This window comes from Streptomyces sp. NPDC050548 (assembly GCF_044457385.1).
GTDB lineage: Bacteria > Actinomycetota > Actinomycetes > Streptomycetales > Streptomycetaceae > Streptomyces.
Genome location: NZ_JBITGV010000003.1, coordinates 74,290 through 131,960, shown reverse-complemented (window position 1 = coordinate 131,960; position 57,671 = coordinate 74,290). Strand labels below are relative to the sequence as shown.

Below are 57,671 nucleotides of genomic sequence, written 5' to 3'. Positions count from 1 at the left end.
CTGGCCCTCTTCTACGGCGGCATGGTCCGCACGAAGAGCGTCCTCAACATGCTGATGATGAGTTTCGTGTCGATCGCCCTGGTCACGGTGGTGTGGCTGGCGGCCGGGTACTCGCTCGCCTTCGGCGACGACATCGGCGGCGGGCTCATCGGCGGCCTCAAACACGCCGGCATGGCGGGCCTCGGCCCGGACTCCGTCCACGGCACCGTGCCCACCCTCCTCTTCGCCACCTTCCAGCTCACCTTCGCGATCATCACGGCCGCGCTGATCAGCGGCGCGGTGGCCGACCGGGTGCGGTTCGGGGCATGGCTGGTCTTCGTGCCCGTCTGGGCGCTGCTCGTATACGTTCCCGTCGCGCACTGGGTGTGGGGCCCGGGCGGCTGGATCGCGGCGCACCTCGGCGCCCTCGACTTCGCGGGCGGCCTCCCGGTCGAGATCACGTCCGGAGCCTCCGGGCTGGCCCTGTGCCTGGTCGTCGGCCCCCGCCTCGGCTTCAAAAAAGACGCCATGCGCCCGCACAACCTCCCCATGGTCATGCTGGGCGCGGGCCTGCTCTGGTTCGGCTGGTTCGGGTTCAACGCGGGCTCCGCGCTCGGCGCCAACGGCCTCGCCGCCGCGGCCTTCCTCAACACCCTCGCCGCCGGCTGCACCGGCCTCCTCGGCTGGCTCTTCGTCGAGCAGAAGCGCGACGGCCACCCGACCACCCTGGGCGCGGCCTCGGGCGCGGTCGCCGGCCTGGTCGCGATCACCCCGTCCTGCGGCTCGGTCTCGCTCCTCGGCGCACTGGTCGTCGGCCTCGCCGCCGGTGCGGTCTGCTCGTACGCGGTCGGCTGGAAGTTCAGGCTCAACTACGACGACTCGCTCGACGTCGTCGGCGTCCACCTGGTCGGCGGCGTGATCGGCACCCTCCTGATCGGCGTCTTCGCGGTCACCTCGATGACCGGCGGCGCGGAGGGCCTGCTCTACGGCGGCGGGCTCGCCCAGCTCGGCAGGCAGCTGGTGGCCGTGGTCGCCGTAGGGGCGTACGCGTTTCTCGTGACGTACGGGATCGGGAAGGTGCTCGACCGGGTGATGGGGCTGCGGGCGAGTGAAGAGGAGGAGCGGACGGGTCTGGACCTTACGGTGCACGCCGAGACCGCATACGATCACGGCGTCCTGGGGCACGGAGCCCCGGTCAGCCCGTCCGTCCCCTCCCTTCAGAAGGTCACGTCCCAGCCATGAAGCTCATCACCGCGATCGTCAAGCCGTACCGCCTCGACGAGGTCAAGACGGCGCTCCAGGAGCTCGGTGTGCACGGCCTGACCGTCACCGAGGCCAGCGGCTACGGCCGGCAGCGCGGGCACACCGAGGTGTACCGGGGCGCCGAGTACCGCGTCGACCTCGTGCCCAAGGTGCGGATCGAGGTCGTCGTCGACGACGCGGACTCGGAAGCCGTGATCGAAGCGATCGTCAAGGCCGCGCAGACGGGGAAGATCGGGGACGGGAAGGTGTGGTCGATGCCGGTCGAGACGGTCGTACGGGTACGGACGGGCGAGCGCGGCCCCGACGCGCTCTGACCGCCAGCACTCCCCCGACGAACCCGACCGCGAGCAGCAGCGCCGCCGCGAGCCAGGGCAGCGCGAAGAACGACGCGCTCGCCGACTGTTTGGTGCCCGGCGCGCTCGCGGTCAACGTGATGTCGCCCCAGTCGAGTTGGGGCGATCCCTTCCACGGCTCGGTCAGCTTCACGCTCTGCCCGGGGAGCAACTCGGCCGGGATACGGGTGAGTCCGCGTGAGAGCAGCGTCCGGCCGAAGAGACCCTGCGCCTTCAGGGTCACCTTCGGGTCGAGGGTGACGTTGCCGGTGTTGTGCAGCGTGTAGGAGATCGTCGCGTCGCTGCTGCCCAACCCCGGTACCAGCGGCTGGTGATGGGCGATGTGGACGTGTTCGACGGCGAGCGCGGGGAGCGTCGGACCGCTGACCCGGAGATAGACGCGGGCGCCCACGGCCCGCTGCACGCCGAGCGCGAGTGAGCCGTCGCCCTTGTCGACGCGTTCGTCCAGCGCCACCAACGCGCCCGGGTGATCGCCGGGTTCGGCCCCTTCGGGCACGTGCAGGGTGAACGGCACGGTGACTGTCTTGTGGGCGGGCACAGTTACCCGGGACTTGGCGGGCTTCGCCCACGCGCCGACGCCCCGCATCGTCTCCTTCACCGTCCGTACGGCGAACCCGCCGTCGCGCGCGGTGTTGTAGGCGTCGGCCGCGTAGAGGCGGAAGGTGAGGGGCTTCGCCGTCTTGTTGGCGACGACCACCTTGTCCTGGATGGTCTGGCCGGGATCGGCGGAGAGATAGAAGTACGGCCGCGCGGCGATCTGCGAGGCGGCCGGGTACACGGACCAACTGCCGTTGTCGGCGGCATGGGAAGACGGCGCGGCGAGCACGCCGAAACACAGGCTCAGGAGGAGGACATACAGCTTGCGCATGGGTGCGGACCCCCACGGACGTGGTGTGCGGCGGTCGGGCGGGTGCGGGCGCCCGGCCACCGGAGGTGAGTTCGGACGGTCAGGTGAGCGTGAGCGTCAGAACGCCGGAGTACGAGCCCGGAGGCGTGAACGCCGGTACGTTCAGGGAGAGTCCGGCGTCGGCGGTGAACTGGCCGCCGGTGACCGTACCGTCGGGCGTGGACGCGAGCGTCGCTCCCGAACTGCCCACCGTGCCCGCCGAACCGGCGACACAGGTGCTCGGGCTGCCCGCCTTGGTGGCGCAGGCGGGAGTCCAACTCAGCGCCCCGGCATCGATCTTGGCGCCGGGACCGGTGAAGTCGGTGACCTTGCCGGTCAGGGACCAGCCCGCGGGTCCGCCGCGGAAGTCCTGGACCGTCACCGTGTTGAGGGCGCCCGTGGAGGCACCGCCCTTGCCGAAGTCGACGGCGGAGAGGCCCACGGCGTCCCCGGCCTGCGACATCGACAGACTGCCCGCCTTGACGGTGGTCGTCAGCTTCTGACTCCCCGGCGGAACGGGCGTGGTGTCGTTGACGACATAGGCGGCCGGACCGGCACCCAGATCGGCACTCCACGCACTGCCCTCGTACGCCACGATCCCGGTCGTCGTCTTGTCGTTGACGGTGAGCGAGCCGCTGATGGCGCCGGCGCCGGTGGCCGTGACGGTCGCCGTGTCCGCGGTCTGGGCGCTGCCGGACCGCCCGGCCAGGGTCACGGTGGCACCCGGCGTGAAGTTGCTGCCGGTGACGGTGACACTGTCACCGGCGTTGCCGGAGGCCGAACTCAGGCTGATCGCACGGGTGTTGACCGGAACGGTGGCGGTCGCGGTGACCGTCTCCGAGACCGGCGCCGGCGGGTTCGTCACCGTGCAGGGGGTGTCCAGCTCCAGGATGTAGCTGGTGTGGATGTTGTAGTCGCCGGGCGAGAGGGTGATCGCGCCCGGAGTGGTGACCGTGAAGGTGCCGGTCATGGAGAACGACGGGAAGGCGCCGTTGCCGGGCACCGGGTCGTTCTTCTTGGGCCCGGCGACCGTGACGCTGCCGGTCTGGGCACCGCCGAGGGTGACCTTCCCGGTGGGCGTCATGATGTCGGCCGGCAGGGCGATCGCGGTCGGGTTGCTGGCGGCCGGCTTGACCACCGTGTACGTCACGGTGACCGTGTCGCCGACCTTCGGCGCGGTGTTGTCCACCGTGATCGCGGCGGTCGTGGTGCCGTCGATCGGCGGGATGCCCGCGACCGCCGGCGGGATGCAGTGCGTGGCGAAGTCCACGTTCGTCGACGCGCCGGCCGGACAGGCCAGCGCGCCGCCCGTGGCGACCGCGAGCGCGGTCACCCCGAGCAACGACGCCCAACGGCGTCTTCGGGATGTCGTAGCCATGGCTGTGCCCCCTCCTGAGGACGGTGGGCACAGCGGCTCGTCCGCGCCCACAGGGGGCATTGATGTGGGGATCGCGTGAGAAGTCAATGGAGACGGACAAATAAACTGATGGGCCGTCAGCTCCCGCCCAACAGCGGGAGTTGACGGCCCAGTTGAGCCCGTGGGGGGATTTGTCGGGTGACTTCTCAGTCGAACACGAACGGACCCGGCGACTGCGCTCCGGTGGCCGTACAGGTCACGGCGATACCGAAGATGGTCATCTTCAGCGAGCCGCCGTACGCCTCCAGGCTGTCACCGGAGGCGACGGTGCCACTGAGCGGACCGACGGTGACGGCGTCGCCGGTCGCCATGGCCGGGTTCACCGTCCCGCTGAAGACGGTCGTGCCGCCGCTCGCGTTCACGAAGGTGAAGGTGGAGGCGATCGAGTTCTGCGCCAGGGCCAGCGGAGCGGTGATGGACGAGTTGACGGTGACCGTGGCCGCCGTACCGTCCTGCGTGGCCGTGATGGTGGCCGCGCCGCCGCCGAAGATGCCGCAGCTCGCGGTGATCGTCGCCGTCTGGGGAGTGACGGCGAGCGCGCTGGGCGCGAACGCCAGCGAGGTGGCCGCGAGGACCCCCGTCACCAGTGCCGCACCCGTTCCGATTCGCTTGCTTCTCAGCTTGCCTTTCATGGATCCGGTTCCCTTCCCGAGTCTGGGAATGCCATGTGGGGATGGACGGGAGAAACACCTCAGCCCCACTCACGGACGCGGTGCGGTGCGCCACGCGAGCAGAATCTGACGGTCCGTCGGAACTTACGGTTCCATTGATGCGCGGGAGACGGGGGGAGAGCAAGGGCGAAATCTGGACGGCAACTTTTTGGACATGGGTGTGGATCAGCCCGTTGGGGGTCCCCCCTCTGGGGGAGTCTGAGGACGAGGCCCCTTCAGGGCCGATCGGGGGTCTGGGGGCGGAGCCCCCGGCACCATCTCAGCCCGCAGCGACCGTCAGCCGAACATTCCCGTCCGGCGAAGCCAAGTGCACAGGCGTCTCCGGCCCACCCAGATCCCGTACCGCCGCCCGGTCCTCGGCGGACGCGGACTCCGCCTCCGTCACCACCGCCGCCGCCTCCAAGGACTTCGCCCCGGACGCCACCGCCATCGCCACCGCCGTCTGCAGCGCGCTCAGTTTCAGCGACTCAAGGGCGACCGTCCCGGCGACATACGTCCGCCCGGTCTCGTCCCGCACCGCGGCCCCCTCGGGCACACCATTGCGGGCCCGGGCCGAACGGGCCAGGGTGACGATCTTGCGGTCCTCGGGGTCAAGCGCGCTGCTCTCGGTCATGCACAGAGCATACGAAGGACCGGTCCCGCGCGTCCCTCAGGGCCGGTCGAGGCGGAGCCGTTCCGCACGCGGCAGCCCCGCGACGACCAGGTCGTACGAGTCCTCGATCAGCTCCTTCAGGAGCCGGTCCGGGAGTCCCCCGTCCACCGTCACCGTGTTCCAGTGCCGCTTGTTCATGTGGTACCCGGGGATGATCAGCCCCTCGTGCTCCTCCCGGAGCCGGATCGCGTCCTCCGGGTCGCACTTGAGGTTGACCGTGAGGGGCCGCCCGTCCAGCCGGGTCAGGGCGAAGAGCTTGCCCAGCACCTTGAAGACGGACATCTCGGGGCTGAAGGGGAAGTCCTCCACCGCCGCGTTGAACGACAGGCAGAACGCGCGCAGTTCCTCGGGACTCACTCCGGTTTCGCCTCCTCCTCGGCCGGGTCAGCCACCCCCACCGGCTCCACCAGCACCGTCACGATCTTGTTCCGCCGCCCGGCCGAGGCCTCCGCCGTCAGCCGCAGTTCGCGCCCGTCGGGCAGTTCTACGACGGAGGAGGCACCGGCGATCGGGACGCGGCCCAGGGCCTTGGCAAGCAGTCCGCCGACCGTCTCCACGTCCTCGTCGTCGTAGGCCTCGAAGCCGTACAGCTCGCCCAGGTCGCCGATGTCGAGGCGGGCGGTCACCCGGTAGCGGTCGTCGCCCAGCTCCTCCACCGGAGGCAGCTCCCGGTCGTACTCGTCGGTGATCTCGCCGACGATCTCCTCCAGGATGTCCTCGATGGTGACGATGCCGGCCGTGCCGCCGTACTCGTCGATCACGACGGCGACGTGATTGCGCTCCTGCTGCATCTCGCGCAGCAGATCACCCGCGTTCTTGGTGTCCGGCACGAAGCTCGCGGGCCGCATGGCCGTCGAGACCAGCTCGGACTCGGCGTCGCGGCTGATGTGCGTCTTGCGGACCAGGTCCTTCAGATACACGATCCCGACGATGTCGTCCTCGCTCTCCCCCGTCACCGGGATCCGCGAGAAGCCGGAGCGCAGCGCGAGGGTGAGGGCCTGACGGATCGTCTTGTACCGCTCGATGACCACCAAGTCCGTGCGGGGGACCATGACTTCGCGCACGAGGGTGTCGCCGAGTTCGAAGACCGAGTGCACCATCCGGCGCTCCTCGTCCTCGATCAGCGACTCCTTCTCGGCGAGGTCCACCAGCGCCCGCAGCTCGGCCTCGGACGCGAACGGACCGCGCCGGAAACCCTTCCCGGGGGTGAGCGCGTTGCCGATGAGGATCAGGAGGTACGGGATCGGGCCCATGATCCGCGCGAGCGGCAGCAGCACGTACGCCGCCGCCGTGGCCGTGTTCAGCGGATGCTGCCGCCCGATGGTGCGCGGGGACACCCCCACCGCGACGTACGACACGAGGACCATCACGCCGATCGCGGCGAGCAGCGCGGGCGCGGTCCCGTGGATCTCCTGAAGGCACTCGTAGGTGACCAGCGCGGCGGCGGCCATCTCGCAGACCACCCTGACCAGCAGGGCCACGTTGAGATAGCGGGTCGGGTCGGCGGCGACCTGCGCGAGCTTCGCGCTGCCGCGCCGACCGGACCGTACGGCCTCCTCGGCGCGGAAGCTGGAGACGCGCGCGAGGCCCGCCTCCGCGCAGGCGGCGAGCCAGGCGACCACGACCAGGGCGATGGCGCCGACGACGATCTGAGGACTCATGGGAGACGGTGCCCCGGTGCCCTAGGAGACCGTCGGCGCCGGGGACGGGCCGTCGTGGCCCTTCTCCGCCCGCCAGCCGTCCACGATCGCCGCCTGCAGACCGAACATCTCGGCCTTCTCGTCGGGCTCCTCGTGGTCGTACCCGAGGAGGTGCAACACACCGTGGACGGTGAGGAGTTGGAGCTCCTCGTCCATGGAGTGCTGCGTCTCGGCCTCGGCCCCCTGCTTCGTGGCGACCTCCGGGCACAGCACGATGTCACCGAGGAGCCCCTGCGGAGGCTCCTCGTCGTCCTTGCTCGGCGGACGCAGTTCGTCCATCGGGAAGGACATGACATCGGTCGGCCCGGGCAGGTCCATCCACTGGATGTGGAGCTGCTCCATGGCGTCGGCGTCCACTGCGATCACCGAGAGTTCGGAGAGCGGGTGGATGCGCATCCGCGCGAGCGCGTAACGGGCGATGTCGAGGATCGCCTGCTCGTCGACCTCGGTTCCGGACTCGTTGTTGACGTCGATCGACATGGTCGTGCTGATCTACTTCCGCTTGTCACGGGCACCCTTGTGGGTGCCGTTCTCCGTACCGTTCTCGCTGTCGTACTTCTCGTACGCGTCGACGATACGGCCGACCAGCTTGTGCCGTACGACGTCCGCCGACGACAGGCGGGAGAAGTGCACGTCGTCGAGCCCCTCCAGGATGTCCTGCACCTGCCGCAGCCCCGACTTCGTGCCGCTCGGCAGGTCGACCTGCGTCACGTCACCGGTGATCACGATCTTCGACTCGAACCCGAGCCGCGTGAGGAACATCTTCATCTGCTCGGGGCTTGTGTTCTGGGCCTCGTCCAGGATGATGAAAGCACTATTAAGGGTGCGGCCCCTCATATAAGCCAGCGGCGCCACCTCGATCGTCCCCGCCGCCATCAGCTTCGGGATCGAGTCCGGGTCCAGCATGTCGTGCAGCGCGTCGTAGAGCGGGCGCAGGTACGGGTCGATCTTCTCGTAGAGCGTGCCCGGGAGGAATCCCAGCCGCTCGCCCGCCTCGACCGCCGGGCGGGTCAGGATGATGCGGTCGACCTGCTTGGCCTGGAGGGCCTGGACGGCCTTGGCCATGGCGAGGTAGGTCTTGCCGGTGCCGGCGGGGCCGATGCCGAAGACGATCGTGTTCTTGTCGATCGCGTCGACGTAGCGCTTCTGGTTGAGGGTCTTGGGGCGGATCGTGCGGCCTCGCGAGGACAGGATGTTCTGGGTGAGCACCTCGGCCGGTGTCTCCTCAGGGCCATCCCCGTTCTCGCTCGCCCTGAGCATGGCGATCGAGCGTTCCACTGCGTCCTCCGTCATCGGCTGCCCGGTGCGGAGCACCAGCATCATCTCGTCGAACAGGCGCTGGATGAGGGCGACTTCACGGGCATCGCCGACCGCGCTGATCTCATTGCCCCGGACGTGGATGTCGGCCGCCGGGAAGGCCTTCTCGATCACCCGCAGGAGAGCGTCGCCGGATCCCAGGAGGGTCACCATGGCGTGCTGGGCGGGGACGGTGATCTCTGCTCTCGCCTGTCCCTGCGCGGGGGTGTGAGCTGTGGGTGTCTGAGTCATGGGCCGGCTCTGTAGGCCTTGCTCGTCCTCCTCGAAACGACTCGCCCGCCACAAGGGCGGCCTGGTGATTTCCAGGGTACGCCGGGCCACTGACAACGCCGTAGGGCTTTTCGGTGACCGTCGGGCCACGAAATACCGGGGAGACGCGCGTGTTCCCGGCGGCTTGCCCGGCGCAGGGAGCGTGCACAGGGTGACGCCGTGAGCCCTGTTCGCGCCCCCTCGTATGTACGGACAATGCGCTATGTCCGTCAGGTGAGTCATGCAGGGAAAGCAGGTCGGCCGCTGTGTTCGTGCGTCTGCCCACGTCCGTGTCCGAAGCGCAGGAGTGTCTGGCCGAGGGGGCGGTGCCCGTCGGTGGGGCGACGCTCGTGTGGGCGTCCTGGCAACGGGACGGGTTCCCGGAGCAGGCGGTGTCGCTGCGGGAGGTGCCCGAGGCGAAGGTGATCGGGGACGGGACGCTGGGCGCGGCCGTACTGCTGCACGAGATCGATGCGCGGGTGCCGGAGGTGCTGCGGCGGGCGGCGGCCGGGGTGGGGACGGGTGCGGTGCGCCGGACCGCGACGGTCGGCGGGAACATAGTGGGCAGCACGCTGCGCTGTCTGCTGCCGCCCGCGCTGGTGCTGGACGCCCGCGCGATGGTGCTGGAACCGGACGGCCCCGTCGAGACCGACCTCGCCGAGTTGCTGGCGAAGCGCCCGCTGCTGCTGAGTCTGCGCTGGCGGGAGCCGGTGGCCACCGGTTATCGCAAGCTGACCGGTGTGCTGCGGGGTGAAGTTCCGTTCGTGGTCGCGGTCGCCGTGACGGGGGCGGAACGGCTCACTCTGCGGGTCGCCGTGCGTGACGGGTACGACGTGCTGAGCGAGGCCGTCCCCTACGACACCGATGTCCGCCGGATGCTCGGTGCCCTGGCGCTCACACCGCTCGGCACCTTGCCGGAGGCGGTCTTCGAGGCCGTACGGGAAGAGGTCGTCGGGGTGGTGGAGCGGGCGGGGTCCTGCTGATCCGAACGGAGCAGGAACGGTTCGCCCAACGCAACCCGGCCCAGCCCGGGGCAGGCGCACAGCCACCCGCCCCCGCCTCCCCTACGTCGACCTGCCGAACCCGATCGTCGGCACCGCCCGCCGCAGCGGCCAGGGACTGGCCTCGCCCTGTTCCTCGGGGACGAGGCCGGCCAGGAAGGCGTACCGGTTCAGGGCGGTCGGGTCCTGGCCCTCGACGGACTGGACCTTGCGCCACCAGGCGCCGATCTCGGACCAGCCCGGTGCGGAGAGGGAGCCGCCGAACTCCTGGACGGAGAGGGCGGCGGTGAGGCCGGCGAAGGCGAGGCGGTCGGCGAGCGGCCAACCGGCCAGGGTGCCGGTGACGAAGCCGGCCACGAAGACGTCGCCCGCGCCGGTGGGGTCGAGGGCCTCGACGGCGATGGCCGGGACCGAGGCCGATTCCCCGGTGCGGCGGTCCACGGCGTAGGCGCCGTCCGCGCCGAGGGTGACGACGGCGAGGGGTACGTGTTCGGTGAGGGCGTGGGCGGCGGCGCGGGGGCAGTCGGCGCCGGTGTAGCGCATGGCTTCCTCGGCGTTCGGCAGGAACGCCTCGCAGTGCGCGAGGTCGGCGAGTCCGGCGAGGTCCCAGGCCCCGGTCTCGTCCCAGCCGACGTCGGCGAAGATCCGGGTGCCCTCGCTCGCGGCCTGGGCGACCCAGGGGGCCTGTTTGGCGGGGGTGAGGGAGGCGATGGCGGCACGCGCGCGCGGCGGGCAGTCGGGGGCGCCGCCTTCGCTGAACTCGGTCTCCGGGGGCGGCTCGTGGCCGTGGGAGACCATCGTGCGTTCGCCCTCGTAGGCCATCGAGACGGTGACCGGGGAGTGCCAGCCGGGTACCGAGCGGGAGGTGGAGAGGTCGATGCCCTCACCCTGTTCCAGCGCGTCCCAGCAGTACTCGCCGTAGTGGTCGTCGCCGAAGGCCGCGGCGAGGGAGGTGCGCAGGCCGAGGCGGGCGAGTGCCGTCGCCATGTTCGCCACTCCGCCGGGGCTGGAGCCCATTCCGCGGGCCCAGGACTCGGTGCCGCGCACGGGGGCGGATTCGAGGCCGGTGAAGATGATGTCGAGGAAGACGGTGCCGGTGAGGTACACGTCCCAGGGCGGGTCGTCCGGCGCGCGCAGTCCGGCGAGGGGATCGACCTGGGCCGGACAGGATCTCCTCTCCCGGTCGGCCGACGATCCCTTTCCGGTGGACGCGGTGGACGCGGTCACGGTGCGCTCCCTGACGTGATGCGGATCAGGCCAGTGTGCACCACCAGGCACGTGTGAGGGCGGCTACCGCTCCGGACCCGCCCGTCGCGCCGGTGTCGGGCAGCCGCAGGTCCGGGCCGTACGGGTGCGGGCGGGTGCCGCTCGGCCGCCCGTGACGGGCGCGTCCGGATCCGGTCGGCCGGTTGCTACCAGCGTGGCATCGAGGGGGTGACCCACTCCGGGTCGGTGATCCGCATCGCCGCCGCGTCGTCGCGCGCACGCAGGGCGCCGTCGTCGTCGAGCCACCGCTGATGCAGCAACTCCAGCCTGTCGCGGTCGAGTTCGACGCCGAGGCCGGGCGCGTCGGAGACGGTGACCTTGGCGTCGGTGAAGGTGAGGCGCTCGGTGAGGACGTCCTCGGACTGCCAGGGGTAGTGGGAGTCGCAGGCGTGGTGGAGGTTCGGCACGGTCGAGGCGACGTGGGTCATCGCGGCGAGGCTGATGCCGAGGTGGGTGTTGGAGTGCATGGAGATGCCGACGCCGAACGTGCGGCAGATGGCGGCGAGTTGCTGGGTGTTGCGCAGTCCGCCCCAGTAGTGGTGGTCGGAGAGGACGACCTGTACGGCATCGCGCGTGAAGGCTTCCTTGATCTCGGCGAAGGTCGTCACGCACATGTTGGTGGCGAGCGGCACGTCGGTGCCCGCGGACACCTCGGCCATGGCGGGGGTGCCGAGGGCGGGGTCCTCCAGGTATTCGAGGACGTCCCCGAGTTCCTTCGCGACCTTCAGTGAAGTCTCCACGGACCAGGCGCCGTTGGGGTCCAGACGCAGGGGGTGGTCGGGGAAGGCCGCGGCCAACGCCCGTACGGCGGCGATCTCTTCGTCGGGCGGGAAGACTCCGCCCTTGAGCTTGAAGGAGGTGAAGCCGTAGCGCTCCTTGAACTTCCGTGCCTGCTCGACGACTCCGGCCGGGTCGATCGCCGCACCCCAGTCGTCCTTCTCGCTCGCCACGCCCTCGGGGTGGTCGGCCCACTTGTAGAACAGGTAGGCGCTGTACTCCACGGCGTCCCGCACCTTGCCGCCGAGCAGCGCGTGCACGGGAAGGCCAAGTGCCTTGCCGAGGGCGTCGAGGCAGGCGACCTCGAAGGCGGAGACGACGGACAGCCGCAGCTTGTCGGCGGTCTGGACGCCGCGCAGTCCGCCGACGTCGACCTGTGCGGAGGTCCGGGAACTGTCGACCGTGACCTCGTCGGCGACGGTGAACAGGCCGTTGAGATCGCTGACTTGACGGCCGATCAGTTTCGCGGCGTAGGGCCGGGCCAGCTCCAGGTACTTGGTGTCGCCGTAGGTCTCGCCGAGGCCGGTGATGCCGTCGGCGGTCTCGATCTCGACGATCAGGCGGGGGGTGTAGGGCTGGTGGACGCCCTGGGTGTTGAGCAGCGGCGGGTCGGCGACCAGGATCGGGGTGAGCCGGACGTCGGCGATGGTGAGGTTCACAGCGCGGCTCCTACGAGGTCGAGTCCGGTGGTGAGCAGGGCGGTGAGGTCGGCCAGGTCGGCGGCCGTGGGGTCGGTGAGCGGGGCGCGCACGGGACCCACCGGGCGACCGCGCAGCCGTGCCGCCGCTTTGACGAGCGAGACGGCGTATCCCGGTACCCGGTCGCGGAGTTCGACGAACGGGACGTAGAACTCGCGCAGCAGCCTCTCGACGGTCTTCTCGTCCCCGTCCCGCAGCGCGGCGAAGAAGGCGTTCGCGATCTCGGGGGCGAAGGCGTGGACGGCGGAGGAGTAGGCGGGGACGCCGACGGTGGCGTAGGCGCGGGCCTGGATCTCGGCGGTGGAGGCGCCGTTGAAGAAGAGGAAGCCCTCGGGGGCGGCGAGGGTGAGGCGTTGCAGCCGGTCGAGGTCGCTGTGGCCGTCCTTGAGGCCGATGACGCCGGGGATGCGTGCGATGCGCTTCAACGAGCTTGCGGTGAAGGCGACTTGGCCGCGCTGGTAGGCGATGAGCGGGAGCCGGGTGCGGGCGGCGAGCTGCTCCAGCTGGGCGACCAGGCCGTCCTGCGGGGCGGCGACGAGGTAGTGCGGGAGGACCAGGAGCGCGTCGGCGCCGGCCTCCTCGGCGATGCGGGCGAAGCGGGCGGCCTGTGCCCAGCCGTAGCCGGCGCCGGCGACGACGGGCACACGGCCGGCCGCCTCCTCCACCGCGATGGTGACGACCGTGCGGTACTCGTCCTCGTCGAGCGAGAAGAACTCGCCGGTCCCGCAGGCCGGGAAGATCGCGCCGGGGGCGGTGGCGGTCTGGGCGGCGACATGGGCGCGGAAGCCGTCGGGGTCGAGGGAGCCGTCGTCGTGGAAGGAGGTGAGCGGGAAGGAGAGCACGCCGCCCGCCATCCCGTCCCGCAGCCTGCGCACCACGGTCTCCGTTTCGCCGTTCACCTGGGCCATCTCCTGGCCATCTCCCTATGTAGACGTCATCCACGTATGAAGACAAAGGTTAGGCACGCGAACCGCACCCGTCAATGGGGCCCGTCGCGCCTCGGCCACCGCTCGCTACCATCTCCCCATGTCAGAGCCCGGTGGCGTCCGCGAGGTGAAGTCCGCCGCCCGCACGGTCGAGCTGCTCGAACTGCTCGCCGCGCGCGGCGACCGTCCCGCGCGCCTCCAGGAACTCGCCGACGAACTGGGCGTCCCGCGCAGCTCGATGTACGCCCTCCTCCAGACCCTGATCGCGCACGGCTGGGTCCGCACCGACAGCACCGGCTCGCTCTACGGCATCGGCATCCACGCCCTGCTCACCGGCACCAGCTATCTGGACTCCGACCCGCGGGTGCGGACCGTACGGCCGTATCTCGACGAGGCGTCGCAGGCGCTCGGCGAGACGATCCACCTCGGGCGGCTGGACGGGCGGGACGTCGCCTATCTGGCGACGCGGGAGTCGCACGAGTACCTGCGGACCATCAGCCGGGTGGGGCGGCGGCTGCCCGCGCATGTCGGCGCCCTCGGCAAGGCGCTGCTCGCGGAACGGGACGACGCCGAGCTGCCGCCCGGGCCGTACGAGGCCGCGACCCCCAACACCCGCACCACGCGCGAGGCGTTGGCCGCCGACCTCGCCGCGATCCGCGCCCGCGGCTACTCGGTCGACCGCGAGGAGGGCGTCCTCGGGATCGTCGGCTTCGGCTTCGCGCTGCGCTACGACAACCCGCCGCTGGACGCGATCAGTTGCTCGGTGCCGGTGGTCCGGCTCACGCCGGAGCACGAGGGGCGGATCGTCGCCGTGATGCGGGAGGTCAGGGTGAAGATCGAGGCGACGGCGCCCGCGGCCGGCGGGGCGGTCCACTGGCGTTAGCGGTGGGTGCCGCTCCGGTCAGTCGAAGACGGCGCAGTTGAGCGCGTCCATCAGGGCCGCGCCGGTCTGGTGCGCCTGCCTGGTGGGAAGAGTGGACGTGGCGAAGAAGAAGGAGGCCGTGCGACGGCCGGTGGAGGCGGTGACGTTGTAGGTCGCGTAGCCCGGGACGATGCCGACGTGGTCCCAGACCGTGCCGCAGTCGGTCTTCGCCGTCTCGATGCCGAGCCCGTAGCCGAGTTCGTCCGGGTCGTCCGGCCCGATCTCCGGCACGGTGGTGCGCATCTCGGCCAGTTGGGCGGCGGGCAGCAGGCGGCCCGACATCAGCGCGCCGTAGAAACGGGACCAGTCACCGGCGGTGGACACGACCGCGGCATCCGCTCCGTCGGCCGTGACGTAGTCGCCGGTGACGTCCACGTGGTCGTCGTGCTGCGGTCCGGCGTAGTTCCTGAACTCCTCGGGGACGTCCGGCGGCATGTGGGCGGCGTCGGGTTCGTAGCCGTGCGCGTGCCGGTCGCGCCAGGCGGGGCCGGTGGCGTAGAAGGTGTGCCGGAGCCCCAGGGGTCCGGCGATCCGGTCCCGCACCAGCGTCGCGAGGCTCTTGCCGGTGGCCTTCTCCAGGACGGCGCCGATCGCGATGTAGTTGGTATTGCTGTACGACCACTCGGTGCCGGGCTCGAACAGTGCCAGGTGTCCGCGCACGAGGCTCAGGATTTCCTTCGACGTCCATACGTGGGGGTCCTGGCCGGTGAGGGCCGGTACGAGGGCGGGGTCGTCGGTGTAGTCGAACAACCCGCTGGTGTGGTTGAGCAGCATGCGCAGGGTGATCGCCCTGCCGTTGCGCACCTGGCCGGGCAGCCACTTGTCGACCGGGTCGGTGAGGGCGAGCCTGTGCTCGGCGACCAGTTGCAGCACGAGGGTGGCCATCACGGTCTTGGTGTTGGAGGCTTCCCGCACCTCGTCGTCCACGCCGAGCCGATGGTCCTTCTTCGTCCAGGCGGCCTGCTCGGAGATCTCGATGGGCCTGCCGTGACCGTCGTCCACCCGCACGGTCACCCCGGGCACGCCTTCTTCCACCAACTCCCGTGCCAGCTCACGCAGTTGAGCCCGTCTCTCCGCGGTGCCGTCCTGTCGTACGACCGCACTCCCGTGGACCGTGCTCGCACTCGACGGGGTCGCCGCGAGGGGCACGACGAGGGCCGCGGACACCACGACTGTCGCCACTGCGCGTAACCCCGCCCGTCGCGGGCGCCGTCCGACACGCACATTCACACGCACTTCATGCTCCTTCGAGAATCCGGGAAGGCCGTCGGGCACGAGCTGGAGTCCGAGTGGTGCGCGTCCGATGCTCTCAGCCGTACCGGGGCGATGCATAGCAGTTCCGCCGCTCAGGAAGCGGACCGGCCGCGTCGGCACGCGCCGGCACGCGCAGGCACGGGAAATTGGGCGCGCGTTTACCCGGCACTCCCCGCCCCAAACACAACGTGCCCCACATCACACCCCCCGCCCTTCTTTCCCCAACCGCGTGCTTGATACAAATTGCCCGCGCGTTCCTGTCCGTCGACGGTCGTCGCCCAATCCCCTTTTCGAGCCGCTTCTTTCGCATGCCCTGGGAACGCCCGTGTCCGCCCGCAGCACCACCACGCCCTGGCCCCTCGTCGCCCTTTTCACGGCCGGGTATCTCGCCCCCTACCTCCTGCCCACCACCGTCGGCCGCCTCAACGCCGGGCTTCCGCTGTCGGCCACGCAGGCCGGTGCCGTCGGCAGCGCGCTGCTGCTGAGTTCGGCGACGGCGGGCTTTCTGCTCGCCTCGCGCGTCGACCGGGTCGGCCCCCGCACCCTCGCCCGCATCGGCCTGGCCCTCGCCGTCCTCGGCTACGGCTCGGCCGCCCTCACGCACGCCGTCCCCGCGGTCGTCGCGGGCGCGCTCGTCGGCGGCTTCGGATCGGGTACGGCCACCACGGTCGCCGCGTCCGGGATCGCCGCCGAGCAAGACCCCCACCGCGCTTCCACACTCGGCCTGTTGTGCGTGTCCGCGCTCGCGGGCGCCGTCTACCTCACGGTCCCGCACCTCGGCGCGGGCCACGGCCAGCCGCTCGCCGCGATCGCGCTGACCGCACTCGCCGTATGGCCGCTGACCGGCCGCCTCCCGGTGCGTACGACGGCGACGGAGCACGCCCGCGTGGAAACCGCAGGCCTCCCCCACCGCCGCGCCGGACTGGTCCTCGCCGTCACCCTGCTGTGCTGGTCCCTCGCGCAGAACTCCCTCTGGGGCGTCAGCGGACGCATCGGCATCACCCAGGCCCACCTCTCCGAGGCCACCGTCGGCGCGGTCTTCGCGATCGCGCTCGGCACCGGACTCGTCGGCGTGATCGGCGCGGGCGCACTCGGCTCCCGGCTGGGGCGCGCGGTACCGATCGGCGCGGGTACGGCGCTCATCGCGGGCTGCATCGTGCTCAGCGCGTCCGCGCACGACCTGCGGACCTTCGCGACCGGCGAGATCGCCTGGAACACCCTCTACCCGATCGTCCTGTCCTACGTCCTCGGCCTCGCCGCCTCCCTCGATCCGCGCGGCCGTTGGGCGGTCCTGGTCGGCTCGGCCTCGTCGCTGGGAACGGCGGCGGGACCGCTGGTGGGGAGTGTGCTGTCCGCGGGTGCGGGGTTCCCGGCGATGGGGGCGATTCTGGCGGCGGGGCTGATCGTGGTGGCGGTGCCGATGACGGCGGTAGCGGTGCGCTCCGGTCGGCGACACCTGCCGCAATCGATCGTCGAGATCTCCGTCGAGGCCCCGCTTCTCAGGGGCGCGGGGAACCGCGCGACCAGCCCCCACCGACCCGCAGCCACAACACCACCCGCCTACGAGAACTCGTACGCCTCCACCTCAGCCAGATAACGAGCCCGCAGCTCCTCGTCGTCCTCCAGGAACGACGCCACGAAGGAGTTCCGGGCCAGCTCGCGCAACCGATCCTCGCTCAACCGCAGAGCCGAACGCACCGCGTCGAAGTTGTCGCCCGCGTACCCGCCGAAGTACGCCGGGTCATCGGAGTTGACCGTGCACAGCAGGCCCGCGTCGAGCATGGCGGGGAGCGGATGCTCTGCGAGAACGTCCACCGCGCGCAGCCGTACGTTCGACAGCGGGCAGAGGGTCAGCGGGATCCGGTCCCGCACCAGCCGCGCGACCAGGTCCGCGTCCTCCATGCAACGCAGCCCGTGGTCGACGCGCTCGACGCCGAGGACGTCCAGCGCCTCGGTGATGTAGGCCGGCGGACCCTCCTCACCGGCGTGCGCGACCCGGCGCAGCCCCAGCGCGGCGGCGGCCTCGTAGACCTCGCGGAACTTCACCGGCGGATGGCCGACCTCGGCCGAGTCGAGGCCGATGCCGGTGATGCGGTCGAGGTACGGCTTCGCCGCGTCCAGGGTCGCCATGGCCGAGTCGGCGGACTCGTCGCGCAGGAAGCACATGATCAGCCGGGTCGAGATGCCGTGGTTCCGCTCGCTGTGCCCCAGCGCCCGCCACAGGCCCTCCACCACCGTGCCCATGTCCACGCCCCGCGCGAGGTGCGCCTGCGGGTCGAAGAAGATCTCCGCGTGCCGCACGCCCTGCGCGGCGGCGCGGGCGAGATAGGCGTCGGCGAGGTCCTCGAAGTCCCGCTCGGTGCGCAGGACGGACATGAGCTCGTAGTAGAGGTTCAGGAAGGTCTGGAGATCATCGAAGAAGTACGCCTTGCGGAGTTCCTCGGTGTCCGCGTACGGCAGCTCGACGCCGTTCCGGGCGGCGAGGGCGAACGCCAGCTCGGGTTCGAGGGTGCCTTCGATGTGCAGGTGCAGTTCGGCTTTGGGAATGGGCATCGAAGTATCGTACGGGTGTTTTACAACCGTTTCGGAACCGGCACCCTGAGTAGATCGTGCGCCACGGTCAGCTCCCCCTCGAAGCCGGCCGCCCGCGCCTGCCGCTCGAACTCCTCCGGCTCGGAGTAGCGCTGGCTGAAGTGGGTGAGGACGAGGTGGCGGACGCCGGCGTCCCGGGCCACCCGGGCTGCCTGCCCTGCGGTCAAGTGGCCATGGTCCACGGCCAGTTGCTCGTCCTCGTCCAGGAACGTCGACTCGATCACCAGCAGGTCGCAGCCCTCCGCGAGGGCGTGCACTCCGTCGCAGAGGCGGGTGTCCATGACGAACGCGAAACGCTGACCGCGTCGCACCTCGCTGACCTCGTCCAGGGAGACGCCGTCCACGGCTCCCTCGCGCTGGATGCGGCCCACGTCCGGGCCCTTGATGCCGTGCGCGGCGAGGCGGTCGGGGAGCATGCGGCGGCCGTCGGGTTCGGTGAGGCGGTAGCCGTAGGACTCGACGGGGTGGGAGAGCTTGCGGGTCTCCAGGGTGTAGTTCCCCGTGGTCGCGATCACTCCGTCCGCCGCCACCGGGGACTCCGTGATGCCGACCGTCTCGCGGTACGCGGTGGCGTAGCGCAGGCGGTCGAAGAAGTGCTGGCCCGAGCGGGGGTAGTGCGCGGTGATCTCGTGCGGGACGCGGTCCAGGTTGATGCGCTGGATGACGCCCGCGAGGCCGAGGGAGTGGTCGCCGTGGAAGTGCGTGACGCAGATCCGGTTGAGGTCGTGCGCGGCGACCCCGGCGCGCAGCATCTGGCGCTGGGTGCCCTCGCCGGGGTCGAAGAGGATGCCCTCGCCGTCCCAGCGGAGGAGGTAGCCGTTGTGGTTGCGGTGGCGGGTGGGGACCTGGCTGGCGGTGCCGAGGACCACCAATTCGCGTACGGACATGGCGAGTTGGTTATCCGGGCGGCCACTGCATGCCGCGGCCGCCCATGACGTGGGCGTGGGCGTGGAACACGGTCTGGCCCACGCCGGTGCCCGTGTTGAAGACGACGCGGTAGCTGTCGAGCTTCTCGTCCGCCGCGACCTCGCCTGCCTCGCGCAGGACGTCGGCGGCGATCGTCGGTTCGGCGGTGGCGAGGGAGGCGGCGTCGGGGTAGTGGACGCGGGGGATCACGAGGACGTGGGTGGGGGCCTGGGGGTTGATGTCCCGGAACGCGACGGTGGTGGCTGTCTCTCGGATGATCGTCGCCGGGATGTGGCCCTCTACGATCTTGCAGAACAGGCAGTCGTTCTGCGGTTCCCCTGGCATGTGGGATCCCCTTCGGGAGGCGGACGGCGTTTTACGGTGCGCATCGTATCGTCGTTGAGTGCGGGTGCGTTGTGGCTGGTCGCGCAGTTCCCCGCGCCCCTTTAGGTGGGCAGAGTGGGCGGAGTTTTTGCGGGACTGGTCTCCAGTGCCTCCAGCGCCAGGCGGATTGCCTCGTCCAGCTGGGTGTCCCTCCCGGCCGCGTAGTCCTGTGGGCGTTGCACCACCTCCACGTCCGGGTCCACCCCGTGGTTCTCCACCCCCCACCCATAACCCTCAAGCCAGAACGCGTACTTGGGCTGGGTGACGAGTGTGCCGTCGACCAGGCGGTAGCGGCTGTCGATGCCGATCACCCCGCCCCACGTGCGGGTGCCGACCACCGGGCCGATGCCCAGTGCCTTGATCGCCGCGTTGACGATGTCGCCGTCGGAGCCCGAGAACTCGTTGGCCACGGCTACGACCGGGCCGCGAGGGGCGTCCTCGGGGTAGCTGTACGGGCTCCTGCCTCGGGGGAGGGACCAGCCGACGATGCGGCGGGCCAACTTCTCCACCACCAGCTGCGAGGTGTGGCCGCCCCGGTTGTAGCGGACGTCCACCACCAGGCCCTCGCGGGCCACCTCCACGCGCAGGTCGCGGTGGATCTGGGCCCAGCCGGGGGCCTGCATGTCGGGGACGTGGAGGTAGCCGAGGCGGCCGCCGGACTGCTCGTGGACGTAGTCGCGGCGGTCGGCGACCCACGCGTGGTAGTAGAGGGGTTCCTCGTCGGCGAGGGGGACGACGACCGCGTGGCGGGGGTCTCCGCCGCCGGCCGGGGAGATGGTCAGCTCGATGGGTTTGCCCGCGGTGCCTACGAGGAGGGGGGCCGGGCCGGTGACCGGGTCGACCGGTCGGCCGGCCACCGCGAGGATCGCGTCGCCCGCGCGGACGGCCACGCCGGGTGCAGCGAGCGGGGCGCGGGCGTCGGGGTCGGAGGTCTCGGAGGGCAGGACGCGGTCGATGCGCCAACTGCCGTCCTCGTGACGGGAGATGTCGGCACCGAGCAGGCCCTGGCGTTCGCCGTTGCCGTAGCCGCCGCGCGGGGTGACGTAGGCGTGCGAGGTGCCGAGTTCGCCGTGCACCTCCCAGAGGAGGTCGACGAGGTCGTCGTGGGTGGCGACGCGGTCGAGGAGCGGGCGGTAGCGGTCGAGGACGCCGTTCCAGTCGACGCCGCTCATGTCGGGGCGCCAGAAGTTGTCGCGCATGATGCGGCCGTTCTCGTCGAACATCTGGCGCCATTCGGCGGCCGGGTCGACGGTCTGGCGGATGCGGGAGAGGTCGACGTTGATGTTCGAGTCGCTGTCGTCGTCCTCGGAGGCGGCGCGGCGGTCGCTCGGGACGACCCGCAATTTGTGGTCGGTGCGCAGCAGGACGCGTTTGCCGTCGCCGCTGACCTCGAAGTGCTCGGCGTCCCCCGCGAGGTGCTCGATGCGCTGCTGGGCCAGGTCGTAGCGCTCCAACTCGGTTTTGGGGTCCGGGTCTTCGGGGGTCGCGCGGGTGGCGCCGAGGACGCCCTGCACGGGGTGGCGCAGCCACAGGACGCCATCCTTGGCGGCGCGCAGGTTGGAGTAGCGGCCGGCCTCGACGGGGAACGGGACGATGCGGTCGGCGAGGCCTTCGAGGTCGACACGGGTGGTGGGGCGGCCCTCGCTGTCGGGGGTCTCGTCCTTGTCGGGGGCCTCGAAGGGGCGGCCGTGGCGCTGGGGTCCGAAGGGGGACGGGGTGGTCGCGGCGAGGGTGATCAGGTGCGGGCGGTCGCCGACCACGAAGGCGAGGTCGAAGACGTGTTCGTCGTAGACCGGGTCGAAGGAGCGGGTGGAGAGGAAGACCAGGTGTTTGCCGTCGAGGGTGAAGGCGGGGGCGTAGTCCTGGAAGCGGAGCGGGGTGGCCTCGGTGACCGAGAGGTCGGTGGTGTTGGCGAGTTTGAGCTGGCGCAGCGGGTGCGGGCCGGGGTGCGACCAGGCGAGCCAGGCGGAGTCGGGCGAGAAGGAGAGGCCGGAGGCGTCGCCGTCCTCGCTGCGGTCGACCTCGCGGACCTCGCCGGTCTCGCGCTCGACGAGGAGGACGCGGCCGTCGTGCGAGGCGGCGGCGACGCGGCTGCCGTCGGGGGCGACGGTGAGCGCGAGGACGCGGCCGAGCTGTCCGGCGGCGATACGGCGCGGGGTGGCGCCGGGGGCGAGGCCGGTGGCGGGGGCGAACTCCAGGGCGTCGTCGCCCTCGGCGTCCGTCACCCACACCACCCACTCCTCCCCGTCGACGCGGAAGGTGTGGGGCAGCCGGGCGCGGACGCCGGGGGTGGCGGCGAGGGCTCGGGCCGGGCCGGAGCGGTGGGTGACCCAGTGGACGGTGCCGCGGACGGCGACGGCACTGCCGCGGGCGGTGTGGTCGGGCGACGCGGAGGCGAACCAGCGGGCGGCGGACACCGGGAAGGGCTGCTGGTCGGTGCGCTGTCCGCCGAGCCGGATGTCGAGGCGGCGCGGTTCGGCGCCGTCCAGGTCGTCGAGGAGCCAGAGTTCACCGGCGGAGGAGTACGTGATCCGGGTGCCGTCGCCGGACGCGTGCCGGGCGTAGAAGCCTCCCCCACTCTCGGCTTCGCTCGACCGGGAGGTGCCCCCAAGGGGGGTGTGGCGGCGGAGGTCGGTGCCGTCGGCGAGGGAGGAGTAGAGGGCGCCGGTGCCCTCGTGGTCGGAGAGAAACGCGATCCGCTCCCCCGCCCACACCGGGTACTCGATGTTGCCGTCCAACTCCTCGTGCAGGCGCGTGAATTCGCCGTCGCCCTCGCGGTCGATCCACAACTTGCCCGCCGTGCCGCCCCGGTAGCGCTTCCACCAGGCGGCCTCGCGGCCCATGGGGGCGGAGAGCAGGACGGTGGCGGCGGGCCCGATGGCTACGTCGCCAACGGGCCCGTAGGGCAGGGTGGTTGCCGGTCCGCCGTCCAGCGGGATCGCGCGGGCCCAGCTGCGGCGGAGGTTCGCCTGGCCGTGAGTGCTGATCGCGAGGACCTGTCCGTCCGCCGTCCAGCCGCGCACCTGGGTGCGTGAACTGCCCCAGTGCGTCAGGCGTTTGGCGGGTCCGCCGTCGACCGGGGCGATGTGCACCTCGGGGGCGCCGTCCCGCGTGGAGGTCCAGGCGACGGTGGTGCCGTCGGGCGAGATGCGCGGGTGGGTCACCGGCACGTTCTCGGCGCTGACCCGCCAGGCCCGGCCGCCGTCGAGGGGGGCCAGCCACACGTCGTCCTCGGCGGTGAAGGCGATCAACTCGCCGTGCAGGTGCGGGAAGCGGAGATAGGCCTGAGGACGGGCCTGGGCTGCGGACGCTGAGGGCTGAGTCACCTGATCAGCGTATGCAGCGGCGGCCTGTGAGGACAGCGGTTTGGATCACTTGCCCGCTATGGAAGGGCCCTCACTTGCCCTCCACGGGCCAGCAGGTCGGGTCGCCCTTGCACCACATGGTCTTGGTGACCGTGACGGTGACGGTCGGTCCGGGGCCGTAGGTGAGGCTCGGGTTCGGGTTGACCACGGACGAGGGCGTCGCCGCGTTGCAGTCGCCGAGCCCGGACACGTGGAACACCTGCTTGCCGCCCACCTTGGCGACCAGGTCGCCGCGCACACAGGCGCCGTCGACGGCCCGGGTGACCTTGCCGGTGACGGTGATGTCCCGGTTGTCGTTCGTCTGCCCCTGGCAGTCCACGGAGACGACGGTGGACTCGGTCGGCGAGGGCGTCTTCCCGGGCGTGTAGGCCTTGTTGCCGCTGCCGTAGTTGCCCGTGCAGGTCAGATAGCGGACGCTCACATGGTCCCGCTTGAGCTCCGCGGTCGCCGTCTTGTCGGTGGTGTACGCGACGGTCGCCGCGCTGAGATCACCGGGCTGACACGCGACGACCCCGCCCACGGACACCATCGCGAGCCCCGCCACGGCGGCCACCCGCCGTCCGCGGGGCCGACGCCAGTTCTGCCTCAACGCCCCCATGGACGGCAGCCTGCCACCGTCGGGGCGCACACGGAAGAGCGCATACGGCCACCCGTGCGCCCGGGGCGCAGCCACCCGGCGCACAACGGGTCAGCCCCGGAGCAGCAGCCACTCCTGAAGCTCCACCACATTGCCCTCGGGGTCCTTGAGATGCGCGACCCGCATCCGGTCCGTCATCGGCGCGGGGCCGTGCAGCAACACGGCACCCCGGTCGGCGATCTGCGCGCAGTACGTGTCCAGGTCGTCGACCCGCAGCACCACCAGTGAGCGGTGCCCGGTCACCAACTCCCCCAGTTCACCGAGGACTTGGGCCATCATCGCCCGGTCCTGCAACGCGATCCCGGCCGACCCGACCGCCGGGCTGAACTTCTCGTACGGCCCCTCGGTCGCCCCCGACTGCGGCTTCAGGCCGAGGACTTCGGCGTAGAAGCGGTAGCAGGCGGCGAAGTCGGTGACGAGCAGCCTCACTTGGGCGAGTTCCACGGTGGTCTCCCCTGTGGTTCCTGTGGTTCAGGACCAGCGTCCGGTGCGTCCCAGGAGCAGGGCCGTGGCCGCTGTCCCGGCGGTCGATGTGCGCAGCACGCTGCGCCCGAGCCGGTAGGCCTTCGCCCCGGCCTCCTCGAAGAGGGCCAACTCCTCGGGCGAGACGCCGCCTTCGGGGCCCACGACCAGCACGATCTCGCCCTCGGTGGGGAGTTCGGCGGTGGCGAGGGGTTCGCTGCCGTAGTCGCGGTCCTCGTGGAGCACGGCGGCGAAGTCGGCTTTGGCGAGAAGTGCGGCAACCTGTTTGCTCGTTGCCGCGTCCGCGACCTCCGGGAAGCGCAGCCGGCGGGACTGCTTTCCGGCCTCGCGGGCGGTGGCCCGCCACTTCGTGAGGGCCTTCAGGCCGCGCTCTCCCTTCCACTGCGTGATGCAACGGGCGGCCGCCCAGGGGACGATGGCGTCGACGCCGGTCTCGGTCATCGTCTCCACGGCCAGTTCACCGCGGTCGCCCTTGGGGAGGGCCTGGACGACGGTGATGCGGGGGCTGGGCTCCGACTCGACGGGGAACGCGTGGAGTTCGACGAACAGCCGGTCCTTGCCCTCGACCCTGAGGACCTCACCGGCGGCGCCCCGGCCCTGTCCGTCCGTGAGCACGACGTCCTCGCCGGGCTGCAGCCGTCGTACGGAAACGGCGTGCCGTCCCTCGGGGCCGTCCACCTCGGCGACGGAGCCGGGGCCCACGCCCGCCAGGGACTCGACCACGAACACCGGCGCCGTCATCGGAGCTCCCCCCCGGCGGACAACGCTGTCCGGGCGGAGGTCAGTTCGGCGACCAGGACCTCGACCAGCTGGCCGGCGGGCAGCTCGCGGGCCATGCGGTGGCCCTGTCCTGCCCACAGCGCCATGCCCTGCGCGTCGCCGGCCGCGGCGGCCTGCTTGCGCAGCGGGGAGGTCAGGTGGTGGACCTCGGGGTACGCGGCGGGGGCGTACGGGCCGTGCTCGCGCATGAAGCGGTTGACCAGGCCGCGGGCCGGGCGTCCGGAGAACGCGCGGGTCAACTCGGTACGCGTGAAAAGGGGGTTGGTGAGTGCCTGCTTGTGCACGGCGTTCGCCGCGGACTCGGGGGTGGCGAGGAACGCCGTGCCGAGCTGGGCCGCGCTCGCGCCCGCCGCGAGGGCGGCGGCGATCTGGCTGCCGCGCATCAGACCACCGGCGGCGACGATCGGGAGGCTCACGGTCTCGCGGATCTGGGCGACCAGGGAGAGCAGGCCGATGCCGGAGCCGTCGTTCTCCGGGAGGTCGCGGTGGGTGCCCTGGTGGCCGCCGGCCTCGACGCCCTGCGCGATCACCGCGTCGGCACCGGCCCGCTCCACGGCGAGGGCCTCCTCGGCGGTGGTGGCGGTGACGAGGGTGAAGGTGCCGGCCCGGCGCAGCGAGTCCAGCACCTCACGGGTGGGGACGCCGAAGTGGAAGGAGGCGAAGGACACCGGGTTGTCGAGCAGCACGGACAGCTTCGCGTCGTAGCCGTCCTCGCGGCCGCTGTCCGGATCGCCGAGTTCCGTGTCGTACCAGGCGGCCTCGCCGGCCAGCTGGTGGGCGTAGACGTCGACCGCCGCCTTGTCCGCGTACTCCGGCTGCGGCATGAAGAGGTTCACGCCGAAGGGGCGGGACGTCAGGCTCCGCAGCTGCTTGATCTCCTGGTACATACCGTCGGCGGTCTTGTACCCGGCGGCGAGGAACCCCAGCCCGCCGGCCTCGGACACGGCCGCGGCGAGCAGCGGGACGGAGACACCGCCCGCCATCGGGGCCTGCACGATCGGATGAGGGAAGAGATCGGTCAGTGCGGAGGACATGACGGCATGTTGTCACGTCCTCCGAACAAGTCCGAATCCGGCCTTCCGCCCGGCATAGGCCAGATGCATGCCCTGTTCGGGGCGCGCTGGGTGCCGGGGCGGAGACCGATTCGACGACCTATTCGACGATCGGTTCAGCGACCGTTGAAGGCGTCCTTCAGCCGGGAGAACAGGCCCTGCTGCCCGGGCTGGAACGTCCCCATGGGGCGCTCCTCGCCGCGCAGTTTCGCCAGTTCCCGGAGCAGGCGTTCCTGCTCCACGTCGAGCTTGGTCGGGGTGGTGACCTCGACGTGCACGATGAGATCGCCCCGGCCGCCGCCGCGCAGATGCGTGATGCCTCTGCCGTGCAGCGGGATCGACTGGCCGGACTGGGTGCCCGGGCGGATGTCGACCTCCTCCATGCCGTCCAGCGTCTCCAACGGCACCTTCGTGCCCAGGGACGCGGCGGTCATGGGGAGCGTGACCGTGCAGTGCAGGTCGTCGCCGCGGCGCTGGAACATCGCGTGCGGCAGCTCGTGGATCTCGACGTACAGGTCACCGGCGGGGCCGCCGCCGGGGCCGACCTCGCCCTCGCCCGCGAGCTGGATCCGCGTGCCGTTGTCCACACCGGCCGGGATCTTCACCGTGAGGGTGCGCCGCGAGCGGACGCGGCCGTCGCCGGCGCACTCCGGGCACGGCGTCGGCACGACGGTGCCGAAGCCCTGGCACTGCGGGCAGGGGCGGGACGTCATGACCTGGCCCAGGAAGGACCGGGTCACCTGCGACACCTCACCGCGACCGCGGCACATGTCGCAGGTCTGCGCGGAGGTGCCGGGGGCGGCGCCCTCGCCGTTGCACGTGTTGCAGACGACGGCCGTGTCGACCTGGATGTCCTTCGTGGTGCCGAAGGCCGCCTCGTCCAGCTCGATCTCCAGCCGGATCATGGCGTCCTGGCCGCGGCGGGTGCGCGAGCGCGGCCCGCGCTGCGACGCCGTACCGAAGAACGCGTCCATGATGTCCGAGAAGTTCCCGAAGCCGCCCGCGCCGAAGCCGCCGGCTCCGCCGCCGCCCGCCTGCGAGAGGGGGTCGCCGCCGAGGTCGTAGACCTGCTTCTTCTGCGGGTCCGAGAGCACCTCGTAGGCGGCGTTGATCTCCTTGAACCGCTCCTGGGTCTTCGGGTCCGGATTCACGTCCGGGTGCAGCTCGCGCGCGAGCCGGCGGAAGGCCTTCTTGATCTCATCCTGCGACGCGTCGCGACGCACGCCGAGAACGGCGTAGTAGTCCGTGGCCACTTAGGACTCCGCCAGGATCTGTCCGACGTACCGTGCCACTGCGCGTACCGCTCCCATCGTTCCCGGGTAATCCATGCGGGTCGGTCCGACCACGCCGAGCTTGGCGACTGCCTCGCCGCCCGAACCGTAGCCGACCGACACCACGGAAGTGGAGTTGAGTCCCTCGTAGGCGTTCTCGTGACCGATCCGTACGGTCATGCCCGAATCCCCCGCCTCACCAAGCAACTTGAGGAGGACGACCTGCTCCTCCAGGGCTTCCAGGATGGGGCGGATGGTGAGGGGAAAGTCATGTCCGAAGCGGGTGAGATTGGCGGTGCCGCCGATCATCAGCCGCTCCTCGGTCTCCTCGACGAGGGTCTCCAGGAGGGTGGAGAGCACCGTCGCGACCGTGCCGCGGTCCTCGTTCTCGAAGGCGTCCGGCAGGTCCTGCACGAGCTGCGGCACGTCCGTGAAGCGGCGGCCGGCGATCCGGCTGTTGAGCCGCGCGCGTAGATCCGCGAGCGAGGACTCCCCGAAGGGGGCCGGGCAGTCCACCATGCGCTGCTCGACCCGCCCGGTGTCGGTGATCAGCACGAGCATCACGCGCGCGGGGGCCAGCGACAGCAGCTCCACGTGGCGGACGGTCGAGCGGGTCAGCGAGGGGTACTGGACGACGGCGACCTGCCGGGTGAGCTGCGCGAGCAGCCGGACCGTACGGCCCACGACGTCGTCGAGGTCGACCGCGCCGTCGAGGAAGTTCTGGATGGCCTTGCGCTCGGGGCCGGTCATCGGCTTGACGCCGGCGAGCTTGTCGACGAAGAGCCGATAGCCCTTGTCGGTCGGAATCCGCCCGGCACTCGTGTGCGGCTGGGCGATGTACCCCTCGTCCTCCAGGGCCGCCATGTCGTTGCGCACGGTCGCCGGGGACACTCCGAGGCTGTGCCGCTCGGTGAGCGCCTTGGAGCCCACCGGCTCCTCGGTGCCCACGTAGTCCTGGACGATGGCGCGCAGCACCTGAAGCCTGCGTTCGCTGAGCATCGCGCACACCTCCAGTTCTGGTCGCCGTTTTGTTGCCGGGCTGCCCTTTCCTGGCACTCTGTGCGCGTGAGTGCCAGCGTTCCCCGGCCCAGTGTACGGCCGTGAGGTACACCCCGGGCAAGGCCGGTCCCGCGATGTCAATCCCTGGTGCCCTCACCGTTAGCGTCGCCGTATGACGGTGACTTGGGAAGAGGCGGGGTGGGAGCGGCTGGCCGCCGGGGTGGGGCGGTGCCGGCTGCCTGGCTGGGACTGCACGGTGGGGCTGGTCGTCGGGGGCGGCTCGGCGCTCATGATCGACGCCGGGTCGAGTGTGGCGGAGGGCGCGCGGTTGCGTACGGCGGCGCAGGCGCTCGCCGGGCGCCGTGTGACCCATCTCGCGCTCACCCACGCCCATTTCGACCATGTCTTCGGAGCGTCGGTCTTTGCCGGGGCGACGGTTCTCGTGGCCGGGGGCCTGAGCGAGGTGTTCGAGGGCGGTGGTGAGGAGTTGCGGGCCGACGCGGTGCGCAACGGCCTGGATCCGCGGGCGGCGGAGAACGCGGCGGACATCCTCGTGTGCCCCCGTGAATACGTGTGGGGCCCCACGGTGCTCGACATGGACGGCGGCCCGGAGGTCCAGCTGCTGGCGACGCGGGGACACACCGCCCACGACCTCGCGGTCCTCGTCCCCGGCTCCCCGCCGGTCGTGTTCTGCGGCGACCTGGTCGAGGAGTCCGGCGAACCCCAGGCGGGCCCGGACGCCGTACCGGCGCACTGGCCGGCCGCGCTGGACCGGCTCCTCTCCCTCGGCGGCGAGGACGCGCTGTACGTGCCCGGTCACGGAGCGGTGGTGGACGCGGGGTTCGTGCGGGCCCAACGGGACGCGTTGGCGACCCGTTTCGGCGTGTCGTGAAACCGGGCGGGCCGGTTCTCCTATCGTCATCCGAATGCGCCAGTACTCCGCCGACCTGACCCCACCGTGGAAGAAGCCGAAGCCGGTACCCGAGGTCCCGGCGGACCCCGGCCTGGTGGTCGAGGAGCCGGGCACCGGTTTCTGCGGCGCGGTGATCCGCTGCGAGGCCGGCACGGTCACCCTGGAGGACCGCTTCGGCAAGCACCGGGTGTTCCCGATGGAGCCGAGGGGCTTCCTGCTGGAGGGCAGGGTGGTGACCCTGGTCAGGCCTGTGTCGAGTCCGCTACGGCCCACCCGTACGGCGTCCGGTTCGGTCGCCGTTCCCGGTGCACGCGCGCGCGTGGCCCGCGCCGGGCGGATCTACGTCGAGGGGCGGCACGACGCGGAACTGGTCGAGCGGGTGTGGGGCGACGACCTGCGCATCGAGGGTGTGGTGGTCGAGTACCTGGAGGGCGTCGACGACCTGCCGGCCATCGTGGACGAGTTCGCCCCGGGCCCGGACGCGCGGTTGGGCATCCTGGTGGACCACCTGGTACCGGGCACAAAGGAGTGGCGCATCGCCCAGTCGGTCACCAGTGAGCACGCGCTCGTCGTCGGCCACCCCTACATCGACATCTGGGAGGCGGTGAAGCCGTCCTCAGTGGGCATCGCCGCGTGGCCCCGCGTCCCGCACGGGCAGGACTGGAAGACGGGGGTGTGCCGGGCCCTGGGTTGGCCGGAAAACACCGGTGCGGTGTGGCAGGCGATTCTGGCCAAGGTCCAGTCCTACAAGGACCTGGAGCCGGAACTGCTGGGCAGGGTGGAGGAGTTGATCGACTTCGTCACGGCCGGCGGTGAGGCTTGACTCCGGGAAGTGTTCCGAACCCGCTGGTGTCCAACTCGACGTCGAGCAGGTCCAAAGGCACGGGGTCGCCGAACTTGGTGATGCGTTGCACCTGATAGTCGGCCGCGTCACCAACACCTTGGGGTTCGGTGAGCAGCACGCATTGGGCCATGACCGGGTCGACGATCAGATAGGCCGGTACTTTGCCCGCGGCATAGATCGAGCGCTTGACGCCGTAGTCCCGGTCGACGCTGGTCTTGGAGACGACCTCGACCACCAAGGTGATCAGCCGACTCGGCAGCAAGCGCCCTGACTCCGGGCTGACGCCACGCTCCAGCACAACCAAGTCCGGTACCGGCTCGCTGGCCTCGTCGATGATGTCGACGTCCTGAGTCTGCAGCCGCTCCCAACGCCGGTGCGGGATCTGATCCTGCACCTCCGCGACGATCCGGTTGTGCACCAGATCAGGGCTGGACATCATCACGACTTCCCCCCGGAGAAGCTCTGCCTTGATGCCGTCGGGAGGCTCGAACCCCGCGAAGAACTCGGCCATCCCACGCTCATCCACAGCGGTCATCTCCGTGGTCCTCCACATCCGCCGCGTTCTGTCGACGGCAGCCTAGGAACCAGCGTAGGGACCGAACCGACGTTCCGCACTGATTCACTCCGCCGAGTGAATCAGTCCACCAGGTCCCTGACCACCGCGTCCGCCAGCAACCGCCCCCGCAATGTGAGCACCGCACGCCCCTCCCCGTACGGCCCCGTCTCCAGCAACCCCTCCCCCAGTGCCCGGCGCGAAGCCGCGAGCCCCTCCGGCCGGAGGAGGTCCAGCGGCGCCCCCTCCCGGAGCCGTAGCTCCAGCAGGATCCGCTCGACCCGGCGGTCCTCGGCCGAGAGGATCTCCCGGCCCGCGCCCGGGGAGCGGCCGGCGGCGAGCGCCCCCGCGTACGCGCCCGGGTGCTTCACGTTCCACCAGCGGACGCCGCCGACGTGCGAGTGCGCTCCGGGGCCCGCGCCCCACCAGTCGGCGCCGCGCCAGTAGAGCTCGTTGTGGAGACAACGGCCGGATTTCGACGTCGCCCAGTTCGAGACCTCGTACCAGTCGAAGCCCGCCGCCGACATCACCTCGTCGGCGATGAGGTAACGGTCCGCGTGGACGTCGTCGTCCGTCATCGGGACCTCGCCGCGGCGGATCCGGCGGGCGAGCTGGGTGCCCTCCTCGACGATCAGGGCGTAGGCGCTGATGTGGTCGGGGCCCGCGCCGAGGGCGGAGTCGAGGGAGGCGCGCCAGTCGTCGTCGCTCTCGCCCGGGGTGCCGTAGATCAGGTCGAGGTTGACGTGGTCGAAGCCGGCCGCGCGGGCCTCGGAGACACAGGCCTCGGGGCGGCCGGGGGTGTGGGTGCGGTCCAGGACCTTCAGTACGTGCTGTTTCGCGCTCTGCATGCCGAAGGAGACGCGGTTGAAGCCGCCGTCCCGGAGGGCCGCGAGGTAGGCGGGGTCGACCGACTCCGGGTTGGCCTCCGTGGTGATCTCCGCGTCGGGGGCGAGGCCGAACTCGTCCCTGATCGCGCCCAGCATCCGTACGAGATCGCCCGCCGCGAGCAGCGTGGGGGTGCCGCCGCCGACGAAGACCGTGCGGACCGGGCGCGGGTCGTCGCCGAGGACCTTGCGGGCCAGGCGGACCTCGTCGATCAGGGTGTCCGCGTAGTTGTCGCGGGAGGCCAGCACTCCGCCCGTGCCGCGCAGCTCGGTCGCCGTGTAGGTGTTGAAGTCGCAGTAGCCGCAGCGGGTCGCGCAGTACGGGACGTGCAGATAGAACCCGAGGGGGCGGTCTGCGGCCCCGGCGAGCGCCTGCGCGGGCAGGGCGCCGTCGTCGGGGACGGGATCACCGTCGGGGAGTGCGGAAGGCATGTCCTCCATTGTCCAGCACCGGGCGGACTACTCCGCCTGCTCCGCCTGAAGCACCAGCAACGCCAGGTCGTTCTCCCGTGAAGGCCCCAGGACACATGCACCAGCCGCTTGATCCGCTCGGCGCGCGGGCGGCGAGCGCCGTCGCGAGGCCGTCGCCGTCGCCGAACCGGCGCCCGGCCACCCGTCCACCACCCGCACAACCGGCTACTCCGCCCCGCCCGCCGATTCCGCCTGAAGCACCAGCAACGCCAAGTCGTCCTCCGGCGGACGCCCCCCGAACTCGTGCACCAGCCGCTTGATCCGCTCCGCGATCAGCTCGGCGTTCAGGCCCGCGCACCCGGCGAGCGCGGTCGCGAGGCCGTCGCCGTCGTCGAACTGGACGGAGCCGGAGCGGCGCTCGGTGACTCCGTCGGTGACGCACAACAGGCTGTCGCCGGGGCGGAGTTCGAAGGTCTCGCTGGTGTAGGTGACGTCCTCGATGACGCCGAGGAGGGTCTGGGGGCGGGCGGCCGTGGCGACGGTGCCGTCCGGGCCGAGGAGCAGGGGCAGCGGGTGGCCGGCGGAGGCGAGGGTGCAGCGGACGCCGCCGTCGAAGGGGACCAGCTCGCCGTAGAGGAGGGAGAGGAAGCGGGGGCCGTCGCCGACCGGGCCAGGCATGCCGCCCGCGGCGACCAGGGCGTGGGCCGCGGCGTCGGCGGCCTCGGTGGCGTCGTCGAGGAGGAGCTGGTTGAGGCGGTCGAGGACGTCGGCGACGCCGTAGCCCTCGCGGGCGAGGAGGCGGAGCCAGGGGCGGGCGAGGCCGATGACCACGGCGGCCTCGGGGCCCTTGCCCTGGACGTCGCCGAGGGCGAAGCACCAGCGGCCGTCGCCGGCCGGGAAGAGGTCGTAGAAGTCGCCGCTGGGGCCGCCCTTGTCGCAGGGTTCGTAGACGAGGGCGCTGTGGACTCCGGGGATCTCGGCTACGGCGCCGGGCAGCAGGCCGCGCTGGAGGACGCGGCTGATGGTGGCCTGGCGGGCGTACTGGCGGGCCGCGCCGATGGCGAGCGCGACCCGGCGGCTGAGGTCCTCGACCAGGCCGGTGACCTCGTCGGGGAAGCACGGCAGCCCGGACCGTCCGATGACGAGCGTGCCGAGCGGACGGCCGCCCGCGATCAGCCGGTACGCGAGTGCCGCGCCGTGGGCTCCGTGCGGGCCGAGGGCGTCGCCGGGCCAGGGGTAGGACGCGGGCCGCAGTGAGTCCTGCGGGCGGGGCGGGTGCTTCTCCAGGGCGCCGCGCAGTTCCTCGATGCGGTTCTCGCTGCCGTGCCAGACGCGGGCGAGGCGCGGTCCGGCGCCGGCCCCGGCGTCCTCACCCCAACCGCCGCGGCCCATCGCCTCGTCCTCCAGCCATACGGCGCACCAGTCGGCCAGTCTCGGCACGATCAGCTGTCCGGCGAGCGCGGCGACCAGGTCCTCGTCGAGCTGTCCGGCGAGGAGGTCGGAGGCCTCGGCGAGGAAGGAGAGGGCGCCGCGGCCGAGCCAGTCCCGGTCGCGTTCGGCGCGCTGCGGTTCGGGGGCGAGGATCTCGGCGACGCGCAGGCCGCGTTCACCGCCGTACGTCTCCAACTCCTCGGCGACCGGGCTGCCTTCGGCGGGAAGGCGGGCCCACACGGTCTTGGTGCCGGTGCGGTAGGTGACGCCCCAGGCCTCGGCGAGCGTGGAGACGAGCCGCAGTCCGCGCCCGAACTCCGGTGTCTCGTACGCCTGTTCACCGCTGTTGTCGCGCGGGGCGCGGGAGGGGTGGTGGTCGGCGACCTCCACGACGACGGACCGGGTGTCCTCCAGGCGGCAGATCAACTCGACGTCCGTACCGGCGTGCACGACGGCGTTGGTGACGAGTTCGCTGACGACGACCATCGCGTCCTCGGTCAGCCGGTCGGTGAGGTGTTCGGTGCCGGGCAGGGCGAGTTCGGTCCATTCGCGGAGCGCGGCGCGGACCAGGCCGCGGGCGGAGCCGGGCGCGAGGGGGCTTCCGGAGAGCGTGGCGCGCACGGTCGTGCGCGGGTCCGCGCCGTGGTGCGCGGGCGCGCCGGGAGCACGCGAAGTGGTCTCCCGTTGCGTCGGAATTGCCCCCATGCACAGCTCCCCGAGCAGATCGGACGAATACGCCTCGGTCGATGCGGACAGAGTGACAGACTGGCGGCGGCCATAAGCGCCGAGTTACCGAAGTGGGCCGCCATGAGTGAGAACAGTGCTACGCGTGTGCTCGAAGACGGACACAAAGAGGACTGGATTCGAGCATCGGATCTCCGCCCGCTGCTCGCCGTGATGACGGCGGCGCGCGACGGCGACTTCACGAAGGCACCGGAGACGGGTCACGGCATGGTGGCCGAACTGACCGCCGCCTTCAACCAGATCATGGACCGCAGCACCCACTTCAACTCCGAGACGCAGCGCGTCAAACGGGAGCTGATCCGCCACGGCCGCCTCGACGAACGCCTCTCGGCCAGCCCCGGCCAGGGCGGCTGGACCTCCCGCGTCAACGACGTCAACCAGCTCCTCGACGCCCTGGTCGCCCCGGCCGCCAACGCGACCCGCGTCCTGGACGCGGTGGCGGGCGGCGATCTGACCCAGCGCGTCGATCTGCACGACGGCAGCAGGCAGCTGCGCGGTGATCTACGGCGGCTGGGCCGGGCCGTGAACAAGATGGTGGACCAACTCTCCCTGTTCACCGGGGAGGTGACCCGGGTCGCCCGCGAGGTCGGCACCGAGGGCAGACTCGGCGGACGGGCCAAGGTACAGGGTCTGTCGGGCAGTTGGCGGGACGTGACCGAGGCGGTCAACACGATGGCGGCCCGGCTGACCGCGCAGGTCCGGGACATCGCCCTCGTCACGACGGCGGTGGCGCGCGGCGACCTGACTCGTACGGTCACCGTCGAGGCGACCGGTGAACTGCTCGAACTGAAGCTCACCGTGAACACGATGGTCGACCAGCTCTCCGCCTTCGCCGACGAGGTGACACGCGTCGCCCGCGAGGTCGGCACCGAGGGCCAGTTGGGCGGGCGGGCGCAGGTGCGGGGCGTGTCCGGGGTGTGGAAGGACCTCACGGACAACGTCAACTTCATGGCGTCGAACCTGACTTCGCAGGTGCGGAACATCGCCCAGGTGACGACCGCCGTGGCCAACGGCGACCTGAGTCAGAAGATCACGGTCGACGCCCAGGGCGAGATCCTCGAACTGAAGTCGACCATCAACACGATGGTCGACCAGCTCTCCGCCTTCGCCGACGAGGTGACACGCGTCGCCCGCGAGGTCGGCACGGAAGGAAACCTCGGCGGGCGGGCTCAGGTGCGGGGCGTCAGCGGCGTGTGGAAGGACTTGACCGACAACGTCAACTTCATGGCCGACAACCTGACTTCACAGGTCCGCAACATCGCGCTGGTGTCGACGGCGGTGGCGCAGGGCGACCTCGGCAAGAAGATCACGGTGGAGGCGAAGGGCGAGATCCTGGAGCTGAAGTCGACCATCAACACGATGGTGGACCAGCTCTCCGCCTTCGCGGACGAAGTGACGCGCGTGGCGCGTGAGGTCGGCACCGAGGGCAACCTCGGCGGACAGGCGCAGGTGCGGGGCGTCAGCGGGGTCTGGAAGGACCTGACGGACAACGTCAACTTCATGGCCCTGAACCTGACTTCGCAGGTCCGGAACATCGCGCAGGTGACGACCGCCGTCGCCAACGGCGACCTGTCGAAGAAGATCACGGTCGACGCGCGCGGCGAGATCCTCGAACTGAAGGACACCGTCAACACGATGGTGGAGCAGCTGCGCGCCTTCGCCGACGAGGTCACGCGCGTCGCCCGCGAGGTCGGCACCGACGGCCGACTCGGCGGCCGGGCCCAGGTGTTGGGTGTGTCCGGCGTCTGGCGGGACCTGACCGACAACGTCAACTACATGGCCGACAACCTGACTTCACAGGTCCGGAACATCGCCCAGGTCGCGACGGCCGTGGCGCAGGGCGACCTGTCGAAGAAGATCGACGTGGACGCGCGCGGCGAGATCCTGGAGCTGAAGACCACCATCAACACGATGGTCGACACCCTCTCCTCCTTCTCCTCCGAGGTCACCCGGGTCGCCCGCGAGGTCGGCTCCGAGGGCCAACTCGGCGGCCAGGCACGGGTGGAGGGCGTCTACGGCACCTGGAAGCGCCTGACGACCAACGTGAACGAACTCGCGCTGAACCTCACCACCCAGGTCCGCGCGATCGCCGAGGTGGCCTCCGCGGTGGCGCAGGGCGACATGTCCCGCTCGATCACGGTGGAGACCCAGGGCGAGGTCACCGAGCTGAAGGACAACATCAACCTGATGGTGGCCAACCTCCGCGAGACGACCCGCGCGAAGGACTGGCTGGAGTCCAACCTGGCCCGGCTCGCCGCGCTGATGCAGGGGCACCGGGACCTGATGGAGGTCGCCGACCTGATCCTGCGCGAGCTGACCCCGCTGGTGAACGCGCAGTACGGGGCGTTCTTCCTGGCCGATCCCGACGAGGACAGCCTGCGGGCCGCGATCCCGGCCAAGGGCCTCGCGTTCATCGCGGGATACGGTTCCGCGCAGGCCGCGACCGTCGACACGGGCGGCATGCCGGTGCACGGTCTGGTGCGGCAGGCGGCGCGGGAGAAGAAACGGATCCTGGTCGAGGAGGCCCCGCCGGACTACATCAAGATCAACAGCGGGCTCGGGGAGGCCGCTCCGGCGAGCGTGGTCATCATCCCGATCATCTTCGAGGACAAGCTCCTCGGCGTCATCGAACTGGCCTCGTTCTCCCGCTTCTCCGACGTCCACCTGGCGTTCTTCGACCAGTTCGTGAACACCATCGGCGTCGCGATCAACACCATCATCGCCAACTCCCGCACGGAGTCCCTGCTCGGCGAGTCCCAGCGCCTCGCGATGCAGTTACAGGAACGTTCGGACGAACTCCAGAAGCAGCAGGCCGAGTTGCAGCGCTCCAACGCCGAACTGGAGGAGAAGGCCGCCCTGTTGGCCACCAGCTCCCAGTACAAGTCGGAATTCCTGGCCAACATGAGCCACGAGCTGCGCACCCCGCTCAACTCACTCCTGATCCTGGCCCGGCTGCTCTCCGACAACCCGGACGGCCATCTCTCCGACCAGGAGGTGCAGTTCGCGACCACCATCCACCGCTCCGGCTCGGACCTGCTCCAGCTCATCAACGACATCCTCGACCTCTCGAAGATCGAGGCCGGCCGGATGGACGTACGCCCCAAACGGCTCCCTCTCATCAAGCTCCTCGACTACGTCCACGCCACGTTCCGCCCGCTCACCCTGGACCGGGGGCTCGCCTTCGAGGTGTCGGTCGGCGAGGACGTACCGCGCGAGATGTGGTCGGACGAGCAGCGGCTCCAGCAGATCCTGCGCAACCTGCTGTCCAACGCCATCAAGTTCACCGCCACCGGCCGGGTCGAACTCCGCGTCAACCGGGTCAAGGACCCCGACCACCGCTACTCCCACGACAGCGACGAGGTCATCGCGTTCGCCGTCTCCGACACCGGCATCGGGATCGCCGCCGAGAAACTCCCGGTGATCTTCGAGGCGTTCCAGCAGGCCGACGGCACCACCAACCGCAAGTACGGCGGTACGGGGCTCGGCCTGTCGATCAGCCGGGAGATCGCCGGGCTGCTCGGCGGCCGTATCGTCGCGGAGAGCGAACCCGGCTGCGGCTCGACCTTCACGCTGTACGTCCCCGTCGTCAGCCCCGGCCACGCGGCGACCGGGCGGACGACCGAGGACCAGGAACTGCCCATGACGGCCGAGCAGTTGTCGTCCGAGGCGTTCACCGGGCACGAGGTGGACGACTCGTGGCCGACACCCACCAAGCTGGAGGCGTGGAAGGCCGGCCGGGCCGGTCAAGTGCTGCCGGGGCGGCGGGTGTTGATCGTGGACGACGACATCCGCAACGTCTTCGCGCTCACCCACGTCCTGGGCCGCGTCGGCATGCCGGTGCTCTACGCGGAGAACGGCCGCGAGGGCATCGAGACCCTGGAGCGCAACCCCGACGTCGAACTCGTGCTGATGGACATCATGATGCCGGAGATGGACGGCTACGAGACCATCGCCGCCATCCGCCGCGCCCCGCGCTGGACCGGCCTGCCCATCGTCGCACTCACCGCCAAGGCGATGCCGGGCGACCGGGAGAAGTCCATCGCGCGGGGCGCCAACGACTATGTGCCCAAGCCGGTGGACGTGGACCAGCTGCTGACCGTCGTCTGCGCCCTTCTGGACCCCGAGGCCGAGACGGACATCGCGGGGACGGACGCGGGTACAGGGGAGACGGCGATACCGCCGACGACTGAGTGAGGGCAGTCATCATGAGCGCTGAGGCAACGACCGACGAGCGCGCGAGCATCCTCCTGGTCGACGACATGGAGGACAACCTGCTCGCGCTGGAGGCCGTCCTGGGGTCCCTCAACGAGCCGCTGGTACGCGCTCGTTCGGGCGAGGAGGCGATGAAGGCGCTGCTGCGGCAGCGCTTCGCCGTCGTCCTGCTGGACATCCGCATGCCGGGCATGGACGGGTTCGAGACCGCGGCCAACATCAAACGGCTCGACCAGACCAAGGACGTCCCGATCATCTTCCTGACCGGCAGCGACGCGGACGCGGGGTACGCGTTCCGTGGGTACGCCACCGGTGCCGCCGACTACTTGACCAAGCCGTTCGATCCGTGGGTGCTGCGGGCGAAGGTGACCGTCTTTCTCGAACTGCACCGGAAGAACCAGCTGTTGGAGCGGATGCTGGCCCGTGAGCAGGGGCAGTTCGAGGAACTGGCGTCGCGGCTCAAGGAGATCGAGACGCAGATGGCCGCCAGCACGGTGGAAGAAGTACGCGAACTGGGCAACCAGGTAAGACAGATGGAGCAGCTGGTACAGAACATGCGCCGGGGGCACAGCCGTTAGGACCGTGCCCCGGTGACAACGACCGCTACGCCTCGCGTGAGCCCGCGTACATCTCGTCGATCAGGTGCTTGTACTCCCGTTCCACCACCGGGCGCTTGAGCTTGAGGCTCGGGGTGATCTCGCCGTGTTCCACGTCGAGGTCGCGCGGGAGGAGGCGGAACTTCTTGATGGTCTGCCAGCGCTGGAGGCCCTCGTTGAGTTCCTTGACGTAGCCCTCGATCAGGGCGACCGTCGCGGGGGCGGCGACGACCTCGGCGTAGGACTTGCCTTCGAGGCCGTTCTCCTTCGCCCAGTCCAGGATGGACGGTTCGTCGAGGGCGATGAGCGCGGTGCAGAAGTTCCGGTCGGCGCCGTGCACCAGGATGTTGGAGACGTACGGGCACACGGCCTTGAACTGACCCTCGACCTCGCTGGGCGCGATGTACTTGCCGCCGGACGTTTTGATGAGGTCCTTCTTGCGGTCCGTGATGCGGAGGTAGCCGTCGGGGGACAGCTCGCCGATGTCACCGGTGTGGAACCAGCCGTCCGACTCCAGGACCTCGGCGGTCTTCTCGGGCAGCCCGTGGTAGCCCTCCATGATGCCGGGGCCGCGCAGCAGGATCTCGCCGTCGTCCGCGATACGCACCTCGGTGCCGGGCAGCGGCTTGCCGACCGTGCCGGTGCGGTAGGCCTCGCCGGGGTTCACGAAGGAGGCCGCGGAGGACTCGGTCAGGCCGTAGCCCTCCAGGATGTGGATGCCGGCGCCGGCGAAGAAGTAGCCGATGTCCGGCGCGAGCGCCGCCGAGCCGGAGACACAGGCGCGCAGCTTGCCGCCGAAGGCCTCGCGGATCTTCGCGTAGACCAGCGCGTCGGCCACCTTGTGCTTGGCGGCGAGGCCGAAGGGCGCGGTGGCCGTGCCGGTGCGGCGGAAGTTGTCCTGGGTGACCTTGGCGTACTCGCGGGCGACCTCCGCCGCCCACTGGAAGATCTTGTACTTGGCCGCGCCGCCGGCCCGTGCCTTGGCCGCGACCCCGTTGTAGACCTTCTCGAAGATGCGCGGAACGGCCGCCATGTACGTCGGCTGCACGATCGGCAGCTGCTCGATGATCTTCTCGGGCCTGCCGTCCACCGCGGTGACGTGCCCGATCTCGATGTGGCCGGACGTGAGCACCTTGCCGAAGACGTGCGCCAGCGGCAGCCACAGGTACTGCACGTCCTCGGGACCGAGCAGCCCGGTCGCGGCGATGGCCTTCGCCAGGTAGGACCAGTTGTCGTGCGGGAGGCGGACACCCTTGGGGCGGCCGGTGGTGCCGGAGGTGTAGATGATCGTCGCGAGCTGGTCCTTGGTGATCCCCGCGATCCGCTCCTTGACCAGATCCGGGTTCTTCTCCAGGTACGCGGCACCGCGCTGCTCCAGCTCGGCCAGGCTCAGCACCCAGTCGCCGGTCTCCGCGGTGTCGACGCCAGTCGGGTCGATGACCACGACGTGCGTCAGCTCGGGCAGCTCGGCGCGCTTCTCCACCGCCTTGGCGAGCTGCGTCGCGTCCTCCGCGATCAGAACCTTGCTGCCGGAGTCGGAAAGGATGAACGTCGACTCGTCGGCATTGGTCTGCGGATACACCGTGGTCGTGGCGGCGCCGGCGCACATGATGCCCAGGTCGGCGAGGATCCACTCGATCCGGGTGGCGGAGGCGAGCGCCACGCGCTGCTCGGGCTGTACGCCCAGTTCGATCAGACCGGCCGCGATCGCGAAGACCCGCTCGGCGGCCTGCGCCCAGCTCAGCGACTTCCAGTCGTCGGGGCCCTCACCGGAGGCCGAGGGCACCGGGTGACGGTAGGCCTCGGTATCCGGCGTGGCCGCCACTCGCTCCAGGAAGAGGCCCGCGACGGACGGCGGACGGTTCTCGATCAGGGTCTGTGTGTCGCTCACGACATCCTCCGGGGGCCCGCGACAGTGCGGCTGGCTCAGTGCTACGGCTGTTGTTTAACTCGCGAGTAACCATCGAGCAGTGATCAGAGTAAAGCGCGACCGCCCGGTGCGTAAGGGGCGGCGGACTGTCGCTTCCTACAGAGCCAGGACGCGGGGCCCGCCGCGCCACAGCACGACGGGCCCCGGGGATCGTCTCGGTTCGCTCCGGAATCCCGGTGTACGGGCCCGCTACTTCTTGCCCTTGGCGCCGCCACCGCTGTCGTCGCTGGAGAGCACCGCGATGAACGCCTCCTGGGGAACCTCCACGGAACCCACCATCTTCATCCGCTTCTTGCCCTCCTTCTGCTTCTCCAGCAGCTTCCGCTTACGCGAGATGTCACCGCCGTAGCACTTGGCGAGGACGTCCTTGCGGATGGCGCGGATCGTCTCGCGGGCGATGACCCGGGAGCCGACGGCGGCCTGGATGGGCACCTCGAAGGCCTGCCGCGGGATCAGCTCCCGCAGCTTCGCGACCAGCCGCACGCCGTACGAGTACGCCGCGTCCTTGTGCGTGATCGCCGAGAAGGCGTCCACCTTGTCGCCGTGCAGCAGGATGTCGACCTTGACCAGACTGGAGGCCACCTCGCCGGTGGGCTCGTAGTCCAGCGAGGCATAGCCGCGGGTCTTGGACTTCAGCTGGTCGAAGAAGTCGAAGACGATCTCCGCGAGAGGCAGGGTGTAGCGGATCTCCACCCGGTCCTCGGAGAGGTAGTCCATGCCGAGCAGGGTGCCGCGCCGGGTCTGGCACAGCTCCATGATCGAACCGATGAACTCCGACGGCGCGAGGATCGTCGCGCGCACGACGGGCTCGTAGACCTTGTCGATCTTCCCCTCGGGGAACTCGCTCGGGTTGGTGACGACGTGCTCGCTGCCGTCCTCCATCTCGACGCGGTACACCACGTTCGGCGCGGTCGCGATGAGGTCGAGGCCGAACTCGCGCTCCAGCCGCTCCCGGATCACGTCCAGGTGCAGCAGCCCGAGGAAGCCGACGCGGAAACCGAAGCCCAGCGCCGCCGAGGTCTCCGGCTCGTACACCAGCGCGGCGTCGTTGAGCTGGAGCTTGTCGAGGGCGTCGCGCAGCTCCGGGTAGTCGGACCCGTCCAGTGGATACAGCCCGGAGAAGACCATCGGCTTGGGGTCCTTGTAACCGCCGAGCGCCTCGGTCGCCCCCTTGTTCAGGGTGGTGATGGTGTCACCGACCTTGGACTGCCGGACGTCCTTCACACCCGTGATCAGATAACCGACCTCGCCGACCCCGAGCCCGTCGGCCCCGAGCATCTCCGGCGAGTTCGTCCCGATCTCCAGCAGCTCGTGCGTGGCGTTCGTCGACATCATCCGGATCCGCTCACGCTTGTTGAGCTGTCCGTCGATGACACGGATGTACGTCACGACACCGCGGTAGGAGTCGTAGACCGAGTCGAAGATCATGGCGCGGGCGGGCGCGTCCGCGTTCCCGACCGGCGCCGGGACCTCCTTGACGACCTTGTTCAGCAGCGCGTCGACACCGAGCCCGGTCTTCGCCGAGACCCTGAGCACGTCCTCGGGGTCACAGCCGACCAGGTTCGCCAGCTCCTCCGCGAACTTCTCGGGCTGCGCGGCCGGCAGGTCGATCTTGTTCAGTACGGGGATGATCGTGAGGTCGTTCTCCATCGCCAGGTACAGGTTGGCGAGGGTCTGGGCCTCGATGCCCTGGGCGGCGTCCACCAGCAGCACGGTGCCCTCGCAGGCGGCGAGCGACCGCGAGACCTCGTACGTGAAGTCGACGTGTCCCGGGGTGTCGATCATGTTGAGGATGTGGGTGGTGCCCTCGTCGCCCCCGTCGGTGGGGGCCCACGGCAGACGCACCGCCTGGGACTTGATCGTGATGCCGCGCTCGCGCTCGATGTCCATGCGGTCGAGGTACTGAGCACGCATCTGCCGCTGGTCGACCACTCCGGTCAGCTGGAGCATCCGGTCGGCGAGCGTGGACTTGCCGTGGTCGATGTGCGCGATGATGCAGAAATTGCGGATCAGCGCCGGGTCGGTACGGCTCGGCTCGGGCACATGGCTGGGGATCGCGGGCACGCAGGGTCCTGATTCTTGAGGCGTCCGCAGTGTCTGCGGTCTCGGGTCGGATCGATACGTAGGCTCCATGGTCCCACGCGTGGGAGGTGCGGTCCGGTTTGGGCCGGTGCGAGACGGTAACGGATCGGGCCGCGGAAGCCGGTTTGGGTGGGTCGATGGGCTGCTGGTAGCCTGGGTGGCTGTGTCTCCTGCCCTCTCAGGCACGAGACACACCCCAAGAAAAATCATCGGCCCGGGACCCGTGCGGCCCCGTGCCAGAACCTGCAAAGGCTCATTCGTGGCGAACATCAAGTCCCAGATCAAGCGGATCAAGACCAACGAGAAGGCTCGGCTGCGCAACAAGGCCGTCAAGTCCTCCCTGAAGACCGCGATCCGCAAGGCCCGCGAGGCCGCTGCCGCGGGTGACGTCGAGAAGGCCACCGAGTACCAGCGCGCTGCTGCGCGTCAGCTCGACAAGGCCGTCTCGAAGGGCGTCATCCACAAGAACCAGGCCGCCAACAAGAAGTCGGCGCTTGCTTCCAAGGTCACCGCGCTCAAGGGCTGATCCTTCCGCACTTGCCTCGGCCCGCGCTCGCGCGGACCGGACCAGTAGCAATCCGCCGTGAGGACAACGTCGAGCCCTCTACCTCGATTCACGGACAGACATCGTGGTCGCCACGCCACGTACAGTGCCCCCGGACCCACTTCGGGGGCACTGCTGTATCCGCCCACAGGTGCCGGCCTGCGAGTGCCGGCCGCCGGCTCCGTCGGCCGGAGGTCTGCCGTGTGCCAGTACCTGGCGCTTTCTGGAGGGCAGGGGGTCAGGACTGTCCCCGGGACCGAGCGGCCCGGGCGATCGTGACGACCGCCTTCTCCAACGCGTACTCCGGATCGTCCCCACCGCCCTTCACTCCCGCGTCCGCCTCGGCCACCGCCCGCAGCGCGACGGAGACCGCGTCCGGTGTCCAGCCCCGCATCTGCTGCCGCACCCGGTCGATCTTCCACGGCGGCATCCCCAGCTCACGCGCCAGATCCGCCGGCCGCCCGCCACGCGCGGACGACAGCTTCCCGATCGCCCGCACCCCCTGCGCCAACGCGCTGGTGATCAGCACCGGCGCCACCCCGGTGGACAGCGACCACCGCAGCGCCTCCAGCGCCTCCGCCGCCCGCCCCTCCACGGCCCGGTCCGCGACCGTGAAGCTCGATGCCTCGGCCCGCCCCGTGTAGTACCGCCCGACGACCGCCTCGTCGATGGTCCCCTCGACATCGGCGACCAACTGGGAGACTGCGGACGCCAGTTCCCGCAGATCGCTGCCGATGGAGTCGACGAGCGCCTGGCAGGCCTCCGGCGTGGCCGATCTCCCGGTCGCCCGGAACTCGCTCCGCACGAAGGCCAGCCGGTCCGCCGGCTTCGTCATCTTGGGACAGGCCACCTCCCGCGCGCCCGCCTTGCGCGCGGCATCGAGCAGCGCCTTGCCCTTGACCCCGCCCGCGTGCAACAGCACCAGGGTGATCTCCTCGGCGGGCGCCCCGAGATACCCCTTCACGTCCTTGACCGTGTCCGCGGACAGATCCTGCGCATTGCGTACGACCACGACCTTGCGCTCCGCGAAGAGCGAGGGACTGGTCAACTCGGCGAGTGTGCCGGGCTGCAGCTGGTCCGAGGTCAGGTCACGTACGTCCGTGTCGGCGTCGGAGGCCCTGGCGGCGGCCACCACCTCCTGCACGGCACGGTCGAGCAGGAGGTCCTCCTGGCCCACGGCAAGCGTCACCGGGGCGAGAGGGTCGTCATTCGCAGTCTTCTTGGCCATCTCGTAAAGCATCGCACGCGGCACTGACAACGGGGGTGGGTGCGGGTCGCACCGGGTGCTGCCCCGTACGTGGGCTCGTGACCGTTACGGCTCCTCGCGCCAGCCGTCCCACTCCCCCGCGAACGCGTCCAGCTCACCGGGGTCGAGCCGTCCGTGCTCGTCCCGCAGTACCAGCAGCCACTGCGCGTCCTCGGCATCGTCCTCGCCGGCCAGCGCGTCCCGCACCAGCTGCGGTTCCTCGTCGAGGGCGAACCGCTCCCCGAGCGCCTCCGCCGCCTCCTCGGCCGTGTCACGGTCGGGCAGCACCAGCACATGTCTCACATCACTCACGGGGACATCTTCCGGTACGGCCGCGGGCTCGCGCGCACACCCCCACGGTTACGCGGGCGTGCGTACCGTCGGCACCTCCTCCAGCTCGATCCCGAACCGCTCCCGGTACACCGCCAACACCTCGTCGTCCGTTGCGAGTTCACTCACATCCCGGGTTCCGTCCGGCGCCGTCACCGTCAGGCCGCGACCGCTGAGCGTGATCCTCCCTCCGTCCTCCGTGAGCCGCGAGCAGACCAGCGACTGCGTGAAGTGCGACACGGGCGAAGTGCTGTGCCACCACGCCCCGGCCACGAAGTCAGCGAGCGCCCGGGGCCGCACCTCCAGCCGGTACTCGGGCTTTCCGTTCCGGACCACGTCCAGGTCCGTCTCCGTCACGTCCTCGTCACTGGCTGACGCGGCGACCCTGAACGTGCCGCCGGGGTCCGCCTGTTCTCCCCGTTCCCCGAAGGCCAGGGGGTAGTGGCTGTGCGTCCCGAACCCCACGTCGGCCAGCCACACACTCCCGTCCGCCGCCCGCACCCACAGCGCGAGATGGTCGTACGGGATTCCCAGACGCCCGCCGTCCCCGTACACCCGAGCCGACAGCAGCGCGACGTCGAATCCCAGCGCGGCGAGCAACGCCCCGAACAGTCCGTTCAGTTCGTAGCAGAACCCGCCCCTGCCCGCGCCCACGATCTTGTCCAGCAGCCGCTTCTCCTCCAGCACGATCTCCTCTCCCAGATGAATCGACAGATTCTCGAAGGGCACGCTCTGCAGATGGCGCAGATGCAAGTCGCGGAGGACGTCGACGGTGGGCAGCGCCGGGCGCGAGACTCCCAGCCGGCGGAGGTAGGCATCAACCTGTGCGGGATTCATGCCACCAGTCTCACGCCGACCTCGGCTCGGTGCCCATGGCGCCGGGCTCGGTGCCGAGCTCGGTGCCGGGGAGGGGCCCTCCCCCCCCTCCCCCTCCCCTCCCTCCCCCGCCGCCCCGCCTCCCTCCGTCCCGTGTCACCCGCCTCAGTCCGGTGTCACCCGCAGCCCGTCCCCCTCGCCGCCCACCGCCAGGGCCCCGTCCAGGTCCGTCCGCAGGACCACCGCGCCCATCGCGCGCAGCGCCGCGACCGTGCTGGGGGCCGGATGCCCATAGGGGTTGTCCGCACCGCAAGAGATCAGCGCCAGCCGCGGGGCCACCCTGCGCATCAGGTCCGGGTCCTGGTAGGCCGAGCCGTGGTGGGCGACCTTGAGGACGTCCACGCCTCCCAGCAGCGCTGCCGCCGGTGACCTCAACAGCTCCTGCTGGGCCGGGGGTTCGAGGTCCCCGAGCAGCAGCAGGCGCAGCCCGGCCGTCCGGACGAGCAGCGTGACACTCGCGTCGTTCGGGCCGTCCTGGTCCGGTACCGGTTCCGGTGGCGGCCACAGCACCTGCCAGGAGAGCGGACCGGCGCGTCGCTGTTCCCCGGCGGCGGCCCGGGTGATCGGGATGTGTCGTTCCGCTGCCGCTCTTCGTACGAACTCGGCCTGGTCCGTGGGCTCTTCGAAGGACGTCGTCTCGATCGCGCCCACCGAGCGGCCGCGCAGCACTCCGGGCAGTCCGGCGACGTGGTCGGCGTGGAAGTGGGTCAGGACGACCAGTGGAATCCTGGTGATGCCGAGCGTGCGCAGGCACTGGTCGACCAGCTTCGGATCGGGTCCGGCGTCCACGACCACGCCGGTGCCCTCGCCCGCCGCGAGCACCGTCGCGTCGCCCTGTCCGACGTCGCACATCGCGAACCGCCAGCCCGGCGGCGGCCATCCCGTGATCACCCGGGTGAGCGGCACCGGCTCGACCACGACCAGCAGGAGCAGCAACCCGCAGACACCGCACAGCCACGGATGCCTCAGCAGCCTCCGGCCGACCGGCACAAGGACCGCGACGGCTACGGCGAGGAGCAGCGCCCCCGTCCAACTGCCCGGCCAGTCCACTCCCCCACCGGGTAGCGCCGCGCCGGTCCGGGCCACGTCCGCGATCCACCCGGTGGGCCAACTCGCGCCCCAGGCAAGGACTTTGGCCACCGGCATCAGCATCGGTGCCGTCGCCAGCGCCGCGAAGCCCAGCACCGTGGCCGGTGCGACGGCGACCTCCGCGAGCAGGTTGCACGGCACCGCGACCAGGCTGACCCGCGCCGACAGCACGGCCACGACCGGCGCGCACAGTGCCTGGGCGGCGGCAGCGGCGGCCAACGCCTCGGCCAGCCGAGGGGGAACCCGGTGCCGTCGCAGCGTCTCGCTCCAGCGTGGCGCGAGCGTGAGCAGGGCTCCGGTGGCCAGCACGGAGAGCAGGAAGCCGTAACTGCGGGCCAGCCAGGGGTCGTACAGCACCAGGAGCAGTACGGCCGTCGCCAGCGCCGGGATCAGTGATCTGCGGCGTCCGGTCGCCAGGGCGAGCAGTGCCACGGCTCCGCAGGCCGCGGCCCGGAGCACGCTCGGGTCGGGCCGGCACACGACGACGAACCCGAGTGTGAGTACCCCGCCGAGCAACGCGGTCGCCCGGAGCGAGATGCCCAGGCGCGGTGCCAGGCCTCGGCGTTCGACGAGCTGGGCGAGACCGGGCGGTCCGATGAGGAGGGCGAGCAGGATGGTCAAGTTGCTTCCGGAGACGGCGAGGGTGTGTGCGAGGTCCGTCTCCTTGAAGGCTTCGTCCAGCTCGGGTGTGATGCGTGCGGTGTCGCCGACGACCAGCCCCGGCAGCAGCGCTCGCGCGTCCCCAGGCAAGCCGTCGGTGGCCTCACGCAACCCGGCCCGCAACCGCCCCGCGAACCGTTGGGCCCCGGACGGTTCCCCCACCACTTCCGGCACCGGCTGGTTCCGTACGCGCAGCACGGCCGCGACCCGGTCCCCGCTCGTCAGGGAGGGCGCCAGCCGCGCGGTCACCCGTAGCCGCGTGGACGGCAGCAGCCCGAGCCAGGGCGAGTGCTCCGGGCCACCGGCGGATGAGCCCGGATCGATGATCAGCAGCACCGGCGCCCGTGTCTCCACGACCGTCCCGTCCGTCTGCTCAACCCGCCGTACCTCCGCCTCGATCAGCACGGAGACCGGAGCCGCGTGATCCCCGCTGATCCGTGGCCGGGTCAACCGTGGATCGGAACCGACGTCCACCTCCGCGGTCACGGACGCGTACTGCCGCGCCAGTTCGGGCACCGGTCCACGGCGTAGATCCGCCCCGTGCAACCCGGCGGAGGCGGCGGCTGCCGCGAGGGAGAGGAGCAGGGCGGCGATGGAGGCACGGGGCCAGGAGGCCCGGGAAGGGTCGGCCGGTGTTGGGGGCGGCTCGGGGTGGGTGGGCGGTCGGGAGAAGGCACGGCTGCCGCCCACCCCGCCCCGTCGTCGCGCCAGCAGAAGCACGATCGCCACCACCAGGGCGGCGACCGCGACACCGGTGGCCCAGGCCGGTGACGCGTCCAGCGCCAGCGCGGCCGTCGCCCAGGCGGCGAGCGCGGGCGGTACGAGACGTAGGTCTGTCGGGCCTTCCTGGTGGGGGTGCGCGGCGCCCCGCCGGTTCCCGGAGGAGGTATGCACGGCACGGCGGGACGAGGCGTCGTGCTGGGGTGTGGGGCGTGGAGTCCCGGCCTCGCGCGAGTCGTCGTGGACGTGGGTCATGGCCGTACCAGATCCCGTAGATCGGCGAAGCGGCGGTCGCCGATGCCGTTGACCTGGCGCAGTTCGTCCACCGAGCGGAAACCGCCGTGCTGGGTGCGGTAGTCGATGATGTGCTGGGCCAGCACGGGGCCCACCCCGGGCAGGGTGTTGAGCTGGTCGACGGTGGCCGTGTTGAGGGAGACCGGAGCACCTGGAGCAGCCGCCACGCCGGTGCCCGTTGCTCCCGTCGCACCAGGCACCGCGGCGGGTGTCGGCCCCCCGACGACGACCTGCTCCCCGTCCACAAGGAACCGAGCGAGGTTGAGCCCCTCGGTGTTCGTGCCCGAACGCACCCCGCCCGCCGCCCGCAGCGCATCCGTCACCCGCGAACCGGCCGGAAGCCGATGAACCCCGGGTTCACGGACCTTGCCGCTGACGTCCACGACGATCTCGCCGCCGGCGGCGCCTGCCGCACTCGATACGCCCCTCGCCCCGGCCGAGTTACGCGGCTCGGCTCCTTTGCCCGTGCTGCCGACCCCTTCATCGCCCCCGGTCCCATAGGGAGCCGCCGCCCGCACCACCTCGGGGGCTCGCACAGGTTGGGTCCGGCCCACCCAGAAGTGCTGCACCGCGAAGACCGCGGCCACCACGAACAGCACACCGAGCGCGACCACGCTCCGCCGCTCCAGCCCGCACCGCGTCTGCACCCACACCGGCATCCGCTCCCGCAGCGCCGACCCGGCCCGCTCCCGCCAGACCCCCACCTCACGGCCGCCCCCGACATCGGCCTCCTCACCGTCCCGGCCGTCTCCGGTGTCTCCGCCCCTTACGGGCACCTTGGGCACGTCGGACACGTCGGACACCTCAGGCCCCGCGATCCCCTCGATCCCCTCGATCCCCACGGACCCTCCGCCGTACGAGACGTCAGAGACGACAGACGTCGGTCCAGCACCCGCCGGCACCCCCACCCGGACCGTCGCCCGGGCTGCCACCCCAACTTCCCGCTCCTCTCCCGGCGGCCCGTTCCCCAACTCCCTTCGCTCCCCTGCGCGTTCGGCGAAAAGAAGTGCCGCGCGTCGCCGGAGTTCGTCCGCCGAAGCCTGGCGGTGTGCCCGGCCCCGGGTCGGTGTGCGGCGATGGCGGGTGCGGCCGTCCGAGGACGGGGCGCGGCCCGGGCCGCTGGTCGCGGTCGCTGTGTGTGAGCGTGATCGAAGTGCCATGCGCCGAGGATCGGGCATCTGGCCACTTCGCGATGATCTTGGTCAATTCCCGGGGACGGCCGCCCAGTTGTGGATAACTCCGTCACCCGCACGAGTCACCGTCCGGACCCGCCGGACCCACTGACCCCGACGAACACCCGCGCATGCCGCGGGCAGCCGTCACCGCGGCGAAACCACGGCCCCCAACAGCCCGGGCCCGGTGTGCGCCCCGATCACCGCCCCGACCTCGCTCACATGGAGGTCGGCCAGTCCGGGCACCCGCACCCGAAGGCGCTCCGCGAGGGCCTCCGCGCGCTCGGGTGCGGAGAGATGGTGGACGGCGATGTCGACCTGGGCGCTGCCCGCCCGGTCGGCCACGATCTCCTCAAGGCGGGCGATCGCCTTCGACGCCGTCCGGACCTTCTCCAGGGGTTCGATGCGTCCGCCCTCCAGCTGGAGCAGCGGTTTCACGGCGAGCGCGGAGCCCAGCAGGGCCTGGGCCGCGCCGATACGGCCGCCCCGGCGCAGGTAGTCGAGGGTGTCGACGTAGAAGTAGGCGGAGGTTCCCGCGGCCCGTTTCTCCGCGGCTGTGACCGCCTCGTCCATCGTGCCGCCCGCCTCCGCGGTCTCGGCCGCGGCGAGTGCGCAGAAGCCGAGTGCCATCGCGATCATGCCGGTGTCGACGACCCGCACCGGCACCGGTGCCTCGCGGGCGGCGAGGACGGCCGCGTCGTAGGTGCCCGAGAGTTCGGCGGAGAGGTGGAGGGAGACGATGCCGGTGGCGCCGGACTCGGCGACCCTGCGGTAGGTCTCGGCGAAGAGCTGGGGGCTGGGCCGTGAGGTGGTGACCGGGCGCCGCTTCTGCAGGGCGAGGGCCAGGGAGCGGGTGGAGATCTCGGTGCCCTCTTCGAGTGCCCGGTCGCCGAGGACCACGGTCAGCGGCACCGCTGTGATGCCGTGGCGCTCCATCGTCAGCGGCGGCAGGTAGGCCGTTGAATCGGTGACGATCGCGACATGGCGGGACATGAGCTGGAGGTTACCTGCCGTAGCGGCCGGGCGGCAGCCCGACCCCTTTCACCTGGGCCGGAACCGGCCGGATCACACCGTGCCGCAGGCTGGCGCCGTGCCGCCCGGTCAAGTCGTGCTCTCGGGGCGGGGTTTCTTCTGCCAGGGGTAGCTGGGGCGCCGGGCCGGCGGGGTGATGGCGGAGGGTGCGGGTTGCTCGGCGGCGGGGCGGGAGCGCGAGGTCTCCGGCCAGGTCTGGTGGGCCGTCGTGGCGTCGGCGGCCGGGGCGTCGGGCCACGGGGGTGGCGCGTGCTCCGACTTCGTCCAGTGCCGCAGGGCTCCTGCCTCCACGTCTATCTGGGCGCTGAGCGCGTCGAGGTCGTCCTCCGCGAAGCGGCCGGCGCGGTCGCGGGCGGCCCAGCGCAGTGAGTCGGCGGATTTCGTGATGCGCTCGGTGCGCTCGCGCAGGGCGGGCAGTCGCTCGGCGAGCATTCTGCGGTCCGGCTCGGACTCCAGGCGTTTGAGTTCGCCGTCGAGTTCGCGGCCGTGTGCGCTGAGCCGCTGGAACAGGCCGAGGGATTCTTTCAGGGACTCGTCCTCGGTCACGCCCGCGTGCAGCGCGTCCTGGGTCGCGCGCATCGATGTGCGCAGCGCGAGCCGCAGTTGGGCCACCTGTCCCTGCGGGCCGGGCTGGGCGAGGGACTTGGCGCGCAGGGTGTGGTCCTCGACCGAGCGCCGGGCCTGCGCGACCGTACGGTCGACGCCTCGCTTGGCCGCCCCGACCGCCTTGACCGCCGCATAGCCGCCTGCGACCACGAACAGCAGGAAGAGAAGGGCGAAGACTGCGATCACGGCTTCCAACGCTCCTCCACCGGCTCCGGGCGGCACACGCCGCGCCGCTCTTCAACGGTAAACGCAAAGGGCAGGTCCGGAGTTCCAAAAGAACCCCGAACCTGCCCGTAGGGGACTACCCCGAGGCGCTCACCACGGCCCCGTCGAAGGACCGCGCTGGAGCGCCGGAGGACTATGCCGGAACGATGTTGACCAGCTTCGGCGCCCGCACGATGACCTTGCGGATGCCCGCGCCCTCCAGCGCGGCGACGACCTTCTCGTCGGCCAGCGCGACCTTCTCCAGTTCGGCGTCGGAGATCGTCGGAGGGACCTCCAGGCGTGCCTTGACCTTGCCCTTGATCTGCACGACGCAGGTCACGCTCTCGTCCACGACGTACGCCGGGTCGGCCACGGGGAAGTCCTGGTGGACCACCGTGTCGGTGCGGCCCAGCTTGCGCCACAGTTCCTCGGCGACGTGCGGGGCCAGCGGCGCGATCAGCAGGACCAGGGACTCGGCGACGGAGCGCGGCACAGGCCCGCCCGCCTTGGTCAGCTGGTTGTTCAGCTCGGTGATCTTCGCGATGGCCGTGTTGAAGCGCAGCCCCTGCAGGTCCTGGCGGACACCGTCGATCGCCTTGTGCAGGGCACGCAGCGTCTCCACGGCGATGTCGGCGTCCGGGACGTCGACGACCGTGACCTCGCCGGTCGTCTCGTCGACGACGTTGCGCCACAGTCGCTGCAGCAGCCGGTACTGGCCCACCACCGCGCGCGTGTCCCACGGCCGGGACACGTCCAGGGGGCCCATCGCCATCTCGTACAGGCGCAGGGTGTCGGCGCCGTACTCGTCGCAGATCTCGTCCGGAGTGACCGCGTTCTTCAGGGACTTGCCCATCTTGCCCAGCAGCCGGGAGACCTTCTCGCCCTGGTGGTAGTAGGCGCCGTCGCGCTCCTCGACCTCGGCGGCCGGCACCGGGAAGCCGCGGCCGTCACGGTAGACGTAGGCCTGGATCATGCCCTGGTTGAACAGCTTGTGGAACGGCTCCGGGGACGAGATGTGTCCCAGGTCGAACAGCACCTTGGACCAGAAGCGGGCGTACAGCAGGTGCAGTACGGCGTGTTCGGCGCCGCCGACGTACAGGTCGACGCCGCCGTGCGGCATGCCCGCGCGGGGGCCCATCCAGTACTGCTCGATGGCCGGGTCGACCAGCTTCTGGTCGTTGTGCGGGTCCAGGTAGCGCAGTTCGTACCAGCAGGAGCCGGCCCAGTTGGGCATGGTGTTGGTCTCGCGGCGGTACTTCCGGGGGCCGCGTCCGTCGCCCAGGTCCAGGGTGACGTTGACCCAGTCCGCGTTGCGGGACAGGGGCGTCTCCGGGGACGTGTTCGCGTCGTCCGGGTCGAAGGTGCGCGGGGAGTAGTCCTCGACCTCCGGCAGCTCCAGGGGCAGCATCGACTCGGGCAGCGAGTGGGCGACGCCGTCCTCGTCGTAGACGATCGGGAAGGGCTCGCCCCAGTAGCGCTGGCGGCTGAACAGCCAGTCGCGCAGGCGGAAGTTGACGGTGCCCTCGCCGATGCCCTTGCGGGCCAGCCACTCGGTGATGCGGGCCTTGGCCTCGGCGACGGGCAGGCCGTCCAGGGAGACGTCGTCGTTCGAGGAGTTGATGATCTTCGCGTCGTAGGACCCGAAGGCGTTCTCCCAGGTGGACGTGTCGGTGCCGCGGCCGTCGGTGGGCTCGACGATGCAGGTGATCGGCAGTTCGAAGGCGCGCGCGAAGTCGAAGTCGCGCTGGTCGCCCGCGGGGACGGCCATGATCGCGCCGGTGCCGTAGCCCATCAGTACGTAGTCGGCGATGAAGACGGGGATCCGGTCGCCGTTGACCGGGTTGGTGGCGAACGCGCCGGTGAAGACACCGGTCTTGTCCTTGGCCTCGGCCTGCCGCTCCACGTCGGACTTGGTGCCGGCCTGCGCGCGGTAGGCGGCGACGGCCTCCCCCGGGGTGGCGTGCGAGCCGGTCCACACGTCGTGGGTGCCCTCGGGCCAGGTGGCCGGGGTGAACTTGTCGACCAGCGGGTGTTCGGGCGCCAGCACCATGTAGGTCGCGCCGAACAGGGTGTCGGGGCGGGTGGTGAAGACGGTGATGTTCTCGCCGTCTACGGGGAAGTCGACGCGGGCGCCCTCGGAGCGGCCGATCCAGTTGCGCTGCTGCAGCTTGATGGCCTCGGGCCAGTCCAGCTCCTCCAGGTCGGACAGCAGCCGGTCGGCGTAGGCGGTGATGCGCATGTTCCACTGGCGCAGCTTGGCCTTGAAGACGGGGAAGTTGCCACGCTCGGAGCGGCCGTCGGCGGTGACCTCCTCGTTGGCCAGGACGGTGCCCAGGCCAGGGCACCAGTTGACGGGCGCGTCGGAGGCGTAGGCCAGGCGGAACTCGCTCAGGACGTCGGCGCGTTCGGTGGCGGTCAGGTCCGGCCACGCGCGCGTGTGGCCCGGTACGGCGCGCTCACCGGACTCGAACTGGGCGATCAGCTCGGCGATCGGGCGGGCCTTGTCGGCCTCGTCGTCGTACCAGGAGTTGAAGATCTGCAGGAAGATCCACTGGGTCCACTTGTAGTACTCCGGGTCGATCGTGGCGAACGACCGGCGCTTGTCGTGGCCCAGGCCCAGGGCGCGCAGCTGGACCTTCATGTTCTCGATGTTGGCCTCGGTGGACACGCGCGGGTGCGTGCCGGTCTGCACGGCGTACTGCTCGGCCGGCAGGCCGAAGGCGTCGAAGCCCAGGGTGTGCAGCACGTTGTGACCGGTCATCCGCTGGAACCGGGCGAACACATCGGTCGCGATGTAGCCCAGGGGGTGGCCGACGTGCAGGCCCGCACCGGAGGGGTACGGGAACATGTCCATGATGAACTTCTTGGGGCGGGCGGCCAGTTCGGGGTCGCCGGCCAGGTCACCGCTCGGGTTCGGGGCCTCATAGGTGCCCTCGGCGTCCCAGAAGTCCTGCCAGCGTGCCTCGATGTCCGCGGCCATGGCGGCCGTGTAGCGGTGCGGCGCGACCACCTCGGCGGCGGCAGCGGGGTTCGTCTCGCTCATGATCCTCAAAGCTCCATCGATCGTCTCTGCCAGCGGCTGCGTCGTTCGGGCTGTGATATTCACCAAACGAAAAATCCCCTCGCACAGGAGGGGACGCCGCGCCGATTCCGACCTCACCGCTCACCGGTGGTCGGGACTGATCAGCGCGGCTCGCTAAGCAGAAGGCGTACGGCACGCATGGCATGAGGGTACCGCAGCGCTTGAGCACAACGCGACGCGCTTCCGTATCACCCTTGGCACCCTGACCACACCGGCCAACACTGAACCAAGTTCAAGGACTACCTTCGCGTACCACCCACTACGGGACATCACAGCAAGCGCCTTGTCGTTTGATAACAACGCAATAACTCAAACCTCGTACCCACCGGTATGGAGCCACTTAGAGTTCGGCAGCGGGACCGCTTTCCCGATACTGCTCGGAGTTGCCCCCATGAACGCTCGTCGTAGTACCAGTTCGCTCCCCAAGCCGGGCCGTTCGGCCTATGGCGTGGTGAGCCTCGTCGTCCTGATCTTCATACCCGTGTTCGTGCTGGCCGGAGGCAGCCAGGTACAGGACTTCCTCAACTTCGGTGCGGGCGTTCTCTCGCTCGTGTCGCTCACCTGCTCGGTCATCTGGGGGCTCGTCGCCCAGGACCGGGTCGTTCTCAACATCCGCCAGCGGATCGTGGCCCAGGGCATCCACCGGGTGACCGCCGTCGGCTCGATCGCGTTCCTCGTGATCCACATCACGGTTAAGCTGGCGCTCGACCACACCGTCCTGATCGCCGCGCTGATCCCGTTCAGCCTCGGCGTGAAGGGCAGCGCCGGGCTCATCGGCCTCGGCTCCCTGGCCGGCCTGCTCATGATCTTCGTGGGCATCACCGGCGCCCTGCGCAACCAGTTCGCGTCGCCGGCGCCGGTGGCCGCCCGCTGGCGCGCGATGCACATGCTGGCCTACCCGGCCTGGTGTGCTGCGCTGGTCCACGGCCTGTTCGCGGGCCGCGCGGCGAAGCCGTTCTTCATGATCTCGTACGAGCTGTGCCTGGTCGGGGTCGCCGGGGCCCTGGCCCTGCGCTCGGCGCCCCGCCCGTTCAAGCGCAAGTTCGCCGACAAGATCGCCATGCTCCTGGGCAACGAGGAGCGGCCGGGTCTCGACGAACTCGACGCGAGCCGGGGCCGCGTGGCCGAGTCCGCGCTGCCCGGCTTCGAGAGCCGTCGTCCGGCCGAGGGCCGACGCGCCGCGCAGCAGCCCTCGTTCACCGAGACCGGGTCGATGCCGCGCGTGGACCCGGCCGCCGCGCAGTACGAGACGAGGTCCATGACCCCGGTCGCCGACACGAACGGCTTCGCGGCCGCCTACCGCACCGCCACGCCGGAGTCGACCGGCCAGATGCCGTACGTCACCGACCAGACCGCGCGCGCGGACAACGGCGGCAGCACCTCCGGAAGCTGGCCGATCCCGTCGCCGCCGCCGGTCGGCGAGGCGCCGCCGTCGGCCTACGACCCGCTCCAGGACACCGGCTACAACATTCCGACATACAACAACAATGCGGGCGCGGGCGGGTACGGCGACGGATACGTGTACCCCACCGGTGAGTCGAACGGCACCCCCGGTACGTACAACTCTGGTGACACGTACAACAGCGGTCCCGCCACCGATCAAACGCCCAACGCTTCGTACGACTTCGACGCGCAGGGCGGCTCGGGCGAACCTTGGAACACGCCTTCCGGAGGCTATAGGTGAACGAGGCCCTGCCCGACGTCCCAGAAGTCCGCGTGGTCGGACTTCCTCAGCTCACATCGGGCTTCGACCTTGTCGAGAGACTTGACCTGCCCATGCACCTCAAGGTGCACGGGCCGCTCGAACCGATGGGCGGGGAGCAGCTCGCGAAGCTCTCCGAGGCCATCAACCTGAAGGGCCGCGGCGGCGCGGGTTTCCCCTTCCACAAGAAGCTGCGTTCGGTCGCCGAGGCGGCGATCAAACGCGGTGTACGACCGGTCGTCGTCGTCAACGGCAGTGAGGACGAACCGGCCTGCCGCAAGGACACGGTGCTCATCAACCGTGCCCCGCACCTCATCCTGGACGGCGCCCTGCTGGTCGCCGAGGCCCTGGGTGCCCGCACGCTCGTGGTGGGGGTCACCCGTGAGTCGACGCAGCGCTCCATGGAGCAGGCGCTCGCCGAGCGCGGCCTGAGCAACACCCGCCGCTCGGCGCTGAAGGCGTTCGTCCAGCGCAACCCGGTCCGCATGGTCACCGGTGCCGCCGCGTCGCTGATCCGCTCGATCGACGGCGGCCCGGCGATCCCGCCCGGCCGCAAGGTCAGCGCCTCCCAGAACGGCGTCGGCGGCGCCCCGACCCTGCTGTCGAACGCCGAGACCTTCGCCCAACTCGCCATCGCCGCCCGCATCGGCCCGGAGCGCTACGGCAACACCGGCCTCTACGACGAGCCCGGCACCGTCATGCTCACGGTCTCCGGGGCGGTCGCGCGCCCCATGGTGATCGAGGTCCCGACAGGTGTGCCGCTGCGCTACGTCCTGCAGCTGGCCGGCGCCCCGCCGGTCCCCCAGGGGGTGCTGACGGGCGGTTACCACGGCAAGTGGATCGACGCGGCGACGGTCAACGAGGCGATCGTCTCCCGCAACTCCCTGGACGCGGTGGGCGGTGCGCTCGGCGCGGGCGCCATCATGCCGATCACCCAGGAGACCTGCCCCCTGGGCGAGTCGCTTCGTGTGGCCCAGTGGCTGGCCGACGAGAGCGCGGGACAGTGCGGTCCCTGCTACCTCGGCCTGCCCGCCGCCGCGCGCGGCATGGAGGACATCCTCAACGGCGGCGGCCCGGCCGCCCTGGAGGCGCTGAAGCAGGTCGCCAAGGCCGTGAAGCGGCGCGGTGCGTGCTCGCACCCGGACGGCTCGGCGATGTTCCTGGAATCGACCATCAAGGCGTTCACGGACGACCTCGCCGCCCATGTCCTCGGAAACGGCTGCGGAAGGCCCGTGGAGGGCGTTCTGCCGCTCTTCGAGGGCGGCCAGCTCCCCGCGGGCATCACGAGCGGCGCGGAGGCCGAGGACAACGGTCCCAGCCGTCAGAAGATCTACGTCGACTGGACGCTGTGCCGGGGCCACGGTCTGTGCGCGGACATCCTCCCGGAGGTCTTCGAACTCGGCGCCGACGGCTTTCCCACCGTCGCACAGGCCCAGGTGCCGCGTTACGCGGAGGCGAAGGCGCTCCGCGCGGTGCGCCGCTGCCCGGCGCTGGCCCTGCGCCTGGAGGAGGAGACGGCCAGGGACAAGGGCCCGTCCCGCAACCTGCCGGTCCTCTCCCAGGGCCGCGGCCGGCGGGCACTGGGCCGCTGAGCACACGGACGGGGGGGGGGGGGCGGGGGGCGCGGGGGGGGGGGGGGGGCGGCCGGCGCCGGGGCGAAGACCCCCCGCGCCCCCCCGACCCGCCGGGGGTTGGGGGGGGGGGGGGACTGGGT

Annotated in this window: 47 protein-coding genes (1 of these 47 running past the window's edge); 12 read left to right on the top strand and 35 right to left on the bottom strand. The window is 70.8% G+C overall.

The annotated features are described in order from the left end of the window. On the top strand, positions 1-1,221 hold the 3' portion of the coding sequence (locus tag ACIBJH_RS10660; RefSeq protein WP_399116484.1) for an ammonium transporter. It extends 120 nt beyond the left edge of the window; 1,221 of the gene's 1,341 nt are visible here — the last part of the coding sequence; its start codon lies off the left edge, out of view; its stop codon occupies positions 1,219-1,221. Then, positions 1,218-1,556, top strand: coding sequence for a P-II family nitrogen regulator (locus tag ACIBJH_RS10655; RefSeq protein WP_201049101.1), 339 nt, complete (start codon positions 1,218-1,220; stop codon positions 1,554-1,556). The genes ACIBJH_RS10660 and ACIBJH_RS10655 overlap by 4 nt, the downstream gene beginning before the upstream one ends. Here the strand turns inward: ACIBJH_RS10655 and ACIBJH_RS10650 are convergent. The 8 genes from ACIBJH_RS10650 to ACIBJH_RS10615 all read right to left on the bottom strand — a co-directional run bounded on the left by ACIBJH_RS10650 (position 1,450) and on the right by ACIBJH_RS10615 (position 8,469). Further along, a complete protein-coding gene (locus ACIBJH_RS10650) occupies positions 1,450-2,463 on the bottom strand; it encodes a WxL protein peptidoglycan domain-containing protein (RefSeq protein ID WP_399116483.1) in 1,014 nt (337 codons plus the stop codon). The genes ACIBJH_RS10655 and ACIBJH_RS10650 overlap by 107 nt on opposite strands. A 79-nt stretch (positions 2,464-2,542) precedes the next feature. Beyond that, the gene (locus ACIBJH_RS10645) at positions 2,543-3,859 is read right to left on the bottom strand and encodes a beta-xylosidase (protein WP_399116482.1); all 1,317 of its coding nucleotides are present in this window, start codon (positions 3,857-3,859) and stop codon (positions 2,543-2,545) included. A gap of 185 nt (positions 3,860-4,044) precedes the next feature. After that, on the bottom strand, positions 4,045-4,530 hold the full coding sequence (locus tag ACIBJH_RS10640) for a hypothetical protein (RefSeq protein ID WP_366091620.1): 486 nt from the start codon (positions 4,528-4,530) through the stop codon (positions 4,045-4,047). A 298-nt stretch (positions 4,531-4,828) separates the two neighbouring features. After that, positions 4,829-5,182 carry a cytidine deaminase gene (locus ACIBJH_RS10635; RefSeq protein WP_399116481.1) on the bottom strand — a complete coding sequence of 118 codons (354 nt, stop codon included), beginning with the start codon at positions 5,180-5,182 and terminating at the stop codon, positions 4,829-4,831. A 36-nt stretch (positions 5,183-5,218) separates the two neighbouring features. Then, positions 5,219-5,578, bottom strand: coding sequence for an MmcQ/YjbR family DNA-binding protein (locus ACIBJH_RS10630; protein WP_399116480.1), 360 nt, complete (start codon positions 5,576-5,578; stop codon positions 5,219-5,221). After that, complete coding sequence (locus ACIBJH_RS10625) at positions 5,575-6,882, bottom strand: hemolysin family protein (protein ID WP_399116479.1); 1,308 nt, start codon at positions 6,880-6,882, stop codon at positions 5,575-5,577. The genes ACIBJH_RS10630 and ACIBJH_RS10625 overlap by 4 nt, the downstream gene beginning before the upstream one ends. A 21-nt stretch (positions 6,883-6,903) precedes the next feature. Beyond that, positions 6,904-7,401, bottom strand: a complete 498-nt coding sequence (gene ybeY, locus ACIBJH_RS10620) for an rRNA maturation RNase YbeY (protein WP_399116478.1) — start codon at positions 7,399-7,401, stop codon at positions 6,904-6,906. Positions 7,402-7,413: 12 nt separating this feature from the next. Continuing rightward, positions 7,414-8,469 (bottom strand): PhoH family protein, encoded by a 1,056-nt coding sequence (locus tag ACIBJH_RS10615; RefSeq protein ID WP_200712893.1) that lies wholly within the window; start codon positions 8,467-8,469, stop codon positions 7,414-7,416. 284 nt (positions 8,470-8,753) lie between these two features. Here ACIBJH_RS10615 and ACIBJH_RS10610 point away from each other — a divergent pair, with 284 nt between their 5' ends. Then, positions 8,754-9,470: an FAD binding domain-containing protein gene (locus tag ACIBJH_RS10610; RefSeq protein WP_399116477.1), complete on the top strand. Its 717-nt coding sequence runs from the start codon at positions 8,754-8,756 to the stop codon at positions 9,468-9,470. Positions 9,471-9,551: 81 nt separating this feature from the next. On the opposite strand, the gene ACIBJH_RS10605 is transcribed toward ACIBJH_RS10610, so the two are convergent. From ACIBJH_RS10605 to ACIBJH_RS10595, 3 genes are all read right to left on the bottom strand, one after another. After that, the gene (locus ACIBJH_RS10605) at positions 9,552-10,715 is read right to left on the bottom strand and encodes a carbohydrate kinase family protein (RefSeq protein ID WP_399116476.1); all 1,164 of its coding nucleotides are present in this window, start codon (positions 10,713-10,715) and stop codon (positions 9,552-9,554) included. A gap of 185 nt (positions 10,716-10,900) precedes the next feature. Next, positions 10,901-12,190, bottom strand: coding sequence for a glucarate dehydratase family protein (locus ACIBJH_RS10600; RefSeq protein WP_399116475.1), 1,290 nt, complete (start codon positions 12,188-12,190; stop codon positions 10,901-10,903). After that, positions 12,187-13,137 (bottom strand): 5-dehydro-4-deoxyglucarate dehydratase, encoded by a 951-nt coding sequence (locus ACIBJH_RS10595; RefSeq protein ID WP_399116474.1) that lies wholly within the window; start codon positions 13,135-13,137, stop codon positions 12,187-12,189. Before ACIBJH_RS10595 ends, ACIBJH_RS10600 begins: the two co-directional genes overlap by 4 nt. A 118-nt stretch (positions 13,138-13,255) precedes the next feature. Here ACIBJH_RS10595 and ACIBJH_RS10590 point away from each other — a divergent pair, with 118 nt between their 5' ends. Then, complete coding sequence (locus ACIBJH_RS10590; RefSeq protein WP_399116473.1) at positions 13,256-14,038, top strand: IclR family transcriptional regulator; 783 nt, start codon at positions 13,256-13,258, stop codon at positions 14,036-14,038. A gap of 18 nt (positions 14,039-14,056) precedes the next feature. Here ACIBJH_RS10590 and ACIBJH_RS10585 read toward each other — a convergent pair whose 3' ends face one another. After that, entirely contained in the window at positions 14,057-15,259 is a 1,203-nt protein-coding gene (locus ACIBJH_RS10585) for a serine hydrolase domain-containing protein (RefSeq protein ID WP_399116472.1), read from the bottom strand. Positions 15,260-15,656: 397 nt separating this feature from the next. On the opposite strand from ACIBJH_RS10585, the gene ACIBJH_RS10580 reads away from it, so the two are divergent. After that, positions 15,657-16,928, top strand: a complete 1,272-nt coding sequence (locus ACIBJH_RS10580) for an MFS transporter (RefSeq protein WP_399116471.1) — start codon at positions 15,657-15,659, stop codon at positions 16,926-16,928. Here the strand turns inward: ACIBJH_RS10580 and ACIBJH_RS10575 are convergent. The 10 genes from ACIBJH_RS10575 to hrcA form a co-directional block, all read right to left on the bottom strand. Beyond that, the gene (locus tag ACIBJH_RS10575; RefSeq protein ID WP_399116470.1) at positions 16,892-17,884 is read right to left on the bottom strand and encodes an adenosine deaminase; all 993 of its coding nucleotides are present in this window, start codon (positions 17,882-17,884) and stop codon (positions 16,892-16,894) included. The two genes, ACIBJH_RS10580 and ACIBJH_RS10575, sit on opposite strands and share 37 nt — an antisense overlap. Before the next feature lie 20 nt (positions 17,885-17,904). Further along, positions 17,905-18,810, bottom strand: a complete 906-nt coding sequence (locus tag ACIBJH_RS10570; RefSeq protein ID WP_399116469.1) for a ribonuclease Z — start codon at positions 18,808-18,810, stop codon at positions 17,905-17,907. 10 nt (positions 18,811-18,820) lie between these two features. Further along, positions 18,821-19,174, bottom strand: coding sequence for a histidine triad nucleotide-binding protein (locus tag ACIBJH_RS10565; RefSeq protein ID WP_399116468.1), 354 nt, complete (start codon positions 19,172-19,174; stop codon positions 18,821-18,823). Positions 19,175-19,275: 101 nt separating this feature from the next. Next, positions 19,276-22,539 carry a S41 family peptidase gene (locus ACIBJH_RS10560; RefSeq protein ID WP_399116467.1) on the bottom strand — a complete coding sequence of 1,088 codons (3,264 nt, stop codon included), beginning with the start codon at positions 22,537-22,539 and terminating at the stop codon, positions 19,276-19,278. 70 nt (positions 22,540-22,609) lie between these two features. Continuing rightward, on the bottom strand, positions 22,610-23,122 hold the full coding sequence (locus tag ACIBJH_RS10555) for a hypothetical protein (protein WP_399116918.1): 513 nt from the start codon (positions 23,120-23,122) through the stop codon (positions 22,610-22,612). Positions 23,123-23,266: 144 nt separating this feature from the next. Then, complete coding sequence (locus ACIBJH_RS10550) at positions 23,267-23,659, bottom strand: VOC family protein (protein ID WP_399116466.1); 393 nt, start codon at positions 23,657-23,659, stop codon at positions 23,267-23,269. Between the two features lie 27 nt (positions 23,660-23,686). Beyond that, complete coding sequence (locus tag ACIBJH_RS10545; RefSeq protein ID WP_399116465.1) at positions 23,687-24,439, bottom strand: 16S rRNA (uracil(1498)-N(3))-methyltransferase; 753 nt, start codon at positions 24,437-24,439, stop codon at positions 23,687-23,689. Beyond that, a complete protein-coding gene (locus ACIBJH_RS10540) occupies positions 24,436-25,512 on the bottom strand; it encodes a nitronate monooxygenase (RefSeq protein ID WP_399116464.1) in 1,077 nt (358 codons plus the stop codon). Before ACIBJH_RS10540 ends, ACIBJH_RS10545 begins: the two co-directional genes overlap by 4 nt. Before the next feature lie 134 nt (positions 25,513-25,646). Further along, on the bottom strand, positions 25,647-26,783 hold the full coding sequence (gene dnaJ, locus ACIBJH_RS10535; protein ID WP_399116463.1) for a molecular chaperone DnaJ: 1,137 nt from the start codon (positions 26,781-26,783) through the stop codon (positions 25,647-25,649). Further along, entirely contained in the window at positions 26,784-27,800 is a 1,017-nt protein-coding gene (hrcA, locus tag ACIBJH_RS10530) for a heat-inducible transcriptional repressor HrcA (RefSeq protein ID WP_399116462.1), read from the bottom strand. Between the two features lie 172 nt (positions 27,801-27,972). On the opposite strand from hrcA, the gene ACIBJH_RS10525 reads away from it, so the two are divergent. Both ACIBJH_RS10525 and ACIBJH_RS10520 read left to right on the top strand, forming a co-directional pair. After that, positions 27,973-28,692 (top strand): MBL fold metallo-hydrolase, encoded by a 720-nt coding sequence (locus ACIBJH_RS10525; protein WP_399116461.1) that lies wholly within the window; start codon positions 27,973-27,975, stop codon positions 28,690-28,692. A gap of 34 nt (positions 28,693-28,726) precedes the next feature. Next, positions 28,727-29,536 carry a DUF3097 domain-containing protein gene (locus ACIBJH_RS10520; RefSeq protein ID WP_399116460.1) on the top strand — a complete coding sequence of 270 codons (810 nt, stop codon included), beginning with the start codon at positions 28,727-28,729 and terminating at the stop codon, positions 29,534-29,536. On the opposite strand, the gene ACIBJH_RS10515 is transcribed toward ACIBJH_RS10520, so the two are convergent. The 3 genes from ACIBJH_RS10515 to ACIBJH_RS10505 form a co-directional block, all read right to left on the bottom strand. Beyond that, the gene (locus ACIBJH_RS10515) at positions 29,514-30,092 is read right to left on the bottom strand and encodes a Uma2 family endonuclease (protein ID WP_399116459.1); all 579 of its coding nucleotides are present in this window, start codon (positions 30,090-30,092) and stop codon (positions 29,514-29,516) included. The genes ACIBJH_RS10520 and ACIBJH_RS10515 overlap by 23 nt on opposite strands. 101 nt (positions 30,093-30,193) lie before the next feature. Further along, positions 30,194-31,426 carry a radical SAM family heme chaperone HemW gene (hemW, locus tag ACIBJH_RS10510; RefSeq protein ID WP_399116458.1) on the bottom strand — a complete coding sequence of 411 codons (1,233 nt, stop codon included), beginning with the start codon at positions 31,424-31,426 and terminating at the stop codon, positions 30,194-30,196. 204 nt (positions 31,427-31,630) lie between these two features. Then, positions 31,631-33,541, bottom strand: a complete 1,911-nt coding sequence (locus ACIBJH_RS10505) for a SpoIIE family protein phosphatase (RefSeq protein WP_399116457.1) — start codon at positions 33,539-33,541, stop codon at positions 31,631-31,633. A 102-nt stretch (positions 33,542-33,643) separates the two neighbouring features. Between ACIBJH_RS10505 and ACIBJH_RS10500 the strand changes: the two genes are divergently transcribed. Both ACIBJH_RS10500 and ACIBJH_RS10495 read left to right on the top strand, forming a co-directional pair. After that, positions 33,644-37,774, top strand: a complete 4,131-nt coding sequence (locus ACIBJH_RS10500; protein WP_399116456.1) for a HAMP domain-containing protein — start codon at positions 33,644-33,646, stop codon at positions 37,772-37,774. A gap of 11 nt (positions 37,775-37,785) precedes the next feature. Next, positions 37,786-38,370 carry a two-component system response regulator gene (locus ACIBJH_RS10495; RefSeq protein ID WP_399116455.1) on the top strand — a complete coding sequence of 195 codons (585 nt, stop codon included), beginning with the start codon at positions 37,786-37,788 and terminating at the stop codon, positions 38,368-38,370. 25 nt (positions 38,371-38,395) lie between these two features. Here the strand turns inward: ACIBJH_RS10495 and ACIBJH_RS10490 are convergent, their stop codons facing one another. Together ACIBJH_RS10490 and lepA are read right to left on the bottom strand one after the other, a co-directional pair. Further along, a complete protein-coding gene (locus ACIBJH_RS10490; protein ID WP_399116454.1) occupies positions 38,396-40,279 on the bottom strand; it encodes an AMP-dependent synthetase/ligase in 1,884 nt (627 codons plus the stop codon). Positions 40,280-40,507: 228 nt separating this feature from the next. After that, a complete protein-coding gene (gene lepA / locus ACIBJH_RS10485) occupies positions 40,508-42,382 on the bottom strand; it encodes a translation elongation factor 4 (RefSeq protein WP_019074071.1) in 1,875 nt (624 codons plus the stop codon). A gap of 277 nt (positions 42,383-42,659) precedes the next feature. On the opposite strand from lepA, the gene rpsT reads away from it, so the two are divergent. After that, positions 42,660-42,926, top strand: coding sequence for a 30S ribosomal protein S20 (gene rpsT, locus ACIBJH_RS10480; protein ID WP_019074070.1), 267 nt, complete (start codon positions 42,660-42,662; stop codon positions 42,924-42,926). Positions 42,927-43,182: 256 nt separating this feature from the next. On the opposite strand, the gene holA is transcribed toward rpsT, so the two are convergent. From holA to leuS, 8 genes are all read right to left on the bottom strand, one after another. Continuing rightward, positions 43,183-44,172, bottom strand: coding sequence for a DNA polymerase III subunit delta (gene holA, locus ACIBJH_RS10475; protein ID WP_399116453.1), 990 nt, complete (start codon positions 44,170-44,172; stop codon positions 43,183-43,185). Positions 44,173-44,256: 84 nt separating this feature from the next. After that, positions 44,257-44,502, bottom strand: coding sequence for a hypothetical protein (locus ACIBJH_RS10470; protein ID WP_201056499.1), 246 nt, complete (start codon positions 44,500-44,502; stop codon positions 44,257-44,259). A gap of 48 nt (positions 44,503-44,550) precedes the next feature. Further along, a complete protein-coding gene (locus ACIBJH_RS10465) occupies positions 44,551-45,357 on the bottom strand; it encodes an arylamine N-acetyltransferase (protein WP_399116452.1) in 807 nt (268 codons plus the stop codon). Between the two features lie 144 nt (positions 45,358-45,501). Continuing rightward, positions 45,502-48,120: a ComEC/Rec2 family competence protein gene (locus ACIBJH_RS10460; RefSeq protein ID WP_399116451.1), complete on the bottom strand. Its 2,619-nt coding sequence runs from the start codon at positions 48,118-48,120 to the stop codon at positions 45,502-45,504. Then, complete coding sequence (locus tag ACIBJH_RS10455; RefSeq protein WP_399116450.1) at positions 48,117-49,319, bottom strand: helix-hairpin-helix domain-containing protein; 1,203 nt, start codon at positions 49,317-49,319, stop codon at positions 48,117-48,119. The genes ACIBJH_RS10460 and ACIBJH_RS10455 overlap by 4 nt, the downstream gene beginning before the upstream one ends. Before the next feature lie 159 nt (positions 49,320-49,478). Next, the gene (locus ACIBJH_RS10450; RefSeq protein ID WP_399116449.1) at positions 49,479-50,324 is read right to left on the bottom strand and encodes a DegV family protein; all 846 of its coding nucleotides are present in this window, start codon (positions 50,322-50,324) and stop codon (positions 49,479-49,481) included. Positions 50,325-50,432: 108 nt separating this feature from the next. After that, complete coding sequence (locus ACIBJH_RS10445) at positions 50,433-51,164, bottom strand: hypothetical protein (RefSeq protein ID WP_399116448.1); 732 nt, start codon at positions 51,162-51,164, stop codon at positions 50,433-50,435. A gap of 163 nt (positions 51,165-51,327) precedes the next feature. Further along, complete coding sequence (leuS, locus tag ACIBJH_RS10440; RefSeq protein WP_399116447.1) at positions 51,328-54,216, bottom strand: leucine--tRNA ligase; 2,889 nt, start codon at positions 54,214-54,216, stop codon at positions 51,328-51,330. A gap of 430 nt (positions 54,217-54,646) precedes the next feature. On the opposite strand from leuS, the gene ACIBJH_RS10435 reads away from it, so the two are divergent. Together ACIBJH_RS10435 and ACIBJH_RS10430 are read left to right on the top strand one after the other, a co-directional pair. Next, positions 54,647-55,939 carry a cytochrome b/b6 domain-containing protein gene (locus ACIBJH_RS10435; RefSeq protein WP_399116446.1) on the top strand — a complete coding sequence of 431 codons (1,293 nt, stop codon included), beginning with the start codon at positions 54,647-54,649 and terminating at the stop codon, positions 55,937-55,939. Next, entirely contained in the window at positions 55,936-57,549 is a 1,614-nt protein-coding gene (locus ACIBJH_RS10430) for an NADH-ubiquinone oxidoreductase-F iron-sulfur binding region domain-containing protein (protein WP_399116445.1), read from the top strand. The genes ACIBJH_RS10435 and ACIBJH_RS10430 overlap by 4 nt, the downstream gene beginning before the upstream one ends. Positions 57,550-57,671: the final 122 nt, after the last annotated feature.

Coding starts and splice junctions, on each gene's coding strand:
- ACIBJH_RS10655 (WP_201049101.1), top strand. CDS start 1,218: ATGAAGCTCATCACCGCGATCGTCAAGCCGTACCGCCTCGACGAGGTC.
- ACIBJH_RS10650 (WP_399116483.1), bottom strand. CDS start 2,463: ATGCGCAAGCTGTATGTCCTCCTCCTGAGCCTGTGTTTCGGCGTGCTC.
- ACIBJH_RS10645 (WP_399116482.1), bottom strand. CDS start 3,859: ATGGCTACGACATCCCGAAGACGCCGTTGGGCGTCGTTGCTCGGGGTG.
- ACIBJH_RS10640 (WP_366091620.1), bottom strand. CDS start 4,530: ATGAAAGGCAAGCTGAGAAGCAAGCGAATCGGAACGGGTGCGGCACTG.
- ACIBJH_RS10635 (WP_399116481.1), bottom strand. CDS start 5,182: ATGACCGAGAGCAGCGCGCTTGACCCCGAGGACCGCAAGATCGTCACC.
- ACIBJH_RS10625 (WP_399116479.1), bottom strand. CDS start 6,882: ATGAGTCCTCAGATCGTCGTCGGCGCCATCGCCCTGGTCGTGGTCGCC.
- ybeY (WP_399116478.1), bottom strand. CDS start 7,401: ATGTCGATCGACGTCAACAACGAGTCCGGAACCGAGGTCGACGAGCAG.
- ACIBJH_RS10615 (WP_200712893.1), bottom strand. CDS start 8,469: ATGACTCAGACACCCACAGCTCACACCCCCGCGCAGGGACAGGCGAGA.
- ACIBJH_RS10595 (WP_399116474.1), bottom strand. CDS start 13,137: ATGGCCCAGGTGAACGGCGAAACGGAGACCGTGGTGCGCAGGCTGCGG.
- ACIBJH_RS10590 (WP_399116473.1), top strand. CDS start 13,256: ATGTCAGAGCCCGGTGGCGTCCGCGAGGTGAAGTCCGCCGCCCGCACG.
- ACIBJH_RS10575 (WP_399116470.1), bottom strand. CDS start 17,884: ATGCCCATTCCCAAAGCCGAACTGCACCTGCACATCGAAGGCACCCTC.
- ACIBJH_RS10570 (WP_399116469.1), bottom strand. CDS start 18,810: ATGTCCGTACGCGAATTGGTGGTCCTCGGCACCGCCAGCCAGGTCCCC.
- ACIBJH_RS10565 (WP_399116468.1), bottom strand. CDS start 19,174: ATGCCAGGGGAACCGCAGAACGACTGCCTGTTCTGCAAGATCGTAGAG.
- ACIBJH_RS10545 (WP_399116465.1), bottom strand. CDS start 24,439: ATGACGGCGCCGGTGTTCGTGGTCGAGTCCCTGGCGGGCGTGGGCCCC.
- ACIBJH_RS10540 (WP_399116464.1), bottom strand. CDS start 25,512: ATGTCCTCCGCACTGACCGATCTCTTCCCTCATCCGATCGTGCAGGCC.
- hrcA (WP_399116462.1), bottom strand. CDS start 27,800: ATGCTCAGCGAACGCAGGCTTCAGGTGCTGCGCGCCATCGTCCAGGAC.
- ACIBJH_RS10525 (WP_399116461.1), top strand. CDS start 27,973: ATGACGGTGACTTGGGAAGAGGCGGGGTGGGAGCGGCTGGCCGCCGGG.
- ACIBJH_RS10520 (WP_399116460.1), top strand. CDS start 28,727: ATGCGCCAGTACTCCGCCGACCTGACCCCACCGTGGAAGAAGCCGAAG.
- ACIBJH_RS10515 (WP_399116459.1), bottom strand. CDS start 30,092: ATGACCGCTGTGGATGAGCGTGGGATGGCCGAGTTCTTCGCGGGGTTC.
- hemW (WP_399116458.1), bottom strand. CDS start 31,426: ATGCCTTCCGCACTCCCCGACGGTGATCCCGTCCCCGACGACGGCGCC.
- ACIBJH_RS10505 (WP_399116457.1), bottom strand. CDS start 33,541: ATGGGGGCAATTCCGACGCAACGGGAGACCACTTCGCGTGCTCCCGGC.
- ACIBJH_RS10500 (WP_399116456.1), top strand. CDS start 33,644: ATGAGTGAGAACAGTGCTACGCGTGTGCTCGAAGACGGACACAAAGAG.
- ACIBJH_RS10495 (WP_399116455.1), top strand. CDS start 37,786: ATGAGCGCTGAGGCAACGACCGACGAGCGCGCGAGCATCCTCCTGGTC.
- holA (WP_399116453.1), bottom strand. CDS start 44,172: ATGGCCAAGAAGACTGCGAATGACGACCCTCTCGCCCCGGTGACGCTT.
- ACIBJH_RS10465 (WP_399116452.1), bottom strand. CDS start 45,357: ATGAATCCCGCACAGGTTGATGCCTACCTCCGCCGGCTGGGAGTCTCG.
- ACIBJH_RS10460 (WP_399116451.1), bottom strand. CDS start 48,120: ATGACCCACGTCCACGACGACTCGCGCGAGGCCGGGACTCCACGCCCC.
- ACIBJH_RS10455 (WP_399116450.1), bottom strand. CDS start 49,319: ATGGCACTTCGATCACGCTCACACACAGCGACCGCGACCAGCGGCCCG.
- ACIBJH_RS10450 (WP_399116449.1), bottom strand. CDS start 50,324: ATGTCCCGCCATGTCGCGATCGTCACCGATTCAACGGCCTACCTGCCG.
- leuS (WP_399116447.1), bottom strand. CDS start 54,216: ATGAGCGAGACGAACCCCGCTGCCGCCGCCGAGGTGGTCGCGCCGCAC.
- ACIBJH_RS10435 (WP_399116446.1), top strand. CDS start 54,647: ATGAACGCTCGTCGTAGTACCAGTTCGCTCCCCAAGCCGGGCCGTTCG.